The 57,671-nt window shown below is 66.6% G+C and carries 49 protein-coding genes and 1 pseudogene (1 of these 50 running past the window's edge); 28 read left to right on the top strand and 22 right to left on the bottom strand.

Features of this window, described 5'->3' with window-relative positions; genetic code table 11:
- A protein-coding gene (locus tag AAHB17_RS16495; protein ID WP_342131732.1) for a lytic transglycosylase domain-containing protein crosses the window boundary here: on the bottom strand, positions 1-537 show its 5' portion. 132 nt of this gene lie to the left of the window's left edge; the window shows 537 of its 669 coding nt (coding positions 1-537); it begins with the start codon at positions 535-537; its stop codon lies off the left edge, out of view.
- A 135-nt stretch (positions 538-672) separates the two neighbouring features.
- On the opposite strand from AAHB17_RS16495, the gene AAHB17_RS16490 reads away from it, so the two are divergent.
- From AAHB17_RS16490 to AAHB17_RS16460, 7 genes are all read left to right on the top strand, one after another.
- Positions 673-2,022: a UDP-glucose dehydrogenase family protein gene (locus AAHB17_RS16490; RefSeq protein WP_342131731.1), complete on the top strand. Its 1,350-nt coding sequence runs from the start codon at positions 673-675 to the stop codon at positions 2,020-2,022.
- Positions 2,023-2,033: 11 nt separating this feature from the next.
- Entirely contained in the window at positions 2,034-2,972 is a 939-nt protein-coding gene (locus AAHB17_RS16485) for a UDP-glucuronic acid decarboxylase family protein (RefSeq protein WP_342131730.1), read from the top strand.
- 77 nt (positions 2,973-3,049) lie between these two features.
- Positions 3,050-4,015 carry a glycosyltransferase gene (locus tag AAHB17_RS16480; protein ID WP_342131729.1) on the top strand — a complete coding sequence of 322 codons (966 nt, stop codon included), beginning with the start codon at positions 3,050-3,052 and terminating at the stop codon, positions 4,013-4,015.
- Positions 4,012-4,398 (top strand): GtrA family protein, encoded by a 387-nt coding sequence (locus AAHB17_RS16475; protein ID WP_342131728.1) that lies wholly within the window; start codon positions 4,012-4,014, stop codon positions 4,396-4,398. The genes AAHB17_RS16480 and AAHB17_RS16475 overlap by 4 nt, the downstream gene beginning before the upstream one ends.
- Positions 4,395-4,991, top strand: coding sequence for a hypothetical protein (locus tag AAHB17_RS16470; RefSeq protein ID WP_342131727.1), 597 nt, complete (start codon positions 4,395-4,397; stop codon positions 4,989-4,991). Before AAHB17_RS16475 ends, AAHB17_RS16470 begins: the two co-directional genes overlap by 4 nt.
- Entirely contained in the window at positions 4,963-5,397 is a 435-nt protein-coding gene (locus AAHB17_RS16465) for a hypothetical protein (RefSeq protein ID WP_342131726.1), read from the top strand. Before AAHB17_RS16470 ends, AAHB17_RS16465 begins: the two co-directional genes overlap by 29 nt.
- 34 nt (positions 5,398-5,431) lie before the next feature.
- Positions 5,432-6,550 (top strand): hypothetical protein, encoded by a 1,119-nt coding sequence (locus AAHB17_RS16460; RefSeq protein ID WP_342131725.1) that lies wholly within the window; start codon positions 5,432-5,434, stop codon positions 6,548-6,550.
- 28 nt (positions 6,551-6,578) lie between these two features.
- On the opposite strand, the gene AAHB17_RS16455 is transcribed toward AAHB17_RS16460, so the two are convergent.
- The gene (locus AAHB17_RS16455) at positions 6,579-7,439 is read right to left on the bottom strand and encodes an FkbM family methyltransferase (protein ID WP_342131724.1); all 861 of its coding nucleotides are present in this window, start codon (positions 7,437-7,439) and stop codon (positions 6,579-6,581) included.
- Between the two features lie 126 nt (positions 7,440-7,565).
- Positions 7,566-8,402: a hypothetical protein gene (locus AAHB17_RS16450; protein WP_342131723.1), complete on the bottom strand. Its 837-nt coding sequence runs from the start codon at positions 8,400-8,402 to the stop codon at positions 7,566-7,568.
- Between the two features lie 148 nt (positions 8,403-8,550).
- Here AAHB17_RS16450 and AAHB17_RS16445 point away from each other — a divergent pair, with 148 nt between their 5' ends.
- The 3 genes from AAHB17_RS16445 to AAHB17_RS16435 are packed head-to-tail and all read left to right on the top strand — an operon-like array spanning position 8,551 to position 13,950.
- On the top strand, positions 8,551-9,906 hold the full coding sequence (locus tag AAHB17_RS16445; protein ID WP_342131722.1) for a glycosyltransferase family 4 protein: 1,356 nt from the start codon (positions 8,551-8,553) through the stop codon (positions 9,904-9,906).
- Positions 9,907-9,936: 30 nt separating this feature from the next.
- Positions 9,937-11,745 carry a glycosyltransferase family 2 protein gene (locus AAHB17_RS16440; protein WP_342131721.1) on the top strand — a complete coding sequence of 603 codons (1,809 nt, stop codon included), beginning with the start codon at positions 9,937-9,939 and terminating at the stop codon, positions 11,743-11,745.
- Between the two features lie 48 nt (positions 11,746-11,793).
- Positions 11,794-13,950 carry an O-linked N-acetylglucosamine transferase, SPINDLY family protein gene (locus tag AAHB17_RS16435; protein ID WP_342131720.1) on the top strand — a complete coding sequence of 719 codons (2,157 nt, stop codon included), beginning with the start codon at positions 11,794-11,796 and terminating at the stop codon, positions 13,948-13,950.
- A 37-nt stretch (positions 13,951-13,987) separates the two neighbouring features.
- Here AAHB17_RS16435 and AAHB17_RS16430 read toward each other — a convergent pair whose 3' ends face one another.
- The 19 genes from AAHB17_RS16430 to AAHB17_RS16340 form a co-directional block, all read right to left on the bottom strand.
- Positions 13,988-16,183: a methyltransferase domain-containing protein gene (locus AAHB17_RS16430; protein ID WP_342131719.1), complete on the bottom strand. Its 2,196-nt coding sequence runs from the start codon at positions 16,181-16,183 to the stop codon at positions 13,988-13,990.
- 2 nt (positions 16,184-16,185) lie between these two features.
- A complete protein-coding gene (locus AAHB17_RS16425) occupies positions 16,186-18,435 on the bottom strand; it encodes an O-linked N-acetylglucosamine transferase family protein (protein ID WP_342131718.1) in 2,250 nt (749 codons plus the stop codon).
- Positions 18,436-18,450: 15 nt separating this feature from the next.
- Entirely contained in the window at positions 18,451-19,317 is an 867-nt protein-coding gene (locus tag AAHB17_RS16420; protein WP_342131717.1) for a class I SAM-dependent methyltransferase, read from the bottom strand.
- The gene (locus tag AAHB17_RS16415) at positions 19,314-20,546 is read right to left on the bottom strand and encodes an ABC transporter ATP-binding protein (protein WP_342131716.1); all 1,233 of its coding nucleotides are present in this window, start codon (positions 20,544-20,546) and stop codon (positions 19,314-19,316) included. The genes AAHB17_RS16420 and AAHB17_RS16415 overlap by 4 nt, the downstream gene beginning before the upstream one ends.
- Positions 20,543-21,367 carry an ABC transporter permease gene (locus tag AAHB17_RS16410; RefSeq protein WP_342131715.1) on the bottom strand — a complete coding sequence of 275 codons (825 nt, stop codon included), beginning with the start codon at positions 21,365-21,367 and terminating at the stop codon, positions 20,543-20,545. The genes AAHB17_RS16415 and AAHB17_RS16410 overlap by 4 nt, the downstream gene beginning before the upstream one ends.
- 28 nt (positions 21,368-21,395) lie before the next feature.
- Positions 21,396-22,220, bottom strand: a complete 825-nt coding sequence (locus tag AAHB17_RS16405) for a peptidylprolyl isomerase (RefSeq protein ID WP_342131714.1) — start codon at positions 22,218-22,220, stop codon at positions 21,396-21,398.
- Between the two features lie 139 nt (positions 22,221-22,359).
- A complete protein-coding gene (locus AAHB17_RS16400; protein WP_342131713.1) occupies positions 22,360-23,733 on the bottom strand; it encodes a cell surface protein in 1,374 nt (457 codons plus the stop codon).
- Between the two features lie 284 nt (positions 23,734-24,017).
- Positions 24,018-24,446: a hypothetical protein gene (locus AAHB17_RS16395; protein WP_342131712.1), complete on the bottom strand. Its 429-nt coding sequence runs from the start codon at positions 24,444-24,446 to the stop codon at positions 24,018-24,020.
- A gap of 60 nt (positions 24,447-24,506) precedes the next feature.
- Positions 24,507-26,810, bottom strand: a complete 2,304-nt coding sequence (gene gspD / locus AAHB17_RS16390) for a type II secretion system secretin GspD (RefSeq protein ID WP_342131711.1) — start codon at positions 26,808-26,810, stop codon at positions 24,507-24,509.
- A gap of 20 nt (positions 26,811-26,830) precedes the next feature.
- On the bottom strand, positions 26,831-27,469 hold the full coding sequence (locus AAHB17_RS16385; RefSeq protein ID WP_342131710.1) for a hypothetical protein: 639 nt from the start codon (positions 27,467-27,469) through the stop codon (positions 26,831-26,833).
- Positions 27,469-28,020 carry a type II secretion system protein GspM gene (gene gspM, locus AAHB17_RS16380; protein WP_342131709.1) on the bottom strand — a complete coding sequence of 184 codons (552 nt, stop codon included), beginning with the start codon at positions 28,018-28,020 and terminating at the stop codon, positions 27,469-27,471. The genes AAHB17_RS16385 and gspM overlap by 1 nt, the downstream gene beginning before the upstream one ends.
- The gene (locus AAHB17_RS16375; protein WP_342131708.1) at positions 28,017-29,075 is read right to left on the bottom strand and encodes a PilN domain-containing protein; all 1,059 of its coding nucleotides are present in this window, start codon (positions 29,073-29,075) and stop codon (positions 28,017-28,019) included. The genes gspM and AAHB17_RS16375 overlap by 4 nt, the downstream gene beginning before the upstream one ends.
- A gap of 20 nt (positions 29,076-29,095) precedes the next feature.
- Positions 29,096-29,914 (bottom strand): type II secretion system protein GspK, encoded by an 819-nt coding sequence (locus AAHB17_RS16370; protein ID WP_342131707.1) that lies wholly within the window; start codon positions 29,912-29,914, stop codon positions 29,096-29,098.
- A gap of 23 nt (positions 29,915-29,937) precedes the next feature.
- Positions 29,938-30,663, bottom strand: a complete 726-nt coding sequence (locus AAHB17_RS16365) for a prepilin-type N-terminal cleavage/methylation domain-containing protein (protein WP_342131706.1) — start codon at positions 30,661-30,663, stop codon at positions 29,938-29,940.
- Positions 30,660-31,055, bottom strand: a complete 396-nt coding sequence (locus tag AAHB17_RS16360; protein WP_342131705.1) for a type IV pilus modification PilV family protein — start codon at positions 31,053-31,055, stop codon at positions 30,660-30,662. The genes AAHB17_RS16365 and AAHB17_RS16360 overlap by 4 nt, the downstream gene beginning before the upstream one ends.
- Entirely contained in the window at positions 31,052-31,501 is a 450-nt protein-coding gene (locus tag AAHB17_RS16355) for a GspH/FimT family pseudopilin (RefSeq protein WP_342131704.1), read from the bottom strand. The genes AAHB17_RS16360 and AAHB17_RS16355 overlap by 4 nt, the downstream gene beginning before the upstream one ends.
- Positions 31,502-31,536: 35 nt before the next feature.
- Positions 31,537-31,971, bottom strand: a complete 435-nt coding sequence (gene gspG / locus AAHB17_RS16350) for a type II secretion system major pseudopilin GspG (RefSeq protein WP_342131703.1) — start codon at positions 31,969-31,971, stop codon at positions 31,537-31,539.
- A gap of 50 nt (positions 31,972-32,021) precedes the next feature.
- A complete protein-coding gene (locus tag AAHB17_RS16345) occupies positions 32,022-33,266 on the bottom strand; it encodes a type II secretion system F family protein (RefSeq protein WP_342131702.1) in 1,245 nt (414 codons plus the stop codon).
- Positions 33,259-34,977 carry a GspE/PulE family protein gene (locus AAHB17_RS16340; RefSeq protein ID WP_342131701.1) on the bottom strand — a complete coding sequence of 573 codons (1,719 nt, stop codon included), beginning with the start codon at positions 34,975-34,977 and terminating at the stop codon, positions 33,259-33,261. Before AAHB17_RS16340 ends, AAHB17_RS16345 begins: the two co-directional genes overlap by 8 nt.
- 182 nt (positions 34,978-35,159) lie before the next feature.
- On the opposite strand from AAHB17_RS16340, the gene AAHB17_RS16335 reads away from it, so the two are divergent.
- The 18 genes and pseudogenes from AAHB17_RS16335 to AAHB17_RS16250 form a co-directional block, all read left to right on the top strand.
- Positions 35,160-37,151: a tetratricopeptide repeat protein gene (locus AAHB17_RS16335; RefSeq protein ID WP_342131700.1), complete on the top strand. Its 1,992-nt coding sequence runs from the start codon at positions 35,160-35,162 to the stop codon at positions 37,149-37,151.
- Complete coding sequence (locus AAHB17_RS16330) at positions 37,148-39,004, top strand: glycosyltransferase (RefSeq protein ID WP_342131699.1); 1,857 nt, start codon at positions 37,148-37,150, stop codon at positions 39,002-39,004. Before AAHB17_RS16335 ends, AAHB17_RS16330 begins: the two co-directional genes overlap by 4 nt.
- 3 nt (positions 39,005-39,007) lie before the next feature.
- On the top strand, positions 39,008-40,813 hold the full coding sequence (locus AAHB17_RS16325) for a hypothetical protein (protein WP_342131698.1): 1,806 nt from the start codon (positions 39,008-39,010) through the stop codon (positions 40,811-40,813).
- Entirely contained in the window at positions 40,810-41,697 is an 888-nt protein-coding gene (locus tag AAHB17_RS16320) for a VanZ family protein (protein WP_342131697.1), read from the top strand. Before AAHB17_RS16325 ends, AAHB17_RS16320 begins: the two co-directional genes overlap by 4 nt.
- Positions 41,698-41,790: 93 nt before the next feature.
- Positions 41,791-43,065 carry a nucleotide sugar dehydrogenase gene (locus AAHB17_RS16315; protein ID WP_342131734.1) on the top strand — a complete coding sequence of 425 codons (1,275 nt, stop codon included), beginning with the start codon at positions 41,791-41,793 and terminating at the stop codon, positions 43,063-43,065.
- Positions 43,062-44,078 (top strand): NAD-dependent epimerase, encoded by a 1,017-nt coding sequence (locus tag AAHB17_RS16310; protein ID WP_342131696.1) that lies wholly within the window; start codon positions 43,062-43,064, stop codon positions 44,076-44,078. The genes AAHB17_RS16315 and AAHB17_RS16310 overlap by 4 nt, the downstream gene beginning before the upstream one ends.
- A 28-nt stretch (positions 44,079-44,106) precedes the next feature.
- A complete protein-coding gene (gene murJ, locus AAHB17_RS16305) occupies positions 44,107-45,441 on the top strand; it encodes a murein biosynthesis integral membrane protein MurJ (RefSeq protein ID WP_342131695.1) in 1,335 nt (444 codons plus the stop codon).
- Positions 45,442-45,443: 2 nt separating this feature from the next.
- On the top strand, positions 45,444-46,208 hold the full coding sequence (locus AAHB17_RS16300; protein WP_342131694.1) for a TylF/MycF/NovP-related O-methyltransferase: 765 nt from the start codon (positions 45,444-45,446) through the stop codon (positions 46,206-46,208).
- A complete protein-coding gene (locus AAHB17_RS16295; RefSeq protein ID WP_342131693.1) occupies positions 46,209-46,931 on the top strand; it encodes a class I SAM-dependent methyltransferase in 723 nt (240 codons plus the stop codon).
- Positions 46,932-46,978: 47 nt separating this feature from the next.
- The gene (locus AAHB17_RS16290) at positions 46,979-48,088 is read left to right on the top strand and encodes a glycosyltransferase (RefSeq protein WP_342131692.1); all 1,110 of its coding nucleotides are present in this window, start codon (positions 46,979-46,981) and stop codon (positions 48,086-48,088) included.
- Positions 48,085-49,254 (top strand): glycosyltransferase, encoded by a 1,170-nt coding sequence (locus AAHB17_RS16285; protein WP_342131691.1) that lies wholly within the window; start codon positions 48,085-48,087, stop codon positions 49,252-49,254. The genes AAHB17_RS16290 and AAHB17_RS16285 overlap by 4 nt, the downstream gene beginning before the upstream one ends.
- Before the next feature lie 3 nt (positions 49,255-49,257).
- Positions 49,258-51,207: an asparagine synthase (glutamine-hydrolyzing) gene (asnB, locus tag AAHB17_RS16280; protein WP_342131690.1), complete on the top strand. Its 1,950-nt coding sequence runs from the start codon at positions 49,258-49,260 to the stop codon at positions 51,205-51,207.
- A gap of 1 nt (position 51,208) precedes the next feature.
- A complete protein-coding gene (locus tag AAHB17_RS16275; protein WP_342131689.1) occupies positions 51,209-52,363 on the top strand; it encodes a glycosyltransferase family 4 protein in 1,155 nt (384 codons plus the stop codon).
- Positions 52,360-53,322 (top strand): NAD-dependent epimerase/dehydratase family protein, encoded by a 963-nt coding sequence (locus tag AAHB17_RS16270; protein WP_342131688.1) that lies wholly within the window; start codon positions 52,360-52,362, stop codon positions 53,320-53,322. Before AAHB17_RS16275 ends, AAHB17_RS16270 begins: the two co-directional genes overlap by 4 nt.
- Positions 53,319-53,879 (top strand): sugar transferase, encoded by a 561-nt coding sequence (locus tag AAHB17_RS16265; protein WP_342131687.1) that lies wholly within the window; start codon positions 53,319-53,321, stop codon positions 53,877-53,879. Before AAHB17_RS16270 ends, AAHB17_RS16265 begins: the two co-directional genes overlap by 4 nt.
- Before the next feature lie 73 nt (positions 53,880-53,952).
- Positions 53,953-55,878 carry a nucleoside-diphosphate sugar epimerase/dehydratase gene (locus AAHB17_RS16260; RefSeq protein ID WP_342131686.1) on the top strand — a complete coding sequence of 642 codons (1,926 nt, stop codon included), beginning with the start codon at positions 53,953-53,955 and terminating at the stop codon, positions 55,876-55,878.
- A 668-nt stretch (positions 55,879-56,546) separates the two neighbouring features.
- Complete coding sequence (gene cysD / locus AAHB17_RS24765; RefSeq protein ID WP_446719610.1) at positions 56,547-57,443, top strand: sulfate adenylyltransferase subunit CysD; 897 nt, start codon at positions 56,547-56,549, stop codon at positions 57,441-57,443.
- Positions 57,443-57,671, top strand: a pseudogene (locus AAHB17_RS16250) (hypothetical protein); the annotation flags it as partial. The gene cysD and the pseudogene AAHB17_RS16250, both read left to right, overlap by 1 nt.

Genomic DNA, 57,671 nt, shown 5'->3' with positions numbered 1-57,671 from the left:
CAGCTCCAGCTGGCCTTCGAACAGCTGGATCAGGTGGGCCAGGTAGCGCGTGCCGGCCCGGATGTTGGTCTCGGGGTCGCGCAACTGGCGCTCCACCGACTGCCCGGGACGCGCCGTCACGCCAAAGCGCTTGGCGGTGGCGGGCATCACCTGCATCAGGCCGATGGCGCCCTTGGGCGACACCGCCTGGGCGTTGAAGGCCGACTCGGCCGCCATCACGGCGGTCACCAGCGCGTGATCGACACCAAAGTGGGTGGCCGCCTGCTCCATGGCCGGCTTGACGGCATCAAACTGGGCCGACGCCTGGATGCGCTGGGCGGCGCGCTCCATGTCGGCGCTGGCGGGCGCCTGTGCCCAGTCGGACGGCAACGCCGCCTCGGCGGGCTCGGCGCTGCGCAGCACCAGCTGGTCCTGGCCGCTCTGGCGCTGGTTGGAGAAATGCAGCACACCTTCTTCGTCGGCCCGCATCCACACCTGGGCCTGTGCCAGGGAGCCGGTGCCGGCGAGCAGGCAGGCCAGCGCCGCAGGTGCCAGCACCCGCTTTCTGAAACCGCCCTGAGAAGCCCGCAATCCGACCATGTGTGACAAAGGCAAAGCCTGCGATTCTACCGGCCCCCACCCCCTGATCGCTACACTCGGGCATCGACGGCATTGCGTCCAGAAGTAAGCAAGATGAACATATTGATGATCGGATCGGGCTATGTGGGCCTGGTCACGGGCACCTGCCTGGCCCACAAAGGGCACCACGTGGTCTGCATCGACAACGATGCCGCCAAGCTGGCCAAGCTCAAGACTGGCGAAGCCCCGTTCTACGAGCCGGGCCTGAGCGAGCTGATGCGGCAGTCCATCGACGCTGGCAAACTGCAATTCGAAGGATCGGTTCGTGCCGGGCTGGACCGCCTGCCGGCCGACGGGGCGGCGCCCACGCTGATCTTCATCGCCGTGGGCACGCCCATGGGCGAGGACGGCTCGGCCGACCTCAAGTACGTGCTGGCCGTGGCGCGCGAGATCGGGCAGCAGCTCGACCGCCCGGCCATCGTGATCAACAAGTCCACCGTGCCGGTGGGCACCGCCGAGATGGTGCAGGGCGCGGTGGCCTGGCAGCTGTTCCAGCGCAAGACCTTCATCGATTTCGAAGTGGCCAGCAACCCCGAATTCCTCAAGGAAGGCGCGGCCATTGGCGACTTCATGCAGCCCGACCGGGTGATCCTGGGCTGCGCCAGCGCGACCGCGGCCACCCAGCTGCGCGCCCTCTACGCGCCCTTCACCGAGCGCCCCGAGCAGCTCATCCAGGTGGGCGTCAAGGAGGCCGAGCTGATCAAGTACGCCGCCAACGCCATGCTGGCCACGCGCATCTCCTTCATGAACGAGATGGCCAACATCTGCGACCGCTCCGGTATCGACATCGACCAGGTGCGGGTGGGCGTGGGATCCGACCAGCGCATCGGCCCGGCCTTCCTGCGGGCCGGCTGCGGCTACGGTGGCTCCTGTTTTCCCAAGGATGTTCAGGCCCTCGCCCGCATCGCGCAAAGCGTGGGTGTCGAGCCACTGGTGCTGCAGGGTGTGGAAGCCCGCAACCGGCAACAGAAGCAGTACCTGCACAAAAAGGTGGTGGACCGCTTTGGCCGCAACCTCAACGGCCACCACTTTGCCGTCTGGGGCCTGGCCTTCAAGCCCGGCACCGACGACATGCGGGAGGCACCCTCGATCGAACTGATCCAGGCCCTCATCGCCTCGGGCGCGACGGTGCATGCGCACGACCCCGTGGCCGCGGACGTGGCCCGCGAGGTGTTCGACGAGGTCATCTCCGCCGGCAGCCTGGTGCTGGCCGACTCGCCGCTGGAGGCTGCGGCACAGGCCGACGCGGTGCTGCTGGTGACCGAATGGCCCGAATACCGGGAGGTCGACTGGACCGCCCTGCACGCCCGCATGAAGACGCCCGTCGTGCTCGACGGCCGCAACCACCTGGACCACGCGCAGCTGCGGGCCCTCGGATTCACCGTGACCGGCATCGGCCGATAAAGAACCTCTCCATGAAACGCATCCTCGTCACCGGCGGCGCCGGCTTTGTGGGCTCACACCTGTGCCGCGAACTGCTGGCGCAGTCGCACCAGGTCATCTGCCTCGACAACCTGCACTCGGGCCGGCTGAGCAACATCGCGGCCCTGCGGGATCACCCCCAATTCAGCTTCATCGAGCGCGACGTCATCCAGGCGCTGGACGACCTGGAGGTTGATGAGATCTACAACCTGGCCTGCCCGGCGTCCCCGCCCCACTACCAGAAGGACCCCATCCACACCTGGAAAACCTGTGTGCTGGGCGCATTGAATGTGCTGGAGCTGGCCACACGCTGTGGCGCCAAGGTGCTGCAGGCGTCCACCTCGGAGGTCTACGGTGATCCCCACGTGCACCCGCAGCCCGAAAGCTACTGGGGTCACGTGAACCCCATCGGCCTGCGCAGCTGCTACGACGAAGGCAAGCGGGCGGCCGAAACCCTGTTCTTCGATTTCCACCGGCAACATCGCACCGCCATCAAGGTGGTGCGCATCTTCAACACCTACGGCCCCCACATGGCGCCGGACGATGGCCGCGTGGTCAGCAACTTCATCGTGCAGGCCCTCAAGGGTCAGCCCATGACCATCTATGGCGACGGCAGCCAGACCCGCAGCTTCTGCTATGTGGACGATCTCGTCGCCGGCATCATGAAAACCATGGCCACCGACGCCAGCTTCACCGGACCCGTGAACCTGGGCAACCCGGGAGAGTTCACCATGCTGGAACTGGCACAACAGGTGGCGGCGCTGACCGGCAGCACGGCCGGCATCGATTTCAGGCCACTGCCCTCGGACGACCCGAAACAGCGCAAGCCGGACATTGCCCAGGCGGCCCAGACGCTGGGGTGGCAACCGACCGTGCCACTGGCCACGGGCCTGGTCAAGACTATCGCGTACTTCCAGACACAACCCCACTGAACAGCCGACGGATGGGACGCGCCACGCGCCCACCCGCAAGCCGCGCCGGCGGTGCACTTCCAAGACGTCCTGATGCCATGAACCATGCCGAACAGCCACTGATCGTTGTCACCCCGGTGTACGAGGACATCGAAGCGAGCAGCCGCCTGTTCAAGGAGCTGTCCACGCGGTTTGGCGATGGCATCTTCGTGGTGGCGGTGGACGATGGGTCGGTCCACCAGCCACTGGAGGCCGCTCACCTGGAAGCCGCGGGTGTCATGGGCGTCGTCCTGAAGCTGCGGCGCAACGTGGGGCACCAGCGCGCCATTGCCATTGGGCTGGGGTATGCGGCGGAATTCGTACAGCCACACCAGCGGGTGGTCGTGATGGATTCCGACGGCGAAGACCTGCCCGCCAGCATTCCCTCGCTGCTCAGCAAGCTGGAGCCCGACCACATCGACGTGGTGGTGGCACAGCGCAGAAGCCGCGTGGAATCGTTCCGCTTCAAGGCGTTCTACTGGGTCTACAAACGCCTCTTTGGTCTGCTGACCGGGCGTCCCATCAGCTTTGGCAACTTCATGGCGCTCAAACTCCAGGCCGTCAAGCGCTTGGTCGCCATGCAGGAATTGCCCATCCACGTGGCAGGCACGGTCCTCGCGTCCAAGCTGCGCACGGCGGTGTGTGCCCTGGACCGTGGCCCACGTTATGCCGGGAAGTCCAAGATGAACTTTGTCGGCCTCGCGCTGCACGGCTTCAAGGGCCTCATGGTGTTCGCCGAGGATGTGCTGGTGCGGGTCGGCATTGCTTGCGCCCTGATCGCCAGCCTGTCCATCCTGGGCGCGGGGGCCGCGGTGGTGCTGAAGGTGCTGGGCTTTTCCACCCCCGGCTGGTTTTCGGTGGCGCTGGGCATCCTCGTGCTGATGTTCCTCCAGACGGGGGCACTGGCCCTGATGACCTTGATGCTGACCGGGGTGGTGCGTGGCGGCGCGGTCGCCACCGCCATCGCTTACCGGGACTTCATTGAACACGTGGCCGAAACCCAACCCTCCTCTGTGCCGGCATGAATCGAAACGCTGGTGAGCTGGTCCGATACGGCATCAACGGCGTGGCCGCCACCGCCGTGCACTACGGCGTGCTGTCGCTCAACCTGAACGTCCTGGGCTTTGTTTCAGCGGGTCTGGCGAATTTTGTGGCCGCGCTGTTCGGCATCGGTGCGTCGTTTCTGGGCAGCCGGTATTTTGTCTTCTCCCGGACCGAGAGCGGCATCCTTGGCCAGGCGATGAAGTTCAGCGGCCTGTATGGGGCCTTGGCCGTGTTCCACGGCCTGCTGCTGCTGGTGTGGACCGACTTCCTGGGTTGGGACTATCGAGGCGGATTCCTCGTGGCCACTGCCATCCAGGTCGCCGCGAGCTACCTCGGCAACAAATTTCTGGTGTTCAAGCAATGAAACTCATTCGGGCCGCGCTGGCCACCGCGCTGTTTCTGTCAGTGCTCATCCCGACGTATTACCTGCACGCCAACTTCTTCAAGGTGGATGTGGTCTTCTACGCCGCCATCGCCGACGCCGTGATGGCGGCCCTGGCGACCGGGGCGCTGCTGTATGTGCTCAAGGGCTTCCGGGTGTTCAACCATTTCGAGCGGCTGCTGCTGGTGGTCATCTGGTTGCTGTCCGGCTACGCCATGGCGATTTCCGTGCCCACCGTGATCGACCGCTCGCTGTCCTTCTACATCCTGGAAAAGCTCCAGCAACGTGGCGGCGGCATCCAGCAGGCGCGTTTCGCGCAGGTGTTCACCGACGAATACCTGAAAGAACACCGCCTGGTCGACGTGCGCCTCACGGAGCAGCTGGCATCGGGCACCATCGCCATCCAGAACGGCTGTGTCCGCCTGACCGCCAAGGGTGAAAGCCTGGCAAGCTTCAGCCGCTATTTCCGGGCCCATTGGCTGCCCAAGGAGCGCTTGCTGCTGGGCACCTATTCGGATGCGCTGGTGGACCCTTTCAGGAACAGCGGTGCGCAGCCAGACTATGCGTGCCAATGACAAGGGGGCCAGGGTGCCGATGAAAAGGCTTTTTTCCCTCACCTCGATGTCGTTTGTTGTGTTTTGGCTGGTCCTGTTCAGCTTCACCAAACACCATCTCAAAGACCACGAAGACATACCGCTGGCCTTCCAGCAGGGACGCGGCGCCGATGCCTTGCCTGTGGCGGTCCAGGAAATGGCCGTGGTGGCCCAGGCAAGAGCGATCAAAACCTTCCGGCTGTCGAACGCACTCACCAACGACGTGCTCGTCTACCAACGATCGATTGAGTATTTGTACCCGGTCAGAATCTCGGACAACGCGGGATTCATGTTTGCGATCCAGGGCGAAGACGTTTCAAACACCTGCCGCTTGATCCAGTCTGGAATCAAGGTCTCATTGCATGACTGCACCCCACAGCCCCAGTGACCTTCTTTGGCGTCTGGCCTGCGGCCTGATGTTGATGAACCTCCTGAACATGGTCTTGTGGGCCATGGGCTGGTATGCCCATCCGGCCCTGTATGCCGCGCTCGCCGCGCTCACCCTCGTCTTTTCATGGCGACCGCCCAGGAATGGGCTGTCGGTGGTGCTCCTGATCGGCGCGTTGGCCGCGATTGCACTGAGCGCGCCCATCACGGACTGGGATGCCAGATCCATCTGGTTTTTTCACGCCAAGCGGATCTTTTTCGACAACAACCTGTACGCACAGCTGGACAACTACGCCGGCTGGAGCCACAACGACTACCCGCTGCTGGTCCCGGCCCTGGCTGCTTCGCTGGCAAAGAGCGTCGGCCACTGGAACGAGGTGTTCCCCAGGCTGTCCGTGGTCATGGTGCTGCTGCCGGCCATCCTGGCGCTGGGGTGGGCAATGGCCAGCCGCGCGGCATTCAATCTGATGGCCACCGCCCTGCTGCTGATGGGTGACAGGCTCTTGTTGAACGGTTACATGGACGCCGTGCTCGCCCTCTATTGCGCTTGTGCCTGTGTGCTGCTGTCAAGGATGTGGGAACGGCATCTGGGTCCCTCCACCACGGAAGACGACCCGCAGGACTGTGTCCTGTGGGTGCTGGTGGTGTCCAACATCATCTTCCTGAAAAACGAAGGCTTGCTGGCGGCGCTGCTGTTGTGGGTGTGTGCCCTCCCCGCCTTGTGGGGCCGATGGAAATGGCTGGCCTGGTCCCTGGTGCCCTTCGTGCTCTATGCCGTGTTGTGGCGCATGCCCTTGCACCTGCACCACATACAGGGCGACCTGTTTGTCCCGGGCATCCTGGAAAGGGGGTGGGGCAGGGTGCGTGACCCGGCGGGCATTCAGGCCATCGCGGGTGCGGTGCTGAAACACTCGGGCCTGTATGGCGTGGCGTTGCTCGGTGCGATGGCCTGGGCGTTCAGGCGCGCCCAATTGCTGAGGGCATGGCCGGTTTTTGCGTTTGCCGCCTTGTACACCTTGGCCATCGTCACCGTCTACCTCATCACGCCCAACGACTTGACCTGGCACCTCGCCACCAGCATCGACAGGACGATGTTGACCGCCAACCTGTGTGTGGTGGCCGGTGTGCTGCACCTGGCCGCACGGCGTGCGTGAAGCACCCACGCCCACCGCAAGGGGGTGATCAGGCCGGGCGCGGCACCCGCTCGGGCGGAATGGCCTTCGTGAAGGCAGCCACCGTGTTGGGCGCCAGGCGCCCCCGGGACTGCAGCAGTTCGATACAACGCATGGAGACGTCGAACGAGTTGTAGCAGTGGTAGGCCAGCATGGCCAGGTGTCGCAGCATGTCGTCGGTGAAGCGCTCCGGGTAGCGCAGGTCGCGCATGTAGACGAGGTCGGCCTCCAGCAGCTGGTTCAGGGCATGGCGGGGATTGCCATTCAACAGGCAGGGCGACACAGGCCACCGCTTGATAGCGGCAAAACAGTGCGGCACAAAACCCTGGCGCCGCAGTTCGAGGTCGATGTCGCCCAGCACCGGCTGGTCCTTGTACAGCGGGATGAACGACAGCTCGGTCTGCACCATCACCGCGCTCTTGAGCTTCTCGCTGCCGTGCTGGAACACCGACAGCTCCGCCCCCTGGATATCGATCTTGAGAAAATCCAGGCGCTCGATGTCCGACAAGCCATCCAGCGCATGGGTCGACACCGGCACACGCTCCAGCACCTCGCCCGCCTTTCCAAAAAAGGGAAACATCGCCAAGGTGTCGGAGTGCAGCTCGAACAGGCTGGTCATGCCCGATGCCCGGCTCACGTTCAAGGTGTGGGTGCCGCCGTCGCCCACGGCATAGGGCAGGTAACGTTCGTTCGGCCCCTTGGCCTGGTTCAGCTGGGCCAGCGCCTCAGGCTGCGGCTCGAAGCCAGTGACCCGGCACAGCCCCTGCTTCAGCATGGGCTTGTAGGGCGGATCGCCATCGATGGGATTGGCGCCGATGTCCACCACTTCGGTGAGCCGGTCCAGACCAAGCAGTTGCTGCAGGAAATCCATGTGTGTGTGTTCCGAAAACCAGTGGTTGGCCCGCATTATGCGGACCGGACGCTGGCGGGTCCCTCACACGCCGAACAAGAAAGTGGCCTGGCCTCGGCGGTGGCCCGAACAGGTGCCTGCGCAGCGTCACGACGCCAGCAACCGGCGCACGATGTCCACCTGATCGATCTGGCGCAGGGTATGCAGCGCCTGCCGTTCGAGCGCCGCGCGCCGCGGGGCGTCGGTCACCAAGGATACGCAGTGAGCGGCCAGTTCCTCATAGGGCGCCGTCAAAAGTCCTGGCCGGTAGACCTCATCCATCAGCGTATCAGCACCCGCTTCGGACACAACGGCCTTGGCATTGGCCATGAGGTAGAAGCAGCGCACGACCTCGAATATCTTGGAGTCGTAGTAGTGCATGTTCAGAACGACCTTGGAACGCGCGATGAGGGCATCGCGAGGCTTGCCATAGGCGCCGAAGGCCAGGAACACATGCAGGCCCCGCTGCTTGAGCGCTTCAATGATGTTTCGCCGGCGTTCATTGATGGAGCCGTAGAACAGCACGTCAATATCCTGCTCGGCCGCGGGGGCGATGCGGGCCAGTGCCGGATGGAAACCCAGCCTGAACAGCTTCGCGGAAACACCCAAACCCTTCAGATGCGCCACGCCTGCGGGGGAATAGTCCCAGACCTCGAAGCCCTGCTGGCACCACCACAAAGTCGATCTCGCCATCGGGCTGTCGTCACGCACCAGTTGCTCGGTGTTGAACAGCAAGGTGTCCCGTGGCAACTGGGGGGCAAGGGCGTGATCCAGGAAGTAGAACCCGAACACAATGTTTCTTGCGTCGGGTTGAATACCATTGACAGAGCGTGCGACCGGGTGCCCGAGTGAGGTCAAGGCAGCCTCAAGCACGTCCAGCACCTCGTCGTAGGCGGAGGCGTGCACATGGCCTTCGGGGCGAATAAGACAAAGATTGAACTTCATAAGCACCAGGCAGCCCGCTGGGTCACGGCCTGGGCACGCCCGCAACAGTCGTGTCCATAGGCATTCATCGCGGCGAGTGTAGTGGCTCGCCAGGGCCGCTCCGGGCTTGCCCGGATAATCGGGCGCCTGCCCTGCTGCCCCAACCTCCATGCCCGCCGCATCCGCCCCCCCGACCGACCCGACCCACAGCGACTGGGTGCTGCACCTCGTGCCGCCCAACGGCGGCGGCGTGGACCGCTTCGTGCGCGAGCTGTGGCGGCACCGGCCCCAGGACCGCGTGCTGCATGTGAGCAACGGGCAGTGGGTCCTGGAAGCCCCAGGCCACCACTTCACGGCGCTGTCCGCCCTGGGACCGCAAGACGCATCCGCCCTGGGCCGGCCGGCCTGGCTGCACGCCCATGCCGCGTCGCCCACGGTGCGCGCGGCGGCGCAGGCGCTGATGGCCAGCACCCGCAGCCCGCTGGCGCTCACCCTGCACGACATCACCTTCACCGAAGGACAAGCGGACGAACAACGGGCCCAGTTGGATTTCATGCGGCGGGCCACGCTGCTGACCGCGCCCAGCGACTACCTGCGCCAGGTGGTGGCCCGGCATCTCGACGCACACGGGGTCGAACCACTGGACTGCATCCTGCTCCCCAACGGGGTGGCGCCTGTCGAGGCACCGAGTGCAACGGCCGCCCCCCTGCCCGCCGGCGTGTTCGACATCGCGGTGGTCGGTGCCATGGGCCCCCACAAAGGGTTGCAGCACCTGCTGGACGTGTGCGCGGCGCTGCCGCCGCATCGCCGTGTGGTGCTGATCGGTTACGCCGATGGCCAACTCGCCCAGGGCTGGAAGGTGCCGGAACGCCTGTGGGTGCACGGGCCGTTCGAACCAGTCGATCTGCCGGGCCTGCTGCGAGGCCACGGGGTCCGGCTGGTGCTGTTCCCGGCCGGACAGCCCGAAAGCTTCTGCTATGCCCTGTCCGACGTCTGGCTGGCTGGCTGGCCCGTGCTGGTGCCCGATCAGGGCGCCCTGGGTGAACGGGTGCGCCGGCACGGCCGGGGCGAGGTGTACGATCCCGCGCTGCCGCCCGCCGAACTGGCCCAGCGCATCGACCAGACGCTGCAACGCCCGCCGCCCGCGCCGAGCGGCCCGCCGGAACCCAGTGTGGCCGACATGGTCGCCCGCCTGGAAACCCACTACAGAATGACCCACACGCCCACCACGCTGCCGCCCCAGGACGCCGAGTTGCAGCACCTCGCACAAACGCACCTGGACAGCCACTTCTTCCGGCTGGAGCTGCTGCGCCTGCAGGGCGACCTGGACGCCGCGCGGCGCGAGGCTGCGGCCATGCGGCAGGAACTCGACACCCTCGCCCGCGACCACGACGCCCGTGGGCAGTGGATCCACAAACTCGAAGGCGACATTGCCGAACTCCAGCAGGCGCTGCAAGCAGCCAACGCCAAGCATCCGCTGCTGCGCGCTGCCCACCGGCGCTGGAAAGCCCTGACCGGGCGCTGAGAACGTTTTGTACGTTCTGAACACGACACCATGAGCATTGAAATACTGACGGTCGCCTACCGCGCTCAGCTGGGCGACCTGCAAGCCACCTTGGACACCCTGGTGTCGGCCCAAACCGAGGGCGTGCCGCTGAGCTGGGGCATCTGGCACAACGACGACGAAAACGGCGTGCCGCCCGAACTGCTCGCCCTGTACGACCAGGCCCGCGCCCGTGGCCTGACGCTTCGGGTGTCGGGCGGGCGCGGCAACCTGGGGTTTGGCGGCGGCGTCAATGCGCTGCTGGAGGACACGCCGGCCAGCCATGTGCTGCTGCTCAACCAGGACGCCGTGCTGGAGCCGGGCGCGCTGCGCTGCCTGTGGGATGTGGCGCGCCACGACGACGCCCGGGTGGCCGCCTGGGAGATGCGCCAGATCCCCTACGAACACCCCAAGGCCTACGACCCGGCCACGCTGGACACCGTCTGGGTCAGTGGCGCGGCGGTGCTGTTGCGCACCGAGGCCATGCGTGCGGTACGGGGCTTCGAGCCGCGCATCTTCATGTACGGCGAGGACGTGGACCTGTCCTGGCGCCTGCGCTGCGCAGGCTGGCGCATACGCTACATCCCGCAGTGCGCGGTGGTGCACCACACCTACAGCCGGCCCGAGGAGGTCAAGCCCCTGCAGGCGCTGGAAGGCATCTACGTCAACCTGTGCCTGCGGGCCCGCTATTCGGGTCGCAAACGGGTGCTCGAAGGCCTGGGCATGGCCGTGGCCGAGATGCTGCTGCCCCAGTCCTTCGAGGGCCGGCGCAAGGGCATCGCACGCGCCATCTGGCGTTTCGTGCGCAACTACCGCCACTTCCGGCGCAGCCACCAGTCGGCCCCCGGTTTCGAGCCCTGCTTCAACGGCTGGGGCTACGAACCCCGGCGCGAAGGCGCCTTCCACGCCTTCCAGAGCCAGGCCGAGCAGGCCGGTCAGCCGCAGCCCCTGGTGTCCATCCTGATCCGCACCCACCACCGGCCTGCCTTCCTGCGCCAGGCCCTGCAGTCGGTGGCACAGCAGACCTGGCCCCACGTGGAAGCAGTGGTGGTGGAAGACGGTTCGGCCGACGGCGAGGCCGTGTGCGCCGAGTTCAAGGACCGGCTGGCGGTGCGTTATGTGCGGTTGTCGCCGGCCCAGGGCCGTTCGGTCGCCGGCAACCGCGCCATGGCCGAGGCGCGTGGCGAGTGGCTGTGTTTCCTGGACGACGACGACCTGTTCTTCGCCGACCACGTGGAGGTGCTGCTGCAGACCGTGCGGCAACACCAGGTCAAGGGCGCCTACGCCCTGGCGTGGCGGGTCTTCACCCGTACCCAGGACAAGGACCGCGCCGTCTACGACGAGCTGCGTTTCGACACCTACCCCGACGAGCCCTTCTCCCGCACGGCCATGTGGCACCACAACTACATGCCCATCCAGGCGGTGTTGTTCCACCGTTCGCTGTTCGAGCAGCTGGGCGGCTTCGCCGAGGACATGGACCAGCTCGAAGACTGGAACCTGTGGACGCGCTACACCATGCAGCACGACTTCGTGCAGCTGCGCAAGGTGACGTCCAAGTACCGCGTGCCGGCCGAGATCGACCATTCGGCCCAGCGCCAGCTCAAGCTGGACGAGGCCTACCGCGACGCCGTGTCGCGCCAGCAGGCCCTGCAGTTCCAGGCCAACCCGGTGATCGTGCGCCAGATGGCCGAGGAATACGTGCGCAGCAATGCCCTGCTCCATGTCAGCCGGGACCAACTGCGCGCGCAAATGGCCCGCCGTCCCTGGCTGGCCAAGCTGATGGCGCTGCGCGGCATCCTCCGGCGTCGGCTCGGTCGATAATTGACACCCCTTGCAGGCGACCAATGACGCCCGCCACGAGATTGCCTTATGAAACCCACCAAACCTCCCCAGAAGCTGGTCATGCAGACGGCTTTCTCCCACCGCTATGCCTTGCCTGGTGTGCAAGGCCAGATGGCCGTGCAGAACGAGCTGAACCAGTTGCTGGCCCTGTTCAACCAGCAGCGCTTCGCGGAAGTGGAAACCCGGGTGACGGCGCTGCTCGCCCAGCAACCGCGCCTGGGCCAGGCCTGGAAAGTCCTGTGCGCCGCCCTGCTGGCGCAGAACAAGGACGGCCTGCTTGCCGCCCAGCGCGCCGTGGAACTGCTGCCGCGTGACGCCGAAGCCCACAGCAACCTGGGCCACGCGCTGCAGGACGCCAAACGTCTCGACGAGGCCATCGCCAGCTTCCGCCAGGCGCTGGCCCTGCAGCCCGGACTGGCCGAGGCCCACAACAACCTGGGCACGGCGTTGCGCGAGCAAGGGCAGCGCGACGAAGCCATGGCCTGCTTCCAGGCCGCGCTCAGGCTCGATCCCCGCTCGGCCGAGGCCTACAACAACCTGGGCGTGGCATTGACCGATGCCGGGCGGCTGCAGGACGCATTCAACAGCCTGCGCAAGGCCCTGGAGCTGCGGCCCAACTACGCCCATGCCTTCGTCAACCTGGGCACGGCCTTGCTGGAGTTGGGGAAATACGAACTCGCCGCCACGAGTTTCGACCGCGCCCAGGTGCTCAGCCCCAAGCTGCACACAGCCTACTTTGGCCTGGGCGAGGTGCTGCGGCATCTGGGCGAATACGAGAACGCCAAGAAGAACTTCGAACAGGCGCTGGCACTGAAGCCCAACTACGCCGAGGCCCACACCAGCATAGGCTCCACCCTGGTCGGCATGGGGCAACTGGAAGAGGGTCTGGCACAGTACCGCACGGCCCTGGCGATACAGCCCAGTTTTGCCGAGGCGCTGGGCGGCATGCTGTTCGCTCAGAACTACCTGGGCAGCCTGGCCCCCGAACAGATGTTTGCCGATGCCCAGCGCTATGGCGACATCGTCAGCGGCAGCGTTGTGCCCTACACCACCTGGCTGGGCTCGACCGATGCACAACGCAAGCTGCGCATCGGCATCGTCTCGGGTGACCTCAAGAGCCACCCGGTGGGCTACTTCGTCGAGGGCGTGGTCGGCGCCCTGCAAGCATTCCACAGCGACAGCCTGGAGCTGCTGGCCTACCACACCGACCGTACGGAAGATGCCCTGACCGCCCGCATCAAACCCCGCTTCGTACAGTGGCAATCGACCATCGGCCTCAACAACGAACAGCTGGCCCAGCGCATCCACGAAGACCGCGTCGACATCCTGATCGACCTGTCGGGCCACACGGGCCACAACCGCCTGCCCGCCTTCGCCTGGAAACCAGCCCCGGTGCAGGTGTCCTGGCTGGGCTACTTCGCCACCACGGGCGTGCCGGCCATCGATTACCTGATCGCCGACCCGCACACCCTGCCGCCCGACCAGGAAAAGTACTTCACCGAATCCATCTGGCGCCTGCCGGAAACCCGGCTGTGCTTCACGGCGCCGGAAGAACAGGTGGAGGTGGCCCCGCTGCCCGCGCTGGCCAACGGCCACATCACCTTCGGCTGCTTCAACAACCTCAGCAAGTTCAACGACCAGGTGATCGCGCTGTGGTCACGCCTGCTGCTGCGCTTGCCCGACAGCCGCCTGATGCTCAAGGCCAAGCCCTTCGACGACCCCGTGGTGCGCGACAGCCTGCTCCAGCGTTTCGCCCGCCACGGCGTGGGCGCCGAGCGCCTGATCCTCGAAGGGGTGTCGCCACGCCAGCAGTACCTGGAGACCTACCACCGCGTCGACATCGGCCTCGACCCTTTCCCCTACACCGGCGGCACCACCACCGCGGAAAGCTTGTGGATGGGCGTGCCGGTGCTGACGTTGGCCGGCGACAGCTTCCTGGCCCGCCAGGGCGTTGGGCTGCTGACCAACGCCGGGCTGCCCGACTGGATCGCCACCGACGCAGACGACTACCTGGCCAAGGCCATCGCCCAGGCGCAAGACCTGCCACGCCTGGCCGCGCTGCGCGCGTCCCTGCGCGATCAGGTGCTGGCCTCGCCGGTGTTCGACGCACCCCGCTTCGCGGGACACTTCGTGCAGGCGCTGCGCGGCATGTGGACACGGTGGTGCGAACGGGCCACCGGCTGACCAGCCCCCTCCGGCGGCCCAGCCACCGGGGCCGCCGTCAGAGCCCCAGCGTCTGGACCACCGCTTCGCGGTGGGGCTTGGCGGGGTCCTGCGCCACGAAGGCCCGCACGCGGTCTTCGTAGTCGGGGTGCAGGGCCAGCAAGGCCTTGAGCGCGTTCTGCTGCAGCGCGAAACGGCGCTCGCTGAAGCTGGCCCCACCCTGGTGGTAGACAAACACATCGAGCGCGTGCAGGTGGCGCCAGCCGCGTGCGCCCGCTCGCATGCAGAAGTCGTTTTCCTCGCCATAACCCAGGCCAAAGTGCTGGGCATCGAACTCGCCGATCTCGTCCAGGCAATCGCGCCGGATGTACATGCAGAAACCCACCGCGGTCGGGATGTCCACCGTGCGCCCGTGCAGCAGCCGCGACACCGCGTCGTGCACACTGGCCGTGTTGTGCCCAGCGGGCAAGGGGTTGTCCTCGCAGAAACGCGGCAGGCTGCAGATGGTGGCGTTGTTGGAAAACGGCGTGACCGAGGCCACGCGCTCCGCGCCGTGGGCCGCCGCGCGCAGGCGGTCCAGCCAGTCGCCCGCCACCTCGGTGTCGCTGTTGAGCAGCACCACGTCGCGCCGCCCGGCCAGGCGCATGCCCCGGTTGACGGTGGCCACGAAACCCACGTTGGTGGCGCCCAGCAGCACCGTGTGCTCGGGGTGGGCCTGCGCCCATTCGCCCAGCCAGGCCCGTGTCTCGGCGTCGGGGCTGGCGTCGTCGAGCACGGTCAGGTGCCAGTGCGCGGCACCCGCCGACGCCAGCACCGATTGCAGGCAACGCCGCACCAGCGGCAGGTTGCCGTAGACGGGCACGATGATCTCGACCACGTCATCGGTGGCGGGCTGGAACACCGTGGTGTTCGGGGGAGATGGGGCCAGGACATCGTCGCCGCGCACCCAGCCGCGCGCCAGGCCGCGCAAGCGCTGCCAGAAGGAAGGCGATGGATGCGGGGCCCTGGTGTCCGGGGCCGGACTCGGCACGGGCATGCCCGGCGCCTGCAGGGCCTGGATGGCGGCGCGGTAATCGGCCGACCAGGGCCAGTCGCACCACACCTCCAGCACACAGGCCTGCCCCTCGCAGGCCGCCAGCACCGCCGCCGGCACGGGCAGTTCCAGCTGGGGATCGTCACCGGTCAGCAGCAGCGGCAACACGCCGCGCGCTTCATCGGCCACACCCAGGTGCAACTGGTGACGCAAGGCAGGCTGCAGCTGCGCCAGGCCCTCGGCGTTGGCCGCCCATTGCCACAACACGCGCCCAGCGCTGCCGCGTAGCACGATCTGCCGCAGGTGCCAGAACCCCGGCCGGTCCGCCGGGTCCAGGCGCAGGCGCCGCAGCCCGCCCTGCGCGGGCAGGGCAAAACGCAGCGTCTGGCCGTGCACACCCATGCGGCCCAGCGCCTGCAGCTTGGTGGCGTCGCTGTAGCCCTGTCCGCGGTCGACAAACAACTGCGCGACGTAGGCGGCCACCGACAGGTCGGGCAGCGGCGGCAAGGGCGTGGCTGGCGCGGCGTCGGCAGGCGCCAGGCCGGCCACGAACACCCACTGGTAGACGCTGGCATGGGGCTGCGCCAGCAGGTAGTCGGCCACGGCCGGCGGCAGGTGGTCGAAGGGGCGCGCGAACTCGGTCTCGAACCAGGGCTGGGGCACGGGCTCGGCGCGGTGCAGTTGCCAGCCTTCACGCTGCAGCAGGCTGGTGAAGGCATCGCGGGTGAAGAAACGCAGGTGGGACACGTCGAGCAGGCCTTCGGGGCCGTACTCCCAGCGCCCGTGCAGCAGGTCGGCCACCAGGCCGGCATAGGCCACGTTGGGCACCGACACCAGCAAGAGCCCGCCCGGCTTGAGCAGGCCCCGGCATTCGCGCAGCACCGCCTCGGGCTGGCGCACGTGCTCCAGCACGTCGGCGCACACCACGCAGTCGTAGGACAGCGCGTCAAACGCCGCCGACCAGCCGGCCACCTCCAGGTTGCCCACCCGCACGCTGGCGTAGCCAGGCGCGGCCAGCGCGGCCTCCTCGGCACTCACGGTGAAGCCGTCCACATGGCAGGCCTTGTGGTCGCGCAAATGGCGCCCCAGCGTGCCGCTGCCGGTGCCGAGGTCCAGCACGCGGGTGTGTGGCGCCACGAAGGCGGACAACACCGACAGCGAGCTGCGCCGCACCGGGTCCAGCGCCGGGCGTTCGTAGGTGTGCTGCGGCGGCTCGGCCACGGTCAGGCGCTCAACGCGATGTGCTCGGGCGGCAGGCCTTGCGCGTGGCGCTGCACCATGGCCTCGTACGCGCGTTCGATGTCGCGCGTGAGGCGCGGCGTGTCGAACAACGGGCAGGTGTCGCGCTGGGCCAGCAGGCGCTCGCGCAAGGCGGTCAGGCGCGCCGGGTCCAGCGCCAGCGCCACGGCCAGGGCTTCGTATTCGCTGGTGGTGTGGGTGATCAGTTCGGGCACACCGGCGGCGGTCAGCAGGCTGGCCGCCACACGGCCGGCAAAAGCCTGTCCCTGCAGCGTCAGCACTGGCAGGCCCACCCACAGCGCGTCGCTGGTGGTGGTGTGTGCGTTGTAGGGCAAGGTGTCCAGGAACAGATCGGCGAGCCGCTGGCGGGCCAGGTGCTCGGGCGGCGGCACGCGCTTGGCGAACACGATGCGCTCGCCGGCAACGCCCCGTTTCACGGCCTCGGCGCGCAGGTTCTCCACCACCAGCGGCGTGTCCTCCAGCAGCCACAAGACACTGCCCGGCACCTGTTGCAGGATGCGCATCCACGCATCGAAGGTGGCGGGCAAGATCTTGTAGTTCTGGTTGAAGCAGGCGAACACGGTGCCCGTGTCCGGCAAGCCCGCCTCGGCGCGGGTGGGCGTGTGGGCCACCACACGTTTGCGGTCGTTGGGCTGGTAAGCGTGGGGCAGCGTCACCACCTTTTCGGTGTAGTGTTCGCGCGCCTCGGGCGGAATGACCACCGGGTCCGCGAGGATGTAGTCGACGTAGGGCGCGCCCATCGTGCCGGGGTAGCCCAGGTAGTTGACCTGCACGGGTGCCGCGCGCAGCGCCAGGATGCCGGGGCGCCCGAAGGAGGTGTAGCCGGTCAGGTCCACCAGGATGTCGATGCCCATATCGCGCGCCAGCTGCGCCACCTCGACATCGTTCTTGTCGTTGATGTCGATGAAGTGGTCGAAGCTGGCACGCACACGCTCGTGCATCGTGTCACCGGCCTTGTGCTTGCCACAGTAGAACGCCACCCATTCGAAGCGTTGGTGGTCGTGCAACTCCAGGGTTTCCACCATCAGGCGCCCCACGGCATGGTCACGCAGATCCGCGGAAAGGTAGGCCACCCTGGTCTTGTCGCCAGCAACGCGCGGCGCGATCGCGCCCAGCTGGACGTTCACCGGGTAGCGCGCCTTGGCGGTGCTCTCGGCGGTCAGCCGGTTGACCTGGGGATCATCGGAAATGCCCAGCATGGCGAAGGCACTTGCGTCTTCCAGCTGTCCTGCACGGGAGGCCGCGAGCAAACGATCCAGCCGTGGTTGCAGTTGGTCCCAGGCACAGACCTTGGCCTGCAACGCCACTTGCGCCATCACCCACTTGATGTTGTCCGGTCGCCGCTCCACGGCGGTCTGCACCGCCGAAAGCGCGTCGCGATGACGCCCCACCTTGAACAAGGCCTCGGCCAGTTCTGGATACACCTCGGTCAAGGCGGGCTTGAGCGCGAGCGAGCGCTCGAACGACTCCACGGCCATGGCGTACTGATGCAACTCCACCAGAGCGACACCCCGCCCCCAGTGGGCATCGGCGTAACTGTCGTCAACCATCAGCACTTCACCAAATGCCGCCATCGCCTCCTGAGCCCGCTGCAAGGCCACCAAGGCATGGCCGCGCAGGGTCTTGGCCGACAGGGAGTCCGGCGCCATCGCCAGGGCCTTGTCGGCGCAGTCCAGCGCGTCGTTGGGGAAATGGAAGCTCGCGTACACCTTGCCCTGGTTGCACAAGGCATCGACGTAGTCGGGCTTCAGATCGATGGCCTTCTGATAACTCAGCACGGCGTCGCGGTAGCGGCGCAACCCCAACAGGGCGTTGCCACGGTTGTTCAGCACCTGGGGGCTGTCGGGCACCAGGGCCACGGCACGGTCCAGCACCTCCACGGCCTCGGCAAATCGCTCGCACTTCACCAGCGCGTTGCCCAGGTTGTTGAGCATGGAGAAGTCGCCCGGCGCGTGGCGCACCGCCTCCGAGATCAGGCGGGTCGCCTGATCGAACTGCCCGACCTGTGCCGCCAGCACCCCCAGCATGTGCAAGGCATGGGGATGGCGTGGCGCCAGGGTCAACGCCTGCTTGTACCAACGCTCGGCCTGCGGCAGGTCGCCCTTCTGGTGCGACAGGTAACCGCTCTGGAACAGCAGGTTGGCGTCCATCACCGGTGCCCGGGGCGTCAGCACCGTGGTGCCCATGGTCTTGTTCATCGACTTGTTCGACATAAAAAATCCAGAAACTCAGGCGGTGACAACAAACGCGTCCTGGTTGCCCCAGAAGGCGTCGGGCTGGTGGAACACCTGGGCGCGTGGGGCCACGGCGGCGATGGCCCGTTTCACGTAGTCGGCCGAGGTGTAGGTGGTGCCGTATTCGGCGCCGTCGATGGCGTTCGATTCACTGGAGGCAAAGAAGGCATAGCCGTTGGCGTCCCAGTGGACGCCCGACAGGCGCGCGCACTTTTCGCCGTGGGTGGAGAACACCAGCACACCACCCGGCGCCACCGCCTGATGGAGGCGGGCCAGCCAGGCGCCCCAGGTGGCGTCGGGCAGGTGGCTGAACAGCGACAGCACGAACACCACATCGTAGCGCTCGGGTATGTGCAGCGCGCCGGGCAACGCGGTCGAGGCGAAACCTCTGACCCCGAAATGGTGGCACAGGAATTCGACGCTGCCGGGCACCACGTCGCTGACGGTCAGGCTGCCCGCCGGCAGCACCTGCGCCAGGTGGCGTGTGAAGCGCCCATGGCCGCTGGCGAACTCCAGGAAACTCGGGCAGCGGTACAGGCTCTTGCCTGCCACATCCAGCACACGCTGCAGTTCGGACTGTGTGCGCCAGCCGTCGGACAGGTAGTCGCGCAATGGGTTGCGCGAGGTCGGGTGCGCCGCAAAAAAACGGAAGATGTCGTCGTCGGGCGAGATGACGGCATTGACGCCGGTCCAGTCGGAGAAATTGCCTGGCAAGCGATGCTGCTCGCGCAGGTTGTGTGCCGCCAGGAAGCTGGGCTCCAGGTCCAGCGCCGCGGCCAGGCTGACGCCAGCGCCGGCGGTGTCGTGTTGTGCCAGCTGTTGTTGCGCCTGCACCAGCAGGGCTTGGGCGTGTGGGTTCATGGGTGTTCGGATTCGGATGACTCGGCCCAGGTGTGGGCCAGATGCACATAGCCCAGCTCGCGGCTGTTGCCGCCGACTTCGAAGGGGCGTTCGACATGATCAAACAGACGCAGCCCCTCGGGGTCCATGGCATGCGAGCGCGCGATGTAGCGGCCAGGGAGCAGGGGCAATGAGGTGAAACTGACGGCGTAGTGGTATAGCCCATCGGCGCCACGCCGCAAGCTGTGTCCGTCCATCTCGCTCACCACGCCATAGATGGGCGTGCCATCGGCGCGCACCACCCCCACCGCCACTTGGGGCGTGCGTCCATCGGGTGAATACACGGCGCCCGACACGGTGAGTGCGCCATGGGGCGGCAGCACCAGCGGCTCCAGCGTGTCCTGACCGTTGAGGCGCATGGCCTTGACCTGGTAGGCACCACCGGCCGCCTGTTCGGCGCTGGGCTCGGCCTGCGACGCGCCGGCCTTGGCCACGCGGTCGCGCTCCTCGTGCCAGGCCAGGTAGGCACGTGTCACATCGGCCGCGCCGCCCTGCTGCTGGACCCGCCCACCGTGCAGCCACAGGGCGTGCTGGCACAGTTTCTGGATGTGGTACATGCTGTGCGAGCACAGCAGCAGCGTGCCGCCGTCGCCCAGGTAGCGCTCCATCCAGGCCATGCATTTTTTCTGGAAGGACTCATCGCCCACGGCCAGCACCTCGTCGGTGATCAGCACCTCGGGCGTGACGCTGGTGGCCACCGCGAAACCCAGGCGCACCACCATGCCCGAGGAGTAGTGCTTGATGGGCTGGTCGATGTGTTCGCCAATATCGGCAAAGCCCAGGATGTGGTCCATGCGGTCCTGGGTGGCGCTGCGGCTCAGACCCATGAGGGCGCAGGCCAGGAACACGTTGTCGCGCCCGGTGTATTCGGGGTGGAAACCGGCCCCCAGCTCCAGCAGGGCGCCCACACGGGCCTGGCGCGTCAGGCTGCCGTGGCTGGGCGACACCACACCGGCCATCAGCTTGAGCAGGGTGGACTTGCCCGCGCCGTTCACGCCCACCAGGCCCAGCGACTCACCGCGCCGGATGTCGAAGGACACATCGCTCAGGGCATGAAACACCTGCCTCGGTTCGCGTCCCCTCAGCAAGGACCACACCTGGGCCAGTCGCTGGCGGCCAGGGGGTGCCACCGGGTAATGCTTGCTCACGCCCTGCAGGCGAATGAGAACGTCGTCGTTGGTGCCGTTCACAGCTGGTCTTCGAAATGGGGAGACAAGCGCCGGAACCAGACGTGGCCCGCCCAGCACAGGAGGGCGCCCGCCAACGGCGCGCCAAGCCACACGGCCACACTGGGCCAGCCCTGGCCCAGCCCCGTCTGGCGCACCGCTTCGAGCACGTGGGCCAGCGGATTGGCCCGCATCACCTGGCGCAAGGCCGGTGGCACCAGGGCCATGGGGTAAATGATGGGGGTGGCGTAGAAGAACAGGGTGAGGCATTGCCCCAGCAGTTGCTCGACGTCGCGCAGGAAAACCTGCAAGGCACCCAGAATCAGGGCCAGCCCCAAGGCCGCCAAGCCCAGCACGCCCCAGGCCCACAGCCAAACCGGCCAAGCCTGCCAGTGCACGTCCAGCCCCCACAGCGTGAGCAGCAACAGCACCAGCAGATACCCAGCCGCGTGTACCGCCAGGCTGGCGCAGACACTGCTGTAGACCAGCAACTCGTTGGGAAAGGACACCTTCTTGACCAACGCCGAATGCTGCTGCACCGCCATGCTGCCGCGCAGCAAGGCCTCGGAAAAGGCCAGCCAGGGCCACAAGGTCAACGCCACCGACAACAGATAGGGCTGACCGGCGGGCGCATCGGGCACACGCACCTGGAACACCCACTGGAACACCACGGCATAAATGCCCAGCATCAGCATGGGATGCAACAAGGCCCACACCAAGCCCCCTGCGGTGCCGGCATAGCGGTTGCGCAGCTCGCGCTGGACCAGCGACAGCAGCAGCCAGCGGTGCGACCAGAAAGCAGGCCGATCCGCTGACGGCCTGCTGGACGTCGCCCCTGCGGTCATCTCGCGTGTTGTGCTGGTTTGGTGGGTCTCAGCGTGCGTTCGCCTTGATGAAGGCCTCCAGCACCGCATCATCCACCTTCAGGTCCTTCAGGATGCGATCGCGCTCCTGGACACGTCCGGCGGTGGCCAAGGTGCCCTGGGCTTCGCGCAGCAAGGTCTCCTTGACTTCTTCATAGGGGGCTGGACCTGCCGGCTTGCGCTCCTCCAGCTTGATGATGTGGAAGCCAAAAGGCGACTCGATGAGCCCGCTGAGTTCCCCCGGCTTTTGCAGTGCGAAAGCGGCCTGCTCAAAGGTCGGGACCATGCGGCCCTTGGCAAAAAACCCCAGATCACCGCCTTGTTTGGCGCTGCCCGGATCTTCGGACTTGGCCTTGGCCAGCTCGTCGAAGCTGGCGCCGGCCTTGAGCTGGTCCAGGATGGCCTGAGCGGTCTGGCGCGCCTCGGGCGGGCCGGTCTTGATCAGGATGTGGCGCGCCCGGATTTGTTCGGGCTGCTCAAAACGCTTGGGGTTGGCCTTGTACGCCGTTTGCGCATAGGCCTCGATGTCCTGCTGCTTCGGCAGGTTGGCCTGGTCGATGCGCTGCAGCATCAGCTCAGACAGCACGCGGTCGCGAGCCACGTCCATCATGGCCTGGACCACGGGATCCTTGTCCAGACCTTGCTTCACGGCGTCTTGCGCCAGCACGCGGCGCAAGAGCAAATTGGTCACGTTGGCCTTGACAGCCTCGTTATTGGCCAGCGCGGTCTTGCGCTGCGCCTCGGGCACGCGGGTGAGGTCGGCCGCGAGATCGGTCAGCTGCAGCTTGGCTGCGGGATGGGTGGCCACCACCTGGGCGTGGGCCGACAAAGACACAACGGTACATGCGACGGACACCAGGGCCGCGAACCGGCCGCAAACACGTTGGAACAACATAAAACACTCAACAACAAATGCGAAACACAAAAAAACAAGGCGGGGTTGCCCCCGCCTTGTTCAGATCACAAAACCGCGATTAACGGCTCTTGTGCGGGAAGGCAAAGCCGTAGTTCACAGCGCCGTTGGAAGCGCGCATGAAGCTGGCGCCGATCACAGGCAGACCCACCGTCGAGGTCGCGCCCAGGTTGAAGTCCAGCCAACCATCGGTGTAAGGCACTTCGATGTTGTTGCGAGCAACGGAACCGTCCAGAGCGGAACCGGTGGTCACGCCGCCGTTGTTGATGCTGGTCACAGCTGCTTCGCCGCAGATGTTGTAGCTGGTGCTCACGCCGGGGGAGATCACGAACTGGGTGCTCGTGGTGGTCTCTTCACGGTCCCAAGCACGGAACGACACGCTGCGCAGGCAGATCACGCGGTCCACAACGGTGGTCACGTTGGTGGCGTTGTAGTAGGTCGCGCCAGCGGTGCCGTTGGTGTTGCGCTGCACGAAGGCGGCGGAACCGGTACCGGTGCTGCTGCCAGCGTAGTTGGCGGCAACGTAGTAGCGACGCATCGGCTGCGAGAACAGCAGGTCGGTGACGGCGGCGATGGTGTCGTCGGTCACGTACTCGTTCAGCACCGAGGTGGTGGCCAGCTGGCTGGTGGTCAGATCGCGCTGAGCCACGGCCGAGGTCACGGTACCGGCGTAGGGGGTCGACAGGTCAGGGAAGTCGAACGAAGCGGCCGGCACAATGGCGCCCACCAGCAGAGGATCGGCCGTCACAGCGTCAGACGCGGTAGCGGTGGCATCGGTCTGCGGGAAGAACACAGCGTTGGCGTTGGTGGTGGCCAGAGCCAGAGCCGAACCCGACCATGCGGCGGTGTTGGCTTGGTTCAGGATGATCCAGTCACCAGCCAGACCCGAGGTGGGGTACACCAGGCCAGCAGCCGACATGGCGGTGTAGTCAGCGAAGTCGCTCACCAGAGCTTCGATGGCAGCGCCCGAGCAAGGAGCCACGCCGCTGACGTGCTTCACACGGGTGAACAGATCGCTGGTACCGGTCAGGTCAACGATGTCAGCCATGTTGATGACTTCGATGTAACCTTCGCGGGTTTGGGCAGCGGTGTTCTTGGTGCTGTCCAGACGGTTCACGTTAGCGAAAGCGCCGCTGACGGTCGAGGGGATCGTGCAGGTCTTGTCGCTGGTGGCCAGCTGCGACACGCCATCGGCGTTTTGCGTCACGGCGGCGGTCCAGATGTCGCCGGGCGACATCAGAACCTGGAAGTCATAGATGTCGTCGGAGTTGCCAGCGCCACGGAAACGGACCTTGAGCGCCTTGCCACGCACCGTGTCGGTGTTGACGATGTTGATCAGGGTGGCGTTGTCACCTTGGGTGGTGAAGTAAGGGAACACCAGCTGGTTGCCCAGACCGTCGGAATTGACGGTGGTGGTACCTGCAGTCGGGTTCACGAACACGGCCGCAGATGCGGTACCTGCCAGCACGGAGAGGGCAGAAGCCACACCCAGAGCGATCACATTTCTTTTCATAGAAACTCCAGTTGAAAAAGTTGGTTAGCGCAACTACGAGAGTTGATTACGCTTTTGAATGCTAGCACAGCACACCCCTCGGGAGGGCTGTTGGACCGCCTAGCAAGGTGCGGTGTTGATATTTTACAACGTTGCCGTTTGCTCGATAAGCAATCTCCTCCACGGTTGCGCTAACCAACTTAGCTGGACAGTCACAAAAATGGGTTTCACAGGGTCTCGAACATCCACCACTGGCCGCCGTCGCGGACCCAGGTTTCGCTGATCACGCCCACCAGCGGCATCTTGGGCGCGTTGGGCGCAATGGGACGGCTTTCGATCTCAACACGCGCAATACAGCGTTCTTCGCTTTCACAATCCACGCGCAAGACCTTGGCCGACAACCAGCGCACAGGCACCGACATTTTGCGAACGGTGTAGATCTCGGCCGAATTGAGCTTGCGGTAGGCGGGCGCCGACATTTCGTAAGCACGCTTGTAGTCCTTGGCCAACAAAGCCTGCCACCGCTGGGTGGCCAACTGGCGCACGGTGTCTTGCGGCGGCACCGGCGGCGCACTGGCGCAACCCGCCAGCGCGGCGACGGCCACCACGGTCACACAGAAACGCGACAGCATGTCACGGCGAAACAAGGACGACATGTTCAAGGTGCTGAAAGTCATAGGATGACGTTAAATAAAGTATAGCGGTGAGGTCACCGCTCAAGGCGTAACAGGACGCGTCGGCGGCGCCACGGCGGCCTCGGGCATGGGCAGGGATTGCATGCGGGACCGCAGGTCCGCAGAGACCTCGCGGATCTCGTCGCTGGTGCGCACCACCTGTGGCGTAATTACAACAAGCAACTCGGTGCGTGTCCCGTTATTGGTTTGTTGACCAAACAAGCCCCCAAGGATGGGAATGTCCTTCAGGCCGGGCACACCCGAGTTGCCGATGGTTGAATTGTCACGAATCAAGCCGCCCAGCACCAAGGTTTCGCCAGCCCGAACGGCCACTTTGCTGCCGATTTGCCGTTGCAGAAAGCTGCGCTGGCCCGTGGCGGTATCCACCGCCCCCACGTCGGTAACGGCCTGGTTGAGCAGCATGGTGACCATGTTGCCGGCATTGACCGACGGGGTCACCGACAGGCTCACACCCGTGTCCTTGTACTGGATGGAGGTGGTGACGTTGCCACCTGTGGTGACCGTTTCGCTGGACCTGATAGGTTGCTGATTGCCCACCGCGATACTGGCCGTGTGGTTGTCCAGCACCATCAGCGATGGGCTGGAGATGACTTTCACCAGCGATTTTTCGGCCAACGCATTCAGCACCGCACGAACACCGCCTGCGGAGTTGCGCAGGGTGTAAGAAAAGCCCGCCGGGGTGGAACCCAATACACCACCAGCCACCGTACTCAGCACACCTGAGCCCGTACCACTGCCTTTTTGCTCGTCGAACAGCCACTGCACGCCGTACTTTAGGTCATCCGTCAGCGTCACCTCGATGATGCTGGCCTCGATCAGCACCTGGGTGGGCGAGATGTCCAGCCGCTTGAGCGTGGCTTCGATCTGCTGGTATTCACGTGGCGTGCCGTAGACCAACACCGAGTTGTTGAGTTCGTCACCGATGATGCGCAAACCGCTGGGCAGGGCCACCGAGGTGATGCCGCTGCCCTGCACCGTGCTTTGGCCCGCGCCGGCGGCCAGCGTGGTGCCCGCGCTGGTGGTGGTGCCGGTCGTGCCCACCCGGTTGTTGGTGTTGGTCTGCTGCAGGCCGGGGGCCACACCGCTGTTGGCGCCCTGCGTCTGTGTGCCGACCGCGCCAAACAAACCATTGAGCACATCGGACAGGTGGCGCGCGGCGCCGTTCTGCACCCGGTAGACAAACAGCTGAGGCTCGCTGCCGGAGTTGCCCGGCTTGTCCAGCTTCTCGATCCATTCCCGCGCCTGGTCCAGGTAGGCCGCGCGTGGGGTCACCACGATCAGGCTGTTGAGACGCTCGATGGGCAACACACGCAGGGCGCCATACAGCGGGAAGTTGGTGGGCAGGACGGCCTCGCCACCGGCGGCGGCGGCGCCCGCCGCGGTGGTGGCGCCCACACGGCCGGTGGCCGCTGCCGTGGCGGCGGCCGCGCCCAGGCGGGCGGCACCACCGGCCGCACCGGTCGCGGCTGCGCCCCCTGCGGCCCCCGCGGCGGCGCCGGTGCCGCCCGAAGCCACGTTGAGCAGGCGCAGCGCCGCCTCGACCTCGCGGGTGGTCACGTGCTTGAGCGGAAACACGCCCACGGACATGCCTTTGAGCAGGTCGACGTCGAAGGTGTTGACCAGGTCCAGCCAGCCCTCGGCCTGGGTGCGGCTGCCGACCATCACCAGCAGGTTGCGCACGGTGTCGACCCGCACCACCGCGCCCTCGGGCGCCACGGACCGGATGATGGACGCCATTTCACCGGCGCCGATGAACTTGAGCGGCACCACGATGGCCCCATGGCCCGGCGGCAAGGGCGCGCTGGTCACCTGGCGCACCGCAGGCGATATGGCACGCAGCACCTCGGGCTTGCCCACGTGGTAGGTGCCACGGTTGTCCACCACCATCTGGTAGCCGTTGGCCTGCAAGGCCGCCTCCAGCAGCAGCAGGGCCTGGTCGGCACTCACGTTGTTCTGGGTGGACAAGGTCACCGCGCCGTTGAGCGGCGGGTGGATGATGTGGTCGGCCTTGACGATTTCGCGCAGCACCACATGCACCACGTCGGCCAGCGGCGCGTTCTCGAACTTGAGGCTGGCGGCCGGCCCGGCCACCGGCTTCGGCGGCTGCGGCGACGCGATGGTCTTGTCGTTGCCACGGATCAGGCGGGGCTCGTCGGCGTCAGCGGCCGACGTGCCACCCGGAGCGAGTTGAGCGTCGGCCGTTGCCGGGGCGGCGGCTGCCGGCGTGCCGGTGACGGGCTGCGCATGGGCGCTCAGCGCCAGCAAGGCCGCGCACACACCAACAGCCACCAGGGACGGCGCCAGGGAAAGAGAACGTTTGGACATGGACAGCAATGGAAAACGGGTTAGGGCGTGGCGTTCATGCCGGCACGGGCGCGCAATTCGGCGCGGGCACGCTGGCGTTCACGAAGATCGTTCTGTGTGCGTTCCGCCACACCTGCAGGATCGGGAGCGGCACCACGGGCACCTGCCACGGGCGCGCGGCCAGCGGCGGCGACGGCCGGCAACTCGGGCGCCGCACCCAATGGGTTGTAGGCCAGCATCAGGTCGCGTGACTCGCCATCGCGCACAAAGGTCACCTTGCGACCGTCGATGCCACTGAGCTTCCAGGCACCGATGTTCTGCTCCAGCATGACACGTTTCACCGTGCCGTCAATCTGGGCAATGATGCCGGAGGTTTCTCCACTGATCACACCAAACAGGCGCACGCTGGCCATGGGATCGGGCGGCGGCGCCGGTTTGGGCGGCGGTGGTGGCGGCAGCGGTTTGCGGTCGGGGGTGAACAGCGGGCGGGCCAACAATTGCTCGGGCGGTGCCAAGGACGGGGTGGGCAGCGCGTTGACGTCGGGCACCGCCGGGTCAACCGGCGGCGGCACCTGCCAAGCCACCACGCGCGGCTGGCCTTGCTCATCGACCCAGAGCGAGGTCAGGGCCACGCCCAGCCCCAACAACACCACGAGAAGGATGCGAACAGGCGTGAACATCAGCTGCGCTCCCTCAACACGCTCAGGCGGAACTGGCCTGCCAGGCGCGGGCTCGACGAAGGCGGCGCCAGCCCGGTGGGGCGCAGCGTGACGGCGTCGATCAGCACCGTGGGCTGCGTCGCCCCGAGCGCAAGCAGTGCCGCCTGGACCTGGAACATCTCGCCTTCCACCGCCAGGGCAACGGGAATGCGGTCGAACGGACCTTCTTCCTTGGCCGGCAGCACCTGCAGCGACGACACGGTGAGCCCGCTGCCAGCGAACACCTCGCGGATGCGCTGCTGCGCCTCGTTGCCGGCCTGGTTGGCGTCGACCGACACGTGGTAGGCGTGGCGGCGGATCTGCACCCCGGCTTTTTCGCTGGCTTGCTGAAATTCGGCCTCGCGCGCCAGCAGGCCCTGCAAGCGCGCGTGGCGCGGCTCCAGCTCGGCCAGGCGCTGCGTCGCCCATTGGTGTTTTTGCCAGACATACACGCCGGCCAGCACGACCGGCAGGCACAGCAGGGCCAGCAAGAGGACTTGCCAGACGCGGATGCGGGTGGTGTAGGCGCTCATTGCGGGGCCACCTGCAAAGGCTTGGGATCGAGCGAGAACTCGATCGTGAAGGTTTCCTTGTTCAGGCCGGGCACCTTGACGGCCGCGGTGGGCGCCTTGACATCGACCAGCCCGGGCTGGCTGCCCAGCTGACGCATGAGGTTGGCCGCGTTGTCGGTCTGGCCCGCCAGACGCACCTTGAGCCCCTCCAGCTGGAAATTGGTCAAGAAGGTGCCATCGGGCAACCACCGGGTCACGAGGTCCAGCACCTGCAGCGCTGGCAGCCGCTGGGTCGCGATGCCATTGACCGCGTCGAGCATGCCGGCGTTGCGCACCAGCGCCTCGCGGTGCTGCATGGCGGGCGCGGCCTTGGCCTGCAACTCGGCAAAGTTCTGTTGCGCCTGTAACGCACGCTCACGCAGTTGAAGCGTCGGTGTGAGCGCAATGCCAGCCCCCACAGCCAGGCAGGCCAGCAGCACCAGCGCCGCCAACGCCGCCCACACCGTGCCCGCGCGCTCGCGCCGCCCGCCACCAAAGCCGGGCAGCTGGCGCCAGTGTTCGCGCTGGGCGCCCAGCGGCACCCACACCTCGGGATCCGCCACCTTGCCCAGGCGCGGCGCCTGCTCGGCCAGGTACTGGGCCACGTGGGGGCGCGAGACCAGCGCGGCATGCACCTGCAGCTTGCCCCCTGCAACGGCCTCGGTGGCGTGCACCGCCAGCGTATCGGTCGCGGGAAATGGGCTGATGCCACGCAGCTCCAGCTCGATGGCCGACTGCCGCGTGGCCTCGGCCAGCGGCGGCAGCGTCCATTGGCGGCGCAAGAGCACGTCGTCGGGCAGGACCACGCCCACAAAACGGGCGCGAGCCAGGGCTTTGGCATCGGGCCTGGCTTGCAGCGGACGGGCCGGCCCCGTCCACACGGCGTCGGTGCCGTCGGGCAAGAGCAGGCGCACGGTGGTGGCCGGGGTCAGCCAGCGGCGCCAGGGACCGTGCCACAGGCCCGACCACGCGGCACGCCAGTCGCTGGCGGCGGCGCTGAGGTCTAGGCCAAAAAGGCGGGCTTGGTTTTGAATCATGTGATGGGCCGACAGCCTACTTACAAAACAGAGGACGCGGCAACCAAACGTTGCTCGCGGCCCAGAATGCGCCAGGGCAGTCCGGACACCGTGCTGGCGCCCAGGACCACACGCCAACCACGGTGCAGCACCCGCCCGTCCGGCAGCGCCACCTTGGCACACACACAGACGCGGCTGGAACCGGCGCTGTCCACGTGCTCGGGCGACAAACCCGTGAGATCGGTGGTGGCGGCCGCCATCGAGCGGCTGGCGGCGATGCGGCCAGCCAAGGCGGTGTTGCCTCCGGCAAGCACCTGCAGCACCGGCTCGGGCGCGGCCAGCGGATTGACGCGCCCGCCCGACGAAAGTTCAGCGGTCACCAGCCTTTCAATCTTAACGTACAGGTCGAAATCCAGGCCCGGCACCCGCAGCAGGTCCTCGGGCGCCTCGAAACCCTGGGCCCGGCCTTGCGGGCCACGCTGTTCGCGAAAGACCTTGGCGGCCTGGGCCAGCTGTTGCGCCTGCGCGGCCGGCGCGCCGCCGCCGTGCTGGAACAGCGCCTGCAGCAGACTCTCGGGCGCGTTGTTGATGTCGATCCAGCCGTTCAGGGGAATGACCTCGATGTCGACATCGCTGTCCTGGTAGCGCAGGCGGTAGGGGCGGATCTGGTTCACGCTGGTCAGGCGGTTCACCTGCAGGTCCTGCAAGGCCAGCAGGATGGCCCCATCGGCCACCGCGCCCGCCGCAAGCTGCGCGCGCTCGTCACCGATGTGGCGGATTTCACCGCGCAAGGAGCCAATCAGGCTGTGGGCCGCCAGGCCGAGCGCGGCCACCATCCACAGGACGGCGATGAGCGCCACACCGCCGATTCGACGCCGCCCGTTCATCGCGCCCCCCCGCCACCAATGACAAAAGCGCTGTTGGCGCGGTCGGTGATGGCCGTGACACGCACCGGCACGATCAGCTGCGGCCAGTCGCCGCCGGCATCGGTGATGCGCAAGCGCAGCCGGTCGGGCAAGGCGATGGACACCGGCCACCCGGGCTGCCAGTCGGACGACCAAGTGGCCTGTGCCGCCGCATCACCGGCGCGCTCGGCCTGGGCTTCCACGCTGAAGGACGCAATGTCCCGCGCGATGACCTCGCTCTCGGCCGAGGCCCAGTCGGGAAACAGGGCCGCCTGCTCGGGCGACCAAGGGGCGTGGCGCAACACGAGGTCCTGCCCCTGGCCGGATGGCTCGGCGGCGAGGCGGAAAAAGTAGCGCCCGCCCATGCCGGGCCGCGCCGGCATGATGCCTATCCAGGCGATGCTGTCGGCACTGGCCTCGAAACGCAGGGCATCGCCACTGACGCCGCCCGGAGCGGCCGCTCCGGGCGCGGTGTTGTTGAGCGAGGAAGCCCGCTGGTAGGACACCCGCCCCAGCACCTGGCGCAGGAAATGTTCGATGGTGCGCAGCTTGTCGATGCGGGCCAGCCGCGTGTCGACCCGGGTTTCGGTGTCGCCCATGGTGCGCATGGCCGTGGCCATGCCCAGCATCACCAGCGACAGCAAGGTGATCACCACCAACACCTCGATCAGGGTGAAACCCCGCGCGCGCGCCACCCGGTTCACCGCTGCACCTCGCCCGGGAAAGGCTTGCGTTCGGGCAGCAGCGTGACCAGTTCCCACTGCAGGGGCCGCACGTCATCGGCACGCTCGATCGTGAGGCGCACCTCGTGCAGCTTGACCGCCTCGGGATCGGTCGCGCCGCTGGCGTAAGGCGCGCTGCGCACGCGCCAGACGTAGCCTTCTTCCTGCCCGTCCTCGTTCCAGCCGGTGCCCGTGAGGGCTTCGCGCGAAGCCAGCAACGACTGGGCCAGAAGCACCGCGCGCTGCTGCACGTCCATGTCGCCCGACTGGCGGGCACTGGCGCCCATGGACCGGTACAACATGCCCAGCGACATCGCCATGATGCTGAGCGCCACCAGCAGTTCGAGCAAGGAAAAACCGGCCATGCGCTTCATGGCAACAAGGGTTCCTGAGAGATTTGACCGGTCAGCCAGTCGACCCGCAATCGGGTACCGCTGCCCGACGGACGGATGAGTTCGATGCTACCGCCGGTACCACCGCCATCGGGCAGAAAGGCGATGGACGCGGTCTGGCCGGCCACCAGCTCGGTCTCGCCCACCGTGGCGCGCACTTGCAGGGGTTCGTGAAAAGGCGCAGCAGGCCGCCCGTCCACCGCAAAGCTGCGCTGGGCCAGATCGACGCGGAATCGCACCACCTCGCCCTGACTGATGGCCAACTGCCGGGCCTGGCGCAGGCCACTCATCATGTCGCGCAGCACCTGGCGGTACTGCGCCGACTCGTTCATGCGGTCATACGCCAAAGGCACCAGCGCGATCAGCAGGCCGCCCATGGCAAAGGCCACCAGCAGTTCCACCAGGGTGAAGCCCCGATGTGCGCGCATGGGATGAAGACGGGTCGGGCCGGCGCCAGCTGCGGTCAAGGTCGGTTGCGGATGTCGGCGTTCTCGCCGTCGCCCCCCACCGTGCCGTCAGCACCCAGCGACAGCACCTGCAACTCGGCACCGGCCGCGGGTGCCTTGTACTGGTAGGGCTTGCCCCAGGGATCGGTGGGCACGCCGCCCTTCATGTAGGGCCCGTTCCAGCCCGGCGCGCTGCCCGGGCGGTTGTCCAGCGCGTTCAGACCTTCCTCGTTGGTGGGGTAGCGGCCAACGTCGAGCTTGAACAGGTCGAGCGACTTCTCGATGTCGGCGATCTGCACGCCCGCCGTCTTGGACTTGGCACCGCCCAGCTGGTTGAGCACACGCGGCCCCACCAGGCCGGCCAGCAGGGTGAGGATGGCCAGCACCACCAGCAGTTCGATGAGGGTGAAACCGCCGCTGCGGCGGCGCTGGGTGGAGATGTTTGGGTGCATGGTGAGCAAACGGTTCGGTGAAAGCCCGACAGGAGCCGGACCGGATTTTATTAAACGGCGAGGTCGTTGACCGACAGGATGCCGAGCAGGATGGAGACGATGATGGCCGCGATCAGCACGCCCAGCACCAGGATGAGCAGGGGCTCCAGCAGGGTCAGCGCCCGTTTGATGCCGGTTTCGACCTCGCGGTTCAATATGTGGGCGAGCTCCAGCATCATGGGTCCGATGCGGCCGGTCTCCTCGCCCACGCGCATGAGGTTGAGGGCCAGCGGCTCGAAAATGCCGGTGGCGCGCATGGCGTCGGCCACCTTGACGCCCTCTTTCACGCGGGGCACCACCTGGGTCAGCGGCTGGCGCAGGGTCTGGTTGCCCACGGTTTCGGTGGCGATGCGCAAGGCCGTGAGCAGCGGCACGCCATTGCCGAGCAGGGTGCCCAGCGAACGCGAGAACAGCGTCAGCTGGTACTTGCGCAGCAACACGCCCAGCACCGGCAGGCGCAACACGCGGGTCTGCCACCACTGGCTGCCCGAGGGCGTCTTCAGCCAGCGCCCCGCCAGCCACACCACCACGGCCGCGCCCAGCGCGATGGCCCAGCCGTAGGTCTTGAAGACGTTGCCCAGGTCCATCACGATGCGGGTGGGCACGGGCAGGGCATCGCCCATGTCCTTGAACAGCTGCTCGAACTGCGGCACCACGAAGCCCAGCATGACGATGAGCGACAACACCGCCACGCCCAGCAGGATGGCCGGGTAGATGGTGGCCGAGACCACGCTGTCGCGCAGGGCGCGCAGGCGCTCCATGTGCTCGACCAGCCGCGCCATGACCGAGGCCATCTGGCCACTGGCCTCGCCCGAGCGCACCATGTTGATGTAGAAATCGCCGAACAGCGCCCGGTGCGCGGTGAGCGCACGGCTCAGCGGCGCCCCGCCCTTCACGTCGGACAGGATGGACTGCAGCATGGCCGACACCGAGGGCTTCTGTGTCATGTCCAGCAGCACGCGCAGCGCGTTGTCGAGCGCCAGCCCGGCCTTGAGCATGATGGCCAGCTCGGAGGTCAGGGCCAACACGTCGGCCGCCTTGACGGGCCCTTTCTGCACCCGGGCCGCCTTGGGCTGGCCCAGGGCGGCGGCAGAGGCCGCGGCCACGGTGGGCATGCCGGCCGCGTCGTCCACGCTCAGCGGCGTGAGCCCGCGCTCGCGCAACTGCCTCAAGGCCTGTGCGAGGCTGGGGGCGTCGAGGCGGCCATCGACCACCTCCCCCGAGGCCTGGGCGGCCCGCCAGACGAACTCAGGCATCGTTCTGGTCCTGGGTCACGCGCAGCAGCTCGTCCAGGCTGGTGACGCCAGCGGCCACCTTGCGCAGACCGTCTTCGTACAGCGACAACATGCCTCCCTTGGCCGCCAGGCCGTGCAGGATGGAGGCGTCCTTGCCGTCGATCACCGCACGGCGCAGGGTCTCGTCCAGCAGCAGCAGTTCGTGGATGCCGGTGCGCCCCTGGTAGCCGGTGCCGCGGCATTGCGCGCAGCCCACGGCCTGGTACATGGGCTGCCCAGCCGCCAGGAAGCGACCCAGGCCGGTGCGCTGGCGCACCTCGTCGGACGGCTGTGTGGGCGTCTTGCAGTGTTTGCACAGGGTGCGCACCAGGCGCTGGGCCAGCACGCCGTTGACCGAGGAGGTGATGAGGTAGCTCTCCACGCCCATGTCGCGCATGCGCACCACGGCGCCGGCGGCGGTGTTGGTGTGCAGGGTGGACAGCACCAGGTGGCCGGTGAGCGCGGACTGCACCGCGATCTGCGCGGTTTCGCCGTCGCGCATTTCGCCGATCATGATGATGTCCGGGTCCTGGCGCAGGATGGAGCGCAACGCGTTGGCAAAACTCAGACCGATCTGCGGGTGCACCTGGATCTGGTTGATGCCTTCGAGCTGGTATTCCACCGGATCTTCCACGGTGATGATCTTCTGCACCGACGCGTCCATCTTGGACAGCGCCGCGTACAGGGTGGTGGTCTTGCCCGAGCCGGTGGGGCCGGTCACCAGCAGGATGCCGTGGGGCCGCGCCAGCAGGGCGTTGAAGCGCTCCAGCGTGTCGGCGGCAAAACCCATGCTCTCCAGGCTGAAACGCACGCTGGCGCGGTCCAGCACCCGCATGACCACACTTTCGCCATGCACCGTGGGCACGGTGGACACGCGCAGGTCGAGTTCACGGCCCTTGACGCGGGTCTTGATGCGGCCGTCCTGCGGCAGGCGGCGCTCGGCGATGTCGAGGTGGGCCAGCAGCTTGACGCGCGAGCTGACCGCCGCCGCGTGTTTGGGCGGCACCACCTCGCCGGTGTGGATCACGCCGTCGACCCGGTAACGCACGTGCAGGCCATCGTCAAAGGGCTCCAGGTGGATATCGGAGGCCCGCAGGTCGGTCACGCGGCCGATGATGCTGTTGACCAGGCGGATCACCGGCGCCTCGCTGGCCAGGTCTTTCAGGTGTTCGACGAAGTCGCCGGCATCGGCCAGGTCGTCCAGGCCGCCGCCTTCTTCCGCTTCGTCGACGGGCTGGACCAGCGCCTTTTCGATGTCGCTTTCCAGCGCGATGGCCGGCCGCACGGTCAGGCCGGTGGCCAGCTGCAGGGCCTTGCGCACAAAGGCGTCCTGCGGGCGGGCCATGACCACGTCCAGCACGCCGTCCTCCACCCGCAGCGGCAACAGGCCGTTGGCCTGCTGGAACTCGGGCAGCAGGCCGGGCACCTCGGGGGCAATGGCTGGAAAGGCGTCGGCCGGCACATAGGGCACATCCAGTTGCCTAGCCAGCGCCTGCACCACGTCGATCTCCGACACCAGGCCCAGCTGCACCAGCACCTTGCCGAACAGGCTGCCCATCTCCTGCTGCGCCTGCAGCGCGCGGTCCAGGTCGCGCGGCGTCAGCTTGCCGGACTGCAGCAGCAGTTCACCCAGGCGGGGGGCGGCCGGCGCGGTGTCGGCTTGCGGGGCGACGGGAAGCGTTTCAACGGTCATGAAAGGGGTGGGTACCAGAAGGCCTGCAACCGGGCCAACCCCGGGCAATCCGGCTATTTTGCATGAGGCGTGTGAACCGCAGGTCAATGGCCCCTCCCGGTCGGGCCGGTGTCCAGGTGCCAAAAAGTAAACTCGCCCACACGGCCAACCGCCAGCCCGCCACCCAACACACGACACGACGCATGAAAAAGAACACCGCCACCCTGGTGCTGCTGCTGATCGCGGCCCTGACCCTGGGCGTGTACGCCCTGGGCCTGGGCAACGCGCTGGTGTTCGACGACGACCGCCTGACCGATGGCACGGTGTACGAACACTACGGCAGCCTGCTGCTGCTCCAGCAGCGCCTGTTGTCCTACGGCTCCTTCGTGTGGGTGAACGCCCTCGCCCCCGACCAGCTGCCGCTGCAGCGCCTCGTCAACCTGGTGATGCACCTGGGCACGGCCTGGGGCATCCATGCGCTGTTCGGCCGGCTGCTGGCGCGGCTGAACGGCCCGGACCAGCGCGCCCTGACGCCCGAGCAACAGGCCGGCCTGGTGGTGGGCACGGCCTTCTTTGCCCTGGCGCCGGTGGCGGTGTACGCCGTCGGTTACCTGATCCAGCGCTCCATCGTCCTGGCCACGCTGCTGGGGGTGTGGGCCTGTTACGCCTTCGTGCGGGCGCTGATGGACCGCCGGCCCCGGTGGCTGGCCCTGGCGGCGGTGTTGTACCTGCTGGCGGCCTTGTCCAAGGAGCACGCCGTGCTGCTGGCCGCGTTGACCGTGCCGCTGTATGTGTTTGTGGTGCGCCCGCCCTGGCAGCGGGCGGCGGCCGTGGCCGGCGCCGCCGCGCTGGCGGTGCTGGCGGCGGCGGCGGTGCTGGCCCGCATCTACCCCGACCTGATCGGCCAGGTCTTCGATGACACCTCGCGTCAGCTGGTGGCCCAGCTTGAACGCCAGCGCCCTGGCGCCGCCGCCCAGATCTACCCGCTGAGCCTGCTCAACCAGGCTGCGCTGTTCTTCTACTACGGCTTCCTGTGGCTGGTGCCGGTGGTGGGCTGGATGTCCATCGACATGCGCCCGCCCTTCCCGCTGAGCCTGGGCAGCCTGCCGCACCTGCTGGGCGCGCTGGGCTACGTCGCTTTGCTGGCGGCCTCGGTCTGGGCGGTGCTGCGCCGCTCCGACGCGTGGGGCTTCGTCGGCCTGTGCCTGCTGTTCCCGCTGCTGCTGTTCTGGACCGAGTTCGCCACCGTCTGGGTGCAAGACCCCATGGTGCTCTACCGCAGCTACCTGTGGGCCATCCCCATCCCCGGCCTGATCGCCGTGGCGCTGGCCGCGTCGGGCTTTTCCACCCGCGTGTTGTATGGCGTGGCCATCGCCGCGGCCCTGGTGCTGGGCGGTCTGTCGGCCGAACGCCTGTTGTCCATGAAGACCCCGCTGACGGTCTGGACCGACGCGATCGAGAAAACCGATCTGCGCGGCCCCGCCAACGCGGTGGGCCGCTACCGCGCCTTCATCAACCGCGGTGCGCAGTACCTGGACCGCTTCTCGGCCGATCTGGCCCTGGCCGACTTCCGCAACGCCCAGGCCCTGGGCGAGCCAACGGGCGGCGCGGTGTTCAACATGGGCGTGGCCCAGCAGGTGCTCAAGAAGCACGCCGACGCCCTGCGCACCTTCGCCCAGGCCGAAGCGGCCGGCTATCGGGACGGACCGCTGTACTACCACCGCGGCGAATCGCAGCTGGCGCTGGGCCAGCACGCGCAAGCCCACGAGGCCTACACCCAGGCCCTTGGGCTGAAACTCGACCCGGCGGTGGCCGTGCAGGCGCGGCTGCACCGCGCCGAAACCAGCATGCGCCTGGGGCGGTTCGCCGACGCGGGCGCCGACTTCGACGTGCTGACCCGGCTGGAGCCCGCCAACCTGCGCCACCAGACGGGCCTGGGCATGGCCCGCCTGGGGCAACGCGACGGCGCGGGCGCGCTGGCGGTGTTTGAGCAGCTGCTGGGCAAGCCCCAGGACGCCAAACAGACCGCGCTGGCCCATTACGGCCGCGCCATGGCCCATGCCCTGCTCAAGCAGCCGGCCGAAGCCCGCGAACACATGGCCGAGGCGGTGAAGCTGGACCCGCAGAACGCCATGTACCGGCAACTGCAGCAGACGTGGGTGAAAGAGGTCACCCTGCCCAAGGACGGCCGTTGACCACGCACCTGGGCGGCACCCCGCGCCGCGTGCTGCACCTGGGCAAGTTTTTCCCGCCCCACGTGGGTGGCATGGAAACCTACCTGGCCGACCTGATCGCAGCCCAGCGGGCGCAGGGCCTGGACGCCTGCGCCCTGGTGCACGGCGACCCGCTGCCCGGCGACCCGCCCTGGCTGCTGCGGGTGCCGGTGCAGGCGCAGCTGCTGTACGCGCCCATCGCCGTGGGCTACCCACGCGCGCTGGCGCAGGCCATCGAACGTTTCGCGCCCGACCTGCTGCACCTGCACATGCCCAACAACTCGGTGTTCTGGGCGCTGCTCACACCGGCCGCGCGCCGCCTGCCCTGGGTGGTGCACTGGCATTCGGACGTGCTGGTGTCGGACACCCGCACCGCCCTCACGCTGGCCTACCTGCTCTACCGCCCCTTTGAACAGGCGGTGCTGGCGCGTGCCCGGTGCATCGTGGCCACCTCGCCGCCCTACCTGGAAGCCAGCGAACCGCTGCGCACCTGGGCCGACAAATGCGCCGTGGTGCCGCTGGGGCTGCAAGCGCCTGCGCCGCAGGCGCCGCCCCCGGCCCCCCCCTGGTCAACGCCCCACCTGCGGGTGCTGGCCATCGGCCGGCTCGCCCACTACAAGGGCTTCGGGACACTGATCGACGCGGTGGCCCAGACGCCGGGGGTCGAATTGCGCATCGCCGGCGATGGTGAGCTGCGGGCCGAGCTCGCGGCCCACATCGCCCACGGGCTGCCGGCCGAGGCCGCCGCCCGCATCCACCTGCTGGGCGCAGTGAGCGAGGCCGACAAACTGGCCCTGCTGGCCAGCTGCGACGTCTTTGCCCTGCCTTCATGCGAACGCACCGAGGCCTTTGGCCTCGTGCTGCTGGAGGCCATGGCCCATGGCAAACCCTGCCTGGCCAGCGCCTTGCCCGGCTCGGGCATGCCCTGGGTGGTCGCCAGCAGCGGCGCAGGCCGGCTGGTGCCGCCGCTCGATGTGCCCGCTTGGCGGGCGGCCCTGGCCTGGATGGCGAACCACGCCCTGGAGCGTGCCGCCATGGGCCGCGCCGGCCGAGCCGCATTCGACGCCCGCTTCACCGTGGCCGCCAGCGAGCGGACTTTGCACGCCGCCTACCCCACGGACGATGTGCCCGCCCTGCCCCCCCCCGATCCCGCGCGCACGCTGATCGTCATCCCGGCCCGCAACGAAGCGGCCACCCTCGGCACGCTGCTGCGCGAACTGAAGGCCGAGGGACACCACCACGTGCTGGTGATCGACGACCTCAGCGACGACGGCACCGGCGACATCGCGCGGGCCGGTGGCGCGCGGGTGTTGCGCCCGGTGCTGGGCCTGGGCGCCTGGGGCGGCATGCAGACCGGTTTGCGCCACGCGCTGCGCCACGGCTTTGACACGGTGGTGACCATGGACGCCGACGGTCAGCACGAAGTGGCCGACGTGCGCCAGCTGCTCGACGCGGGCGCGCAGGCCGAGGTGGTCATTGGCGCGTTTCCCGAACGCGCCAGCCGCCCGCGCCGCATCGCCTGGGCCTGGTTCCGCACCCTCACCGGCCTGGGCGTGACCGACCTGACCTCGGGCTTTCGCTGCTACCGCGGGCCGGCCGTGCGGGTGCTGGCGTCCAGCGAGGCCACGCTGCTGGATTACCAGGACCTGGGCACGCTGCTGATGCTGCGCCGCGCCGGCCTGCGCGTGGTGGAGGTGCCCGTCAGCATGAACCCGCGCCTGGCCGGCGCCTCGCGCATCTTCGGCTCGTGGATCAAGGTGGCGCGCTACATGGCGGTGACCACGCTGCTGTGCCTGTCGCGCTGGCGTGTGCTGCCCGCACGCACGCGCCGCTGACCCATGCACGGGCGCGCCGGCCGTTCGCCCCTGGCTGCGCTGTGGTGCCTGGCGTTCGGCGCCGCCTGGGCACAGACCCCGGGCGACCTGTCGGCGCCGCTGCACCAGGCGCTGCGCCAGGCCGCGCTGGCCCCGCAGGCCCTGGCGCAGCCGCAGGCGGACCACGCCCAGGCGCCGCGCCTGTTTCGCGACTTCATGACCGACCCGGCCCGGGCCTGGGCGACGGTGGAAAGCCTGTCCCAGACCCTGCCCGCCCGCCGCGACCAGCCGGGCGAGATCTACCGCCAGATGCATGCCCTGGGCCCACAGCCCGCCGCGCCCGGCGGCCAGCCACCTCCCCAGGCCCACACGCCGGTGGCCGTGCACGTGGACATGCCCGAGCCGCTGGCCACCGAGCTGCGCCAGGCGCTGCAGGCGCTGGCGCTGGCCGAGGCCTGGCGCCAGCGGGCCTTCGCGGCGCTGCCGTCCGGGCTGACACCCAGCGCACTGCTGGCCGGTGTGCTGCCAGCGGCCGCCCCCGGCCTGGCCCCTGCCCCCTGGCCAGAGCTGCTGCCGCTGGTGGACACCCACGCCCTGCACACCGGCATGCGCATCGTGCTGGCCGCCGCCGAACGCCTGCACGCCTTCGTGACACAGACGCCGCAGCTGCCCTCCGTGGCCTGGCGCACCGAGACCCCCTGGGGCACAGTGCTGGTGGACACCACCGGCCAGGACAACCACCATGTGATCGCCCACCCCTACCTGGTGCTGGACGTGGGCGGCAACGACGACTACACACTGGGGGAACCCGGCGCCGCGCCACGGGCCGGCATCAAGCTGCTGCTGGACCACGGCGGCAACGACCGCTACCGCAGCCGGCACCCGGGCGGCGACGCATCGGCGGCCGTGCTGGGCTATGCGGTGCTGTGGGACACGCTGGGCGATGACGACCACCAGGGCACGTGGCTGGCCCAGGGCGCGGCCTTGCTGGGGTCGGCGGCGCACATCGACGACGCCGGCCACAACCACCACCGGGCCACCGGCATGGCGCAGGGTTTCGCTTTCGGCGGCCAGGCGCTGCTGCTGGGCAGCCCGGGCGACGACGTGTACCTGGCGCAGGCGCTGTCGCAGGCGTCGGGCGGGCCACAGGGCGTGGCGCTGCTGCTGGAGCCCGCTGGCCAGGACCGCTACCACCTGGGCAACGAGGTGCTGGTGTGGCCGTCCGCCCAGCTGCCCGACCGCAATGCGTCGATGGGGCAGGGCACAGGCTTTGGCACCCGCGCGGCCGGCGCGTGGGCAGCGCAGCCCGGCGGCCTGGCCCTGCTGCTGGACGCGGCCGGCGACGACCGCTACGAGGGCCAGGTGTTCGCCCAGGGCACGGGCTATGGCCAGGGCACCGGCCTGCTGCTGGACATGGGTGGCCACAACCGCCACCGCGCCGCCTGGTACGCCCTCGGCGCGGCGGCCCACCAGGGCGTGGGTCTGATGTGGGCCGGTGGCACCGGCAACGACGATTACGAAGTGAGCCACATCATGGCCATGGGCGCCGGGCACGACGAGGGCGTGGGCGTGATGGTGGACGCGGGCGGTCAGGACCGCCTGGTGCTGGGCGACCTCGGCCTGGGCGCCGCCAACGATGGCGGGCACGGCGTGCTGCTGGGCCTGTCGGCCGACGACAGGCACCTCATCCACACCACGCCGTGCCGGGGCCTGGGACAGCGCTATGGCGTCGGGCCGGACACGGGGGTGCCCGGCACCGCGCTGGTGTTTCCGGCGCATGCGGGCTGTCTCGCGGCGGCGCCCCTCGCACCTCCGCTTCCATCGCCATGACAGAACGCAACGTTTCCCCGGGCCGGTGGCTGCTGATCGCGGCCTATTTCGTGAGCACCGCTCTGGGCCACCTCCGTTTCTCCGACTGGCTGGTGGAGCCACGGACGATCGAATGGCAAGGGCGCACGCTGGCCTACGCCTACCGCGACGCCCTGCCGGTGGTCCTGCCCCTGGCGGCGCTGCTCTTGCTGGCCTGGCTGCTGCGCGACGCGGCGCGCCAGGGCCTGGGCCGGCGCACCGGCGTGGTCGCGGCCTACTGGCTGCTGTGGGCGGGCTGCGTCGCGGCGGTCGACCGCTGGCTGACCTTCTCGCTGCCCGAATACGCCCATTACCCGCAGTATGGCCTGCTGGCCTGGCTGATCGCCCGCGCGCTCGACCCCGACCGCCAGACCTGGCCCGTCGGCCGGGTGCTGTTCTGGACCACCCTGCTGGGCGCCGTGGACGAGCTGTCCCAGTACCTCTGGATCACCGCCCGCCACAGCGGCTACTTCGACTTCAACGACGTGCTCGTCAACCTGCTGGCCGCCACGCTGGGCCTGATGGTCTTTTACGGCTTTCGGGCGCCGCCGGCCCCCAGCGCCGCGCCCGCCCGAGCCCCCGTGGAAGCCTGGGTGGCGGGCCTGCTGGTGCTGGCGGCCTGCGCCCTGCTGTACAGCGGCCTGATGGTGGCCACACCGCCACAGGCCATTCCCCCCGGCGGCATCGCGCCCGGGCCACAGGGCGGCCTGACCCTGTACCTGCAGCGCGACCCGGGCTACCACGGCAGCTGGCAGGCGGGCGTGTGGCGCGCACGGCACTGGGTGCTGGCGCCGTGGCAAGGTCTGGGTCTGATGCTGCTGACGGGCCTGGCGTGGTGCCCATGGCGGCGGCTGGGGCGGTCATGAACCTGCCGCCTTCGACAGAAAGCGGCATTTCGATTGTTAAATCGCTACAGTCGCACACATGCCCCCGGCACCCGACCCATGCCCCACAGCGATATGAACCTCGACCAGCACACCATCGCCGTCATCGGCCTGGGCTATGTGGGCCTGCCCCTGGCCGTGGAGTTCGGCAAACAGCGCCCGGTCATCGGCTTCGACATCAGCGCCTCGCGCATCGAGGCGCTGCAAGCCGGGCAGGACCACACACGGGAATGCAGCACGGAAGAACTCCGCGAGGCACACCACCTGCGCTACAGCAGCCAGCCCGAGGCGCTGCGGGCGGCGCAGGTCTTCATCGTCACCGTGCCCACCCCGGTGGACAAGGCCAACCGCCCCGACATGGGCCCGCTGATCCGGGCCTGCGCCACCGTGGGCCAGGCCCTCAAGGCGGGCGACGTGGTGATCTTCGAGTCCACGGTCTATCCCGGCGCCACCGAAGAGGTCTGCGTGCCGGCGCTGGAAAAGGCAAGCGGGCTGCGCTTCAACCACGACTTCTTCTGCGGCTACAGCCCCGAACGCATCAACCCCGGTGACAAGTTGCACCGCCTGCCGGCGATCAAGAAGGTCACCAGCGGCAGCACACCCGCCGTGGCCGAGGCGGTGGACGGCCTGTACCGGCAGATCGTCACCGCCGGCACCCACCTGACCAGCAGCATCCGCGTGGCGGAAGCGGCCAAGGTGATCGAGAACACCCAGCGCGACGTCAACATCGCGCTGATGAACGAGCTCAGCCTCATCTTCCATCGCCTGGGCATCGACACGCTGGAGGTGCTGCAGGCGGCGGGCACCAAGTGGAATTTCCTGCCTTTCCGCCCGGGACTGGTGGGCGGGCACTGCATTGGCGTCGACCCCTACTACCTGACCCACAAGGCGCAGGAGGTGGGCTACCACCCGGACGTGATATTGGCCGGCCGCCGCATCAACGACAGCATGGCCGCCTATGTGGCCGACGAAACGGTCAAGCTGATGCTGCGCAAGGGCCTGCCCGTGCTGGGCAGCCGCATCCTGGTGCTGGGCCTGGCGTTCAAGGAGAACTGCCCCGACGTGCGCAACACCAAGGTGGTGGACATCGTCCGCACCCTGCAGGGCTACAACGCCAGCGTGGACGTGTACGACCCCTGGATCCACATCGACGACGCCCGGCATGAATACGGGCTCGAGTGCCTGCCCGCCGAACCGGCACCGGGCCGCTACGCGGCCATCATCCTGGCGGTGGGCCACCACCAGTTCGTCAGCATGGGCACCGAGGTCCGGCGTTTTGGCCAGGCCAACGCGGTGCTGTTCGACGTGAAAGGCTTGCTGCCCCTGGGCGCGGCAGAGGGGCGTTTGTGAGCAAGACACACCTGGTCACCGGCGCCGCCGGCTTCATCGGCATGCACACCTGCCTGCGGCTGCTGGCGCGCGGCGACGACGTGGTCGGGGTGGACAACCTGAACGACTACTACGACGTGCGGCTCAAGCAGGCACGGCTCGCCCGGCTCCAGGCACACCCCCGTTTTCGGTTTGCCCAGCTGGACGTGGCCGACCGGCAAGCCATGCCGGCGCTGTTCGCGGCGGAAAAGCCCCAGCGGGTGATCCACCTGGCGGCCCAGGCCGGCGTGCGCTATTCGCTGACCAACCCCCACGCCTACATCGACGCCAACCTGCAAGGCTTCATGAACATCCTGGAAGGCTGCCGCCACCAGGGCGTGGAACACCTCGCCTACGCCAGCAGCTCCAGCGTGTACGGCGGCAACACCGCCCTGCCCTTCAGCGAGCACCACAACATCGACCACCCGGTCAGCCTCTACGCCGCCACCAAGAAGGCCAACGAGCTGATGGCCCACACCTACAGCCACCTGTTCCGCCTGCCCACCACCGGCCTGCGCTTCTTCACGGTCTACGGCCCCTGGGGCCGGCCCGACATGGCCCTGTTCCTCTTCACCAAGGCCATGCTGGCGGGCCAGCCGATCGACGTCTTCAACCACGGCCAGATGGTGCGCGACTTCACCTACATCGACGACATCGTCGAAGGTGTCATCCGCGTCATCGACAAACCCGCCGAGCCCAGCGCCAGCTTCAACCCCGCCGCCCCCGACCCCGCCACCAGCAACGCGCCCTACCGCGTCTTCAACATCGGCAACAACCAGCCCACCCCCTTGATGGACTACATCGAGGCCCTGGAGCAGGCCCTGGGGATCACCGCGAAAAAGAACTTCCTGCCCATGCAGGCCGGCGACGTACCCGCCACCGCTGCCAACACCGACGAATTGGATGCGTGGGTGGGGTTCAAGCCCAACACCTCGGTGAAGGAGGGGATGAGGCGGTTTGTGGAGTGGTACATCCAGCACTACCGGCACACATGAAGGCGTCAATGGATTTGTGGGCATCGTCATGAGACTGTTTCGCCAGCTCGGCGCGCGCCTTCGCAACGCCCATCCCGACCACCACGCCATCGCGAAGGGCATGCTCTGGGTCGGGCTCTTTGTTTTTGTCGGCGCTATCGCAAGAGCCAGCAAAGAAATCGCGATTGCTTATCGATATGGCACCAGCGAAGAAGTGGATGCCTACTTGTTCGTGTTCAATATCTTGAACTGGCCTGTTGTGGTTTGGCTCAGTTTGTTGACGGCAGTTTTGCTTCCACTAATGGCGTCGAATCGGACCGATAGAGCACAGGACATACCCACATTCAAGGCCGAATTCCTCGCCTTGTGCCTTTGCCTTGGCGGAGGACTTACGATTGCCATGTGGTTCGGTCTACCACCATTGATCAACTCAAGTTGGGTAGGCCTTCCAGCCAACACGGCGCAAATGGCATTGCAATCTTTAACAATCATGGCGCCGATCACAGCGTTGGGCCTCGTCAGCAGCCTGTATTCGGTCTGGCTGTTGATACAAGGACGGCACGCCAACACATTACAGGAAAGCATCCCACCTGTCATTTTGGCAGCCACTGCTCTGTGGATGCCGGCCAGTTCGTTAGAGCCACTTCTATGGGGTACCCTGGCCGGCTTCGTTTGCCATCTGGCGAGCGTAAGTGTGACGAATGCCCATGCAGGGCCCAGACCCGCACCCAAATTCAGCATGCGATCAGCCCAGTGGCCAGCCTTTTGGCAGGGATTCTTTGTAATGCTGCTCGGACAGACCTTCATGAGCTTGACCAGTCTCATGGACCAATTCTTCGCAGCGCAACTGACACCTGGCAGCATTGCCACACTCAACTACGCCAACCGCCTCCTCGCCCTCCTGCTGGGGCTGGGTGGCACGGTCGTGTCGCGAGCCACTCTACCTGTATTCGCCCACGCCCAGGCCAGAAACGACTTCCAAGCAAAAGCTCTCGCGATCAAGTGGGCAAAAATCATTGCATTTGTCGGCACATTGATCACCATTGCCGCTTGGTTCGCCGCACCTTGGATGGTGAACTTGCTACTTGAGCGCGGCGCTTTTACTCCTGCCGACACCATCCAAGTGTTCGAGGTACTCCGATGGGGGCTATTACAAGTTCCATTCTACTTAAGTGGATTAGTTTTTGTTTCACTGATAACGAGCGAAAAGAAATACCATATCCTTACCGCCATAGGTTTAGCAAATGTTGTAATCAAAGCATCTCTGAACGTCTACCTCGCGCCGGTATATGGACCCAGAGGGTTGATGGCGGCATCGTCTTTGATGATGATGATCTCAACAGTGCTGCTGATCGCTACAACTTTTAAAAAGAGTAGCCAATAAACATGAACCCTCGAAATCTACTTGGTTATATTAAACTCGTACTCGGCTTTACCCCAAATGAAGTTCTCGGCTTTCGTTTGATAGCATTTATTGCACAACGACTTGCGCCAAACTATAAAATGACATGGCCGGAGTTGGCATGGTTCAAAGACCCTACACTGTCTCGCACATTAGAAAAATTCAATGAAGCCAAAGGCTTTAACGCCCATCGACGTCTAGCCTTGCAGGAGTTGGTTCGTCTTACGCTTCGCGTCCCCGGCGACACCGTGGAATGCGGCGCTTATTTAGGCTGCGGAAGCCACCTCATTCTAGAAGCCTGTACTCGCCACAACGTTCCTCGGACACACCACATCTTCGACTCATTCGAGGGGTTAAGCACCCCAACCGAAATAGATGGAAGTTACTGGAAAAACAATGACCTCGCAGCTGGAGAGGCAATCGTACGGAAAAACTTAAATCAATACCCGAACACGCGGTACTACAAAGGTTGGATTCCAAGTCGATTCTCCGAAGTTGGAGCCTTACGATTTTCTTTTGTACATGTCGATGTGGATCTATACCAACCGACACATGACAGCATTTCGTTTTTTTACGACAGATTAAATCACGGTGCCATTTTTGTATGCGACGACTATGGGTTCAACACCTGTCCAGGTGCGACCAAAGCTATCGACGAATTCCTGGAGACAAGGCCGGAAAAAATGATTCGCTTGGCTGGGGGTGGGGGATTTTTCATCAAAGGTATCGAAACCACAAGGGAGCTGTAAGTGAATCATCAAAAAATTTGGGATCAGCTCCAAAGCGATGACTCCATTGATGCCTTTGGCGCAGCCCTGCCCAGGTATAAATTTCTTTGCGATCGGATCCCGTCCGGCGTTACTGCTCTCAATATTGGTGTTGGGCACGGAGGCCTGGAAGCCCTATTGATAAAAAAGGGTGTTGAAGTCAGCTGCCTTGACCCCAGCGAAACTGCGATATCTCGAATACGAGAAAAATTACAACTAGGACACCGAGCCAAAGTCGGATTTTCACAAGCAATGCCCTTCAACAATGACTCCTTTGATGCCATCTTCATGACAGAAGTACTGGAGCATCTTGAGAATGATGCACTGGATCAAACACTGAAAGAAGTATTTCGCACATTAAAACCTGGTGGGAAATTCATTGGCACAGTTCCTGCCAATGAGAACCTGCTGGACAATCATGCGATATGTCCACACTGCGGGGAAAGCTTTCACCGCTGGGGACACGTACAGAGCTTCACACCAGCGGATCTGCTACAGCAGTTGAAAAAACATACCTTGTTGATTGAAAAATGTGATACTCGAGCGTTCCCCGACTGGACTCGAATGGGGATCAAGAATCTAGTCAAAAACTGCGCGCGATATGTATTGGGACGAAGCGGCGAAACAATTGCTGTGCCACACATCTTCTTCATAGCAAAAAAACCTGTTAAAAATATTCAGCTATCCAAACCCAAAATGCCATAGCACCCTATGGACAATTGACCTAATCAGACGATCTCACATTGAAGATAATGTTCCTCACGCGCAGCCTTCACCACGGTGGAGCGGAACGACAACTGACTACTTTGGCCATCGGGCTTAAGCAGCAAAAATATGACGTCTCGGTCGCAGCATTTTATGGAAATGGCACTTTTGAAACAAATTTAGCAGCCGCCAACATTCCGGTCTTCAATCTAAATAAACAGGGACGATGGGATACGTTAGGTTTTTTTATTCAACTCTTTAGACTAATTAAACAGGAACGTCCCGCGATTGTCCACAGTTACCTGGCGATCCCGAACATTCTGGCAGCAACAATCAAAATATTGAACCCAAAGATAAAAATCTTATGGGGCATCCGGGCTTCTGAAATCGACCTGGAACAGCATGATTGGCTAACTAGAGTCTCTTACAAAATCGAAGCCCTGATGTCAAGGCTCGCAAATAATATTATTGCCAACTCTCAGGCAGGACGCAGCTTTGCAATCCACAATGGCTTTTCACCGCAAAGTATTACCGTCATAGCCAATGGGATTGACACTGAATATTTCAAAATCGATACCACAACCCGACTGTCTATGCGACATGCTTGGGGCATACAACCAGATGAGGTGGCCATCGGCATTGTGGGGCGCCTTGATCCAGTCAAAGAACACAAACTATTTCTAGATGCCGCAGCACAGGTTGCGGCCACCCACAACAATGTGAAATTTATCTGCGTCGGCGACGGCCCATCTATTTACACCAGTCAGTTGAAGCGTGATGCCAACGATCGCGGCCTGAACGGCAGAATAGTCTGGCTTTCAGCTCAAGATAATATGCCGCCAGTCTATAACTCTCTGGACATTTTGGTGTCTTCGTCCAGCAGCGAAGGTTTTTCGAACGTCATTGCGGAAGCTATGTCGTGTGGAATTCCCTGTGTCGCTACCAAAGTCGGCGACTCAACTTTAATAGTTGGTGAGACCGGCATTATGGTCCCCCCAAAAAACGCGCCGGAACTTGCTTCAGCGCTGCGGACGATGATCGACCAACCAACCGATTTGCGTCACGCGAGAGGAGCATCTGCCCGCGCACGCGTTGAGTCCTTGTTCAGTATCGCGGAACTGGTTCGGCAGACCGAAGAGGTCATGGAGAAACTTTGACACGTATCGCTTTCATCATCACAGGACTGGGCACTGGCGGCGCCGAGATGATGCTGCTCAAGGTGCTGACGCATCTAGACCGCAGCCGTTTCGAACCCCACGTGATCGCGCTGGCGCCGCTGGGCGACATGGCCCAACGCATTGCCGCCCTGAACGTGCCGGTGCAATCGATCAACATGAGAAGGTCGGTGTTGGCCTTGTGGCATATCGGCCGGCTGATTCGCATGCTCAAAGTCCTGCGTCCGGATGTGGTGCACACCTGGATGTACCACGCGGATCTGGTGGGCGGTCTCGCGGCGCGGATGGCGGGTGTTCGCGCAGTAGGCTGGTGCATACGCAACAGCGACCTGGGGCCCCAGACCACCAGCCGCTCCACCCGCATGGTGGTGTGGCTGTGCGCAAGGCTGTCTCGCTGGTTGCCAACGCGGATACTGTGCTGCTCTGAAGCGGCCACTACTATTCACGTGCAGCTTGGCTACGCAGCACACAAGATGCAGGTGATCCCAAACGGCTTTGACCTCACGCTGTTTCGGCCGGACGTGGTCGCCAGACTCGAACTGCGCAATACGCTGGTCATCCGCACCGAATCTCCGGTTATCGGGCTGATTGGACGGTACCACCCGCAAAAGAACCATTACGGCTTTATCGATGCAGCGGCGATAGTCATCGCATCTAGGCCTGAAACACAATTTGTCATGGCAGGCACAGGCGTGGAAACGACCAATACGATCTTGTTAGAGAAGATCAAAGCTGCTGGTCTAGAACACCACATGCATATGCTGGGTAACTGGGCTAACGTGCCAGCGCTAATGAACGTGCTGGACGTTTTGGTTTCAGCGTCGACCTATGGGGAGGCCTTCCCCAACGTGTTGGGCGAGGCCATGGCCTGTGGTGTGCCTGTCGTGACCACGGATGTGGGTGACTCCGCCTACATCGTGGGCGATACCGGCCTTGTGGTCACCGACAACACACCGGCCCAGCTGGCCGCCGGCATACAACGCATGCTGGAGTTGGCGCCTTCTGCCAGGGCGGCGTTGGGTGCCCGGGCCAGGGACCGTGTGCTGACGCACTTCGATATCCATGGCGTGACGCGGCAGTATGAGCAGTTTTACGAGGACATACTCGCCACGGCCTCGGCCGCCAACGTCACAACGGAGAGCAGGTAAGCGATGTGCGGATTCGCCGGTTTCTTGAGCGCCTTGCCTGTGGAGCATGGACCCGCCGTGCTGCAGGCCATGGGCAGCGCCATCTCGCACCGGGGGCCTGACGATGGCGGGGTGTGGTGGGAGCCGGAGGCCGGCATCGGTTTGTCGCACCGCCGCCTGTCCATCGTCGACCTGTCGCCCGCAGGCCACCAGCCCATGGCTTCAGCGTCGGGGCGTTACCAGCTGGCCTACAACGGTGAAATCTACAACCACCTGGCGCTGCGCCGGCAGCTTGCCGATGCCGGGCGGGCACCGGCCTGGCGGGGCTACTCCGACACCGAAACCCTGCTGGCCGCCATGGAGGCCTGGGGGCTGCGCGACACGTTGACGCGCTGCGTGGGCATGTTTGCCATCGCGCTGTGGGACCGCGAACGGCGTGAGTTGACACTGGCGCGCGACCGCATGGGCGAGAAGCCGCTGTACTACGGCTGGCGAGGCACGGGCGCAGGGTCGGTGCTGGTGTTCGGGTCGGAGCTGAAGGCGCTGCGCCGGCACCCGGCCTTCGCCGCACCCATCCGCCGCGACGCGCTGGCCCTGTACCTGCGCCACAACTACATTCCCGCGCCCTACACCATCTACGAGGGCATACACAAGCTGCCTCCGGCGTCGACGCTGACCGTGTCGCTGCAACAGCGTGATGCGAGCCCCCAGACGTATTGGTCGGCCACCGACATGGCTGTGCATGCGGCTGCCCATCGCGTGTTGCCCGCCTCCCCCACCGAGGCCGTGGCTGGTCTGGAAGCCTTGCTGATGTCGGCCGTCGGCCAGCAGATGGTGGCCGACGTGCCGCTGGGGGCCTTCCTGTCGGGGGGCATCGATTCGTCCACCGTGGTGGCGTTGATGCAGGCCCAGTCGACACGGCCCGTGCGCACCTTTTCCATCGGCTTCGATGTGCCGGGCTACAACGAAGCCGAGCACGCCAAGGCCGTGGCCCGGCACCTGGGCACCGACCACACCGAGCTGTATGTCACACCGCAGCAGGCGATGGATGTCATTCCCCGCTTGCCAGCCATGTACGACGAGCCGTTTGCCGACTCGTCGCAGATACCGACCTTCCTGGTCTCGCAGCTGGCACGCCAGCACGTGACGGTGTCCTTGTCCGGCGACGCGGGGGACGAGCTGTTCGGCGGCTACACGCGCTACCTCACGGCCGCAGGCATTTGGAAGCGGCTGTCGGTCGTCCCGGCGCCCCTGCGGCGGCTGGCCGCCAGCGGTATCACCGCCCTGTCGCCACACACCTGGAACACGCTGGGCCAGCGGCTGGCGCCGAACCGTTTTGGCGGCCGCCTGGGTGACAAGCTGCACAAGGGCGCGAGCGTGCTGGGCAGCGGCTCCATCGATGCGCTGTACCTGGGCCTGGCGTCGCACTGGGCCGATCCCACCTCGGTGGTGTTGCACAGCCACGAGCCCTCCACACGCCTGGCCGGCAACGCCCCAGACCTGCATGGCCTGGACCCGGTGGAGCGGATGATGGCCCTGGACATGGTGACCTACCTGCCCGACGACATACTGACCAAGGTGGACCGTGCCGCCATGGCGGTGGGCCTGGAGACACGTGTGCCTTTCCTCGACCACCGCGTGGTCGAATTCGCCTGGGGCTTGCCCATGGGCCTCAAGCTGCGCGAGGGGGTGGGCAAATGGGTGTTGCGCCAGGTGTTGTACCGGCATGTGCCGCAGGTGATGATCGACCGACCCAAGATGGGCTTTGGCGTGCCCATCGACAGCTGGCTGCGGGGTCCGCTGCGCGCATGGGCGGAAGATCTGCTGAACGCCACCCGCCTGCACAACGAAGGCTTTTTTCAGCCCGACCGCGTGCGTGCCAAATGGGCCGAGCACCAGAGTGGCCAACGCAACTGGGCTTACCTGCTGTGGGACATCCTGATGTTCCAGGCCTGGCTGGCGGAGCAGGCTTGACATGGCCAAACCCCGACTGCTGTTCGTCGTCAACGTGGACTGGTTTTTCCTGTCCCACCGGCTGCCGATCGCCAGGCAGGCGCTGGCGCAAGGCTACGAGGTCCACATCGCCACCACCCTGACCCATGGCCACGACGAGCTGGTGGCCCAGGGTCTGGTGGTGCATCCCATCCAGCTGCAGCGCGGCAGCAGCGGCCTGGGATCGGCCGTGCGCGCGTTCCGGGACATGCTGGCGGTGATGCGGCGCACCCGGCCCGACATCGTGCACCTGGTGACCATCCAGCCGGTGCTGCTGGGCGGCATCGCGGCGCGGTTGGCCCGGGTTCCGGCCATGGTGGCGGCCATTTCGGGGCTGGGCTTCGTGTTCCTGGCCCGGGGCTGGCGCGCCGCCGCCCGCCGCGTGGCCATTCGCCTGCTGTACCGCCTGGCGCTGGGGCACCCGAACAGCAAGGTGATCTTTCAGAACGAGAACGACCGCCAGACCGTGAGCCAACTGGCCGGGCTGGCCGACGTGTCGTCGGTGCTGATCCGGGGCTCCGGCGTGTCGCTGGATGCCTTCCAGCCCAGCCCGCTGCCGGAAGGCCCGCCCGTGGTGATGCTCGCGGCAAGGCTGCTGTCCGACAAGGGCGTGCGGGAGTTTGTGGACGCGGCACGGGCGCTGCGGCGCCAGGTCCCGACAGACCAACTGGCGCCCCGGTTTGTGCTGGTGGGCGACACGGACGCCGACAACCCGGCCAGCCTGGCCCGTGCAGAACTGGAGCGCTGGCAGGCCGAAGGCGTGGTGGAGCTGTGGGGCCAACGCGACGACATGCCGGCGGTGCTGGCCCAGGCCACGGTGGTGGTGCTGCCGTCCTATCGCGAAGGCCTGCCCAAGGTGCTGATCGAGGCGGCGGCGGCGGGCCGGCCCGTGGTCACCACCGACGTGCCCGGCTGCCGCGATGCCATCACACCCGGCGTGACCGGCCTGCTGGTGCCGTCGAAAAATGCCGCGGCGCTGGCCGAAGCCATACACACTCTGTTGCGGGACCGGGATCGCTGTGCGCGCATGGGCGCCGCCGGCCGCGTGCTGGCGGAGCAGGCCTTTGATGTGAACCGCGTGGTGGCCCAGCACCTGGCCGTGTACCGCGGCTTGCTGCACGAGGCGCAGCAGCCATGAGGGCGGCCGTCACGGGCGCCAACGGTTTTGTCGGCTCGGCCCTGGTGCGCCGCCTCGCCCGCGACGGGCACGACGTCACCGCCTGCGTGCGAGCGCTGCCCGGCGCGGGGGGTGATCCCTGGCGCTGCGCCGTGCAGCCAGTGGCCGTGGGGGACATCCACGCCAGCACCGACTGGGCACGCGCGTTGGACGGCGTGTCGGTGCTGGTGCACACGGCGGCGCGGGTGCACGTGATGCATGAGACGGCGGACGACGCCTTGTCCGCGTTCCGCGAGGTCAACGTGGCCGGCACGGTGAACCTGGCCAGGCAGGCGGCCGCGGCGGGCGTGCACCGCATGGTGTTGGTCAGCTCGGTCAAGGTCCTGGGCGAATCGACGGCACCCGGCCGGCCCTTCACCGCCCAGGACACCGCCGCCCCGCAGGACGCGTATGCGCGCTCCAAGCAGGAGGCGGAAGACGGCCTGCGGCAGGTGGCCGCCGACACCGGCATGGCATGGGTGGTGGTGCGTCCGCCCCTGGTGTACGGCCCGGGGGTGCGGGCCAACTTTGGCGCCCTGGTGGGCTGGCTTCGGCGCGGCATGCCGCTGCCCCTGGGCGGCGTGACCCAGAACCGCCGCAGTCTGGTGGCGCTCGACAACCTGGTGGACTTTCTCGTGCTGTGCACCCAGCACCCCCAAGCCCCGGGACACCACTTTCTGGTCAGCGATGGCGAGGACCTGTCCACCGCAGCACTGCTGACCCGGCTGGGCCAGGCGATGCACCGGCCCGCCCGGCTGCTGCCCGTGCCGCCCGCGAGCCTGGCCTGGGGCGCGGCCTTGCTGGGCCGTCGCGCGCTCGCGCTGCGCCTGCTGGGCAGTCTGCAGGTGGACATGAGCGCCACACAGCACATCACCGGCTGGCGCCCACCGGTGTCGGTGGACGACGGCTTGCGGCAGGTGGTCCGGGAGTTGGCCCCATGAAGCGCGCCATGGACCTGCTGCTGGTGCTGCCGGCCGCGCTGCTGCTGCTGCCGGTGATCGCGCTGGTGGCGGTGGCGGTGCGCCTCACCTCCCGGGGGCCCGCGCTGTACTGGAGCGACCGGGTCGGGCGGCACAACCACATCTTCAGCATGCCCAAGTTCAGGAGCATGCGGGTGGACACGCCGGAGGTGGCCACCCACCTGCTCAAAGAGCCGACCGCCTACCTCACGCCCATCGGGTCCTTCCTGAGGAAAAGCAGCCTCGACGAGCTGCCCCAGCTGTGGAGCATCATCAAGGGCGACATGAGCCTCGTGGGGCCACGCCCGGCGCTGTTCAACCAGCACGACCTGATCGAGCTGCGCACCCGGCACGGCGTGCACGCACTGGTCCCCGGCCTCACCGGCTGGGCCCAGGTCAACGGACGCGACGAGCTGCCGCTGGACCAGAAGGTGGCGCTGGACGTGGCCTACCTGCGGCAGCGCGGCCTGGCGCTGGACCTGCGCATCATCTGGCTGACGGCACGCAAGGTGCTGCGGCGAGAGGGCGTGAGCCACTGAGGCCGAAAACCTCAAAATGTGTCAATCCACGAACCCATAATCGGTACGTCCAAGCCCACAGCGAACCACGCCCTTGCCACGCACGCCCCTTCAGCAATGGACCCTGAGCCTGCCCCGCGTCACCAAGCGGGGCATCGCCGTGCTGCTGGACTCCGTGCTGTGTGTGGTCACCGTCTGGCTGGCCTTGTGCCTGCGCCTGGAGTCGTGGGTGACGCTGGAAGGCCGTTACTGGTGGCCGGTGGGGGCGTCGGTACTGCTGGCCATCCCGCTGTTCGTGCGCCACGGGCTGTACCGCGCGGTGTTCCGCTACGCCGGATGGAACGCGATGCGGGCGGTGATCCAGGCCATGGCGCTGTATGCGCTGGGCTTTGGCCTGGTGTTCACCGTCATCGGCCTGCGCGACGTGCCGCGCTCCATTGGCATCATCCAGCCCATGTTGCTGCTGTTGGCCGCGGGCGGCCTGCGCACCCTGGGGCGCTACTGGCTGGGCGGCTTGTACCGGCAGGCCCTGCGGCAGGCCAAGGGCCCACACGTGCTGATCTACGGCGCCGGCCGCGCCGGCCAGCAACTGGCGGCGGCCCTGGGCAACGACAGCGCGCAGCAGTTGCTGGGTTTCCTGGACGACGACGAACGCCTGCACGGACAAAGCCTGGATGGACGGCCGGTCTACAGCCCCGCCCAGCTGGCGACACTGGTGCCCAAGCTGGGCCTGACCGATGTGCTGCTGGCCATGCCGTCCGCCAGCCGGCAGCGGCGCATCCAGATCCTGGAGCAGCTGCGCCAGTACCCGCTGCGGGTGCGCACCCTGCCGGGCGTGGCCGACCTGGTGTCGGGCCGGGTCACCTTCAGCGACATCCGGGAGCTGGACATCGAAGACCTGCTGGGACGCCCGCCAGTGACGCCGGACGACGACCTGCTCCGGCGCCACATCACCGGCAAGGTGGTGCTGGTCACCGGCGCCGGCGGCTCCATCGGCAGCGAGCTGTGCCGCCAGATTCTGCGCGCCGGGCCCAGCCACCTGCTGCTCACCGAACTGAGCGAGTACGCGCTGTACCAGATCTGCGACGAGCTGGAGCAGGCCCAGGCCAGCGTGGACCCGGCGCGCCGCGTGACCCTGGTGCCGCTGCTGGCCTCGGCGCAGGACCCGGCGCGCATGTCGACCATCATGGCCACCTGGCGGCCCCACACGGTCTACCACGCGGCCGCCTACAAACACGTCCCCCTGGTCGAGCACAACCCGGTGGAAGGCGTGCAGAACAACGTCTGGGGCACCTGGACCTGCGCCGACGCGGCCGCCCGGCACGGCGTGCGCAACTTCGTGCTCATCAGCACCGACAAGGCGGTGCGCCCCACCAACACCATGGGCGCCAGCAAGCGCCTGGCGGAAATGGTGCTGCAGGCCATGGCCGCCACCCACCCGGACACCTGCTTCTGCATGGTCCGGTTTGGCAACGTGCTGGGCTCATCGGGCTCGGTCGTGCCCCTGTTCCGCCGGCAGATCCACGCCGGTGGCCCGGTCACCGTCACCCACCCGGACATCACCCGCTACTTCATGACCATCGAGGAGGCCTCGCAGCTGGTGATACAGGCCGCCGCCCTGGCGAGGGGAGGCGACGTGTTCGTGCTCGACATGGGCGAGCCGGTTCGCATCCTCGACCTGGCCCGCCGGATGGTGGAGCTGTCCGGCCTGAAGGTGAGGGACGAACAACATGCCGACGGCGACATCGAGCTGCGGTTCACCGGCCTGCGCCCAGGTGAAAAGCTGTTCGAGGAGCTGCTGATCGGCAACAACCCCCAACCCACCGCCCACCCGCGCATCATGAAGGCGCACGAGGACCACATGCCGTGGGCATCGCTGGCACCGCAGCTCGCCCTGCTCCAAGGGCATTTGACCGATCACGACGTGGTGGCCGTGCGGGCGATGCTGGAGCGCCTGGTGCCGGACTTCCACCCCAGCAGCGGGATCGTGGACTGGGTGCACGTGGCCACGCCGGCTTAGGCCCTGGGGCAGGGCGGCAACTGTCGCAAAAAACATCTGAAACGAAATCAATGTGGTTTTTGTAGATTTTTTACAATGCAAGCACCACAATCGATCATCGTCGACAGATTGCGACAACCATGAGAGATGCCTCCCTGCTGGGCCTGGACTCGGATCAGGTCTGGAGCACCGAGTCCGCCTACGCCCACCTCAACAGCCTGGGCCAGGCGGACACCAGACGCACGGCCGAGCGGCGCCTGCAGGCGCTGCACCTGCTGCCCACGGCACTGAGCGTGGACAGCCTGCGCGACGAGCTGGGCCGCGCGCCCAACCGGCTGGTGCTGGACTGGGCCGTGGCCCGCGCCCGCCAGGCGCGTGAACGGGTGTTGTTCGCGCAGCTGGCCGCCCTGCCCTCGGGCCAGCCCTGCCTGCACGCCAACGACGCGCGTGGGGGCCGCTGCTGGGTGCCGCTGCCCGCGGCAGACACCGCCGCCGCCTTGCCCTCGGCCCTGCGGCGGCTGCAAGCCCACGTGGGCAAGGGCATCGCGGTGTTTCCCCATGGCGAGCTGGTGCGCCATCTGCGCGCGGCAGCGCCCACGCCGGGCGTGTCGCTGATGCCCCAGGCCTACCTGCCGACGCCCGACACCCTGCGCGCCCAGGTGGCGGCCCAGCAGGGGCAACGTTCGCCACTGTCGCCCCACCTGCGGCGGCTCGAAGCCGAAAGCATGCACATCATTCGCGAGGCGGTGGCCGAGGCGCAGAACCCCGTCATGCTTTATTCCGTCGGCAAGGACAGCGGTGTCATGCTGCACCTGGCGCAGAAGGCCTTCTACCCGGGCAAGCCGCCGTTTCCGCTGCTGCACGTGGACACGCGCTGGAAGTTCCAGGAGATGTACCTGTTCCGCGATTTCATGGTGGAGCGCAGCGGCATGCGGCTGCTGACGCACGTGAACCCGGAGGCGATCGCGAAGGACATCAACCCCTTCGACCACGGCTCGGCGCTGCACACCGACATCACCAAAACGGAAGGCCTGAAGCAGGCGCTGGACCAGCACCGGTTCGATGTGGTGTTTGGCGGCGCCCGGCGCGACGAAGAGAAGTCCCGCGCCAAGGAGCGCATCTTCTCGTTCCGCAGCGCCACCCATGGCTGGGACCCCAAGCACCAGCGCCCGGAGCTGTGGAACCTCTACAACGCCCGCAAGCGGCCCGGTGAAAGCATCCGGGTGTTTCCGCTGTCCAACTGGACGGAGCTGGACGTCTGGCAGTACATCCACCACGAGCAGATTCCGGTGGTGCCGCTCTACTTTGCCCAACCGCGCCCGGTGGTGGTGCGGCCCGACATCACGATGCTGGTCGATGACGGGCGTTGTCGCCTGTCGCCCGGCGAGGACATCCACGTGCAGCAGGTGCGTTTTCGCACCCTGGGCTGCTACCCCTTGACGGGGGCGGTCGCGTCCGAGGCACGGACGGTGGACGACATCCTGCTCGAACTCATACACGCCCGCCAGTCCGAGCGCCAGGGCCGCAAGATCGACACCGACAGCGCAGGCAGCATGGAAAAGAAGAAGCAGGAGGGCTACTTCTGATGGCCCGCCCACCCCAGCCCACACGCGCCGGCAAAGGCCGGCCCCAAGCCACCGACGCCTACCGCCGGCAAACCGGCGAGGCCGCCAGCACCGCCGACTGGATCGCGCGCCAGGCGGATCAGGACACGCTGCGCTTCATCACCTGCGGCAGCGTGGACGACGGCAAAAGCACGCTCATCGGGCGCTTGCTCTGGGAATGCCGCGAGCTGTTAGAAGACCAGCTCGCGG

Source organism: Hydrogenophaga sp. OTU3427, assembly GCF_038440225.1.
GTDB lineage: Bacteria > Pseudomonadota > Gammaproteobacteria > Burkholderiales > Burkholderiaceae_C > Hydrogenophaga.
This window is presented reverse-complemented; position numbering and strand designations above follow the sequence as displayed.

Excerpts from the sequence above, each read along its gene's own strand:
- AAHB17_RS16385 (WP_342131710.1), bottom strand. The coding sequence starts at position 27,469 with ATGTTCACGCCTGTTCGCATCCTTCTCGTGGTGTTGTTGGGGCTGGGC.
- AAHB17_RS16490 (WP_342131731.1), top strand. The coding sequence starts at position 673 with ATGAACATATTGATGATCGGATCGGGCTATGTGGGCCTGGTCACGGGC.
- AAHB17_RS16470 (WP_342131727.1), top strand. The coding sequence starts at position 4,395 with ATGAAACTCATTCGGGCCGCGCTGGCCACCGCGCTGTTTCTGTCAGTG.
- AAHB17_RS16270 (WP_342131688.1), top strand. The coding sequence starts at position 52,360 with ATGAGGGCGGCCGTCACGGGCGCCAACGGTTTTGTCGGCTCGGCCCTG.
- AAHB17_RS16460 (WP_342131725.1), top strand. The coding sequence starts at position 5,432 with ATGAACCTCCTGAACATGGTCTTGTGGGCCATGGGCTGGTATGCCCAT.
- AAHB17_RS16315 (WP_342131734.1), top strand. The coding sequence starts at position 41,791 with ATGAACCTCGACCAGCACACCATCGCCGTCATCGGCCTGGGCTATGTG.
- AAHB17_RS16320 (WP_342131697.1), top strand. The coding sequence starts at position 40,810 with ATGACAGAACGCAACGTTTCCCCGGGCCGGTGGCTGCTGATCGCGGCC.
- AAHB17_RS16485 (WP_342131730.1), top strand. The coding sequence starts at position 2,034 with ATGAAACGCATCCTCGTCACCGGCGGCGCCGGCTTTGTGGGCTCACAC.
- AAHB17_RS16450 (WP_342131723.1), bottom strand. The coding sequence starts at position 8,402 with ATGAAGTTCAATCTTTGTCTTATTCGCCCCGAAGGCCATGTGCACGCC.
- AAHB17_RS16445 (WP_342131722.1), top strand. The coding sequence starts at position 8,551 with ATGCCCGCCGCATCCGCCCCCCCGACCGACCCGACCCACAGCGACTGG.
- AAHB17_RS16440 (WP_342131721.1), top strand. The coding sequence starts at position 9,937 with ATGAGCATTGAAATACTGACGGTCGCCTACCGCGCTCAGCTGGGCGAC.
- AAHB17_RS16375 (WP_342131708.1), bottom strand. The coding sequence starts at position 29,075 with ATGATTCAAAACCAAGCCCGCCTTTTTGGCCTAGACCTCAGCGCCGCC.
- AAHB17_RS16455 (WP_342131724.1), bottom strand. The coding sequence starts at position 7,439 with ATGGATTTCCTGCAGCAACTGCTTGGTCTGGACCGGCTCACCGAAGTG.
- AAHB17_RS16475 (WP_342131728.1), top strand. The coding sequence starts at position 4,012 with ATGAATCGAAACGCTGGTGAGCTGGTCCGATACGGCATCAACGGCGTG.
- AAHB17_RS16480 (WP_342131729.1), top strand. The coding sequence starts at position 3,050 with ATGAACCATGCCGAACAGCCACTGATCGTTGTCACCCCGGTGTACGAG.
- AAHB17_RS16340 (WP_342131701.1), bottom strand. The coding sequence starts at position 34,977 with ATGACCGTTGAAACGCTTCCCGTCGCCCCGCAAGCCGACACCGCGCCG.
- AAHB17_RS16420 (WP_342131717.1), bottom strand. The coding sequence starts at position 19,317 with ATGAACCCACACGCCCAAGCCCTGCTGGTGCAGGCGCAACAACAGCTG.
- AAHB17_RS16275 (WP_342131689.1), top strand. The coding sequence starts at position 51,209 with ATGGCCAAACCCCGACTGCTGTTCGTCGTCAACGTGGACTGGTTTTTC.
- AAHB17_RS16425 (WP_342131718.1), bottom strand. The coding sequence starts at position 18,435 with ATGTCGAACAAGTCGATGAACAAGACCATGGGCACCACGGTGCTGACG.
- AAHB17_RS16355 (WP_342131704.1), bottom strand. The coding sequence starts at position 31,501 with ATGCGCGCACATCGGGGCTTCACCCTGGTGGAACTGCTGGTGGCCTTT.
- asnB (WP_342131690.1), top strand. The coding sequence starts at position 49,258 with ATGTGCGGATTCGCCGGTTTCTTGAGCGCCTTGCCTGTGGAGCATGGA.
- AAHB17_RS16410 (WP_342131715.1), bottom strand. The coding sequence starts at position 21,367 with ATGACCGCAGGGGCGACGTCCAGCAGGCCGTCAGCGGATCGGCCTGCT.
- AAHB17_RS16395 (WP_342131712.1), bottom strand. The coding sequence starts at position 24,446 with ATGTCGTCCTTGTTTCGCCGTGACATGCTGTCGCGTTTCTGTGTGACC.
- gspG (WP_342131703.1), bottom strand. The coding sequence starts at position 31,971 with ATGCACCCAAACATCTCCACCCAGCGCCGCCGCAGCGGCGGTTTCACC.
- gspD (WP_342131711.1), bottom strand. The coding sequence starts at position 26,810 with ATGTCCAAACGTTCTCTTTCCCTGGCGCCGTCCCTGGTGGCTGTTGGT.
- murJ (WP_342131695.1), top strand. The coding sequence starts at position 44,107 with ATGAGACTGTTTCGCCAGCTCGGCGCGCGCCTTCGCAACGCCCATCCC.
- AAHB17_RS16265 (WP_342131687.1), top strand. The coding sequence starts at position 53,319 with ATGAAGCGCGCCATGGACCTGCTGCTGGTGCTGCCGGCCGCGCTGCTG.
- AAHB17_RS16335 (WP_342131700.1), top strand. The coding sequence starts at position 35,160 with ATGAAAAAGAACACCGCCACCCTGGTGCTGCTGCTGATCGCGGCCCTG.
- AAHB17_RS16360 (WP_342131705.1), bottom strand. The coding sequence starts at position 31,055 with ATGAAGCGCATGGCCGGTTTTTCCTTGCTCGAACTGCTGGTGGCGCTC.
- AAHB17_RS16325 (WP_342131698.1), top strand. The coding sequence starts at position 39,008 with ATGCACGGGCGCGCCGGCCGTTCGCCCCTGGCTGCGCTGTGGTGCCTG.
- AAHB17_RS16435 (WP_342131720.1), top strand. The coding sequence starts at position 11,794 with ATGAAACCCACCAAACCTCCCCAGAAGCTGGTCATGCAGACGGCTTTC.
- gspM (WP_342131709.1), bottom strand. The coding sequence starts at position 28,020 with ATGAGCGCCTACACCACCCGCATCCGCGTCTGGCAAGTCCTCTTGCTG.
- AAHB17_RS16290 (WP_342131692.1), top strand. The coding sequence starts at position 46,979 with ATGTTCCTCACGCGCAGCCTTCACCACGGTGGAGCGGAACGACAACTG.
- AAHB17_RS16300 (WP_342131694.1), top strand. The coding sequence starts at position 45,444 with ATGAACCCTCGAAATCTACTTGGTTATATTAAACTCGTACTCGGCTTT.
- AAHB17_RS16345 (WP_342131702.1), bottom strand. The coding sequence starts at position 33,266 with ATGCCTGAGTTCGTCTGGCGGGCCGCCCAGGCCTCGGGGGAGGTGGTC.